Source organism: Pseudomonas sp. B329 (assembly GCF_023127835.1).
In the GTDB taxonomy this organism is placed as follows: domain Bacteria; phylum Pseudomonadota; class Gammaproteobacteria; order Pseudomonadales; family Pseudomonadaceae; genus Aquipseudomonas; species Aquipseudomonas synxantha_A.
The window spans coordinates 144251-201921 of sequence record NZ_SPKP01000052.1 but is presented as its reverse complement, the minus strand read 5'-3'; the positions used below and the strand labels follow the sequence as shown (position 1 = coordinate 201921).

The 57671-nt window shown below is 60.6% G+C and carries 51 protein-coding genes and 1 pseudogene (1 of these 52 cut by a window edge); 28 read left to right on the top strand and 24 right to left on the bottom strand.

Annotation, left to right across the window (positions count from 1 at the left end; all coding sequences use genetic code 11):
* Positions 1-2669 carry the 3' portion of a DUF6543 domain-containing protein gene (locus E4P00_RS22910; protein WP_248133131.1) on the top strand. Its footprint begins 1939 nt before the window's first position, so only the last 2669 of its 4608 coding nucleotides appear in the window; the start codon falls outside the window, past its left edge; it ends in the stop codon at positions 2667-2669.
* A gap of 19 nt (positions 2670-2688) precedes the next feature.
* On the opposite strand, the gene E4P00_RS22905 is transcribed toward E4P00_RS22910, so the two are convergent.
* Entirely contained in the window at positions 2689-4227 is a 1539-nt protein-coding gene (locus E4P00_RS22905) for a PLP-dependent aminotransferase family protein (RefSeq protein WP_248133130.1), read from the bottom strand.
* Between the two features lie 88 nt (positions 4228-4315).
* On the opposite strand from E4P00_RS22905, the gene E4P00_RS22900 reads away from it, so the two are divergent.
* The 3 genes from E4P00_RS22900 to E4P00_RS22890 are packed head-to-tail and all read left to right on the top strand — an operon-like array spanning position 4316 to position 6079.
* Positions 4316-4954 (top strand): FMN-binding negative transcriptional regulator, encoded by a 639-nt coding sequence (locus tag E4P00_RS22900; protein WP_248133129.1) that lies wholly within the window; start codon positions 4316-4318, stop codon positions 4952-4954.
* The gene (locus tag E4P00_RS22895; protein ID WP_032878663.1) at positions 4951-5397 is read left to right on the top strand and encodes a GNAT family N-acetyltransferase; all 447 of its coding nucleotides are present in this window, start codon (positions 4951-4953) and stop codon (positions 5395-5397) included. Before E4P00_RS22900 ends, E4P00_RS22895 begins: the two co-directional genes overlap by 4 nt.
* Positions 5398-5407: 10 nt before the next feature.
* A complete protein-coding gene (locus E4P00_RS22890) occupies positions 5408-6079 on the top strand; it encodes a GNAT family protein (protein ID WP_216090500.1) in 672 nt (223 codons plus the stop codon).
* 43 nt (positions 6080-6122) lie between these two features.
* Here E4P00_RS22890 and E4P00_RS22885 read toward each other — a convergent pair whose 3' ends face one another.
* Positions 6123-7025 (bottom strand): homocysteine S-methyltransferase family protein, encoded by a 903-nt coding sequence (locus E4P00_RS22885; protein WP_032878661.1) that lies wholly within the window; start codon positions 7023-7025, stop codon positions 6123-6125.
* A 114-nt stretch (positions 7026-7139) separates the two neighbouring features.
* Between E4P00_RS22885 and E4P00_RS22880 the strand changes: the two genes are divergently transcribed.
* The 4 genes from E4P00_RS22880 to E4P00_RS22865 all read left to right on the top strand — a co-directional run bounded on the left by E4P00_RS22880 (position 7140) and on the right by E4P00_RS22865 (position 11705).
* Positions 7140-7961, top strand: a complete 822-nt coding sequence (locus E4P00_RS22880) for an ABC transporter substrate-binding protein (protein ID WP_248133128.1) — start codon at positions 7140-7142, stop codon at positions 7959-7961.
* The gene (locus tag E4P00_RS22875; RefSeq protein ID WP_032878659.1) at positions 7958-8728 is read left to right on the top strand and encodes an amino acid ABC transporter permease; all 771 of its coding nucleotides are present in this window, start codon (positions 7958-7960) and stop codon (positions 8726-8728) included. The genes E4P00_RS22880 and E4P00_RS22875 overlap by 4 nt, the downstream gene beginning before the upstream one ends.
* Positions 8729-8892: 164 nt before the next feature.
* Entirely contained in the window at positions 8893-10188 is a 1296-nt protein-coding gene (locus E4P00_RS22870; RefSeq protein ID WP_032878658.1) for an autotransporter outer membrane beta-barrel domain-containing protein, read from the top strand.
* A gap of 125 nt (positions 10189-10313) precedes the next feature.
* Positions 10314-11705, top strand: coding sequence for a hypothetical protein (locus E4P00_RS22865; RefSeq protein ID WP_248133127.1), 1392 nt, complete (start codon positions 10314-10316; stop codon positions 11703-11705).
* A 67-nt stretch (positions 11706-11772) separates the two neighbouring features.
* Here E4P00_RS22865 and oadA read toward each other — a convergent pair whose 3' ends face one another.
* Together oadA and E4P00_RS22855 are read right to left on the bottom strand one after the other, a co-directional pair.
* A complete protein-coding gene (gene oadA, locus E4P00_RS22860; protein ID WP_032878657.1) occupies positions 11773-13581 on the bottom strand; it encodes a sodium-extruding oxaloacetate decarboxylase subunit alpha in 1809 nt (602 codons plus the stop codon).
* Between the two features lie 11 nt (positions 13582-13592).
* Entirely contained in the window at positions 13593-15008 is a 1416-nt protein-coding gene (locus E4P00_RS22855; RefSeq protein WP_003195732.1) for an acetyl-CoA carboxylase biotin carboxylase subunit, read from the bottom strand.
* Positions 15009-15204: 196 nt separating this feature from the next.
* Between E4P00_RS22855 and E4P00_RS22850 the strand changes: the two genes are divergently transcribed.
* Entirely contained in the window at positions 15205-16179 is a 975-nt protein-coding gene (locus tag E4P00_RS22850) for a LysR family transcriptional regulator (protein WP_032878656.1), read from the top strand.
* Here E4P00_RS22850 and E4P00_RS22845 read toward each other — a convergent pair.
* The 3 genes from E4P00_RS22845 to E4P00_RS22835 form a co-directional block, all read right to left on the bottom strand.
* Positions 16109-16306 carry a hypothetical protein gene (locus E4P00_RS22845; RefSeq protein WP_078822668.1) on the bottom strand — a complete coding sequence of 66 codons (198 nt, stop codon included), beginning with the start codon at positions 16304-16306 and terminating at the stop codon, positions 16109-16111. The genes E4P00_RS22850 and E4P00_RS22845 overlap by 71 nt on opposite strands.
* Positions 16307-16517: 211 nt before the next feature.
* A complete protein-coding gene (gene hexR / locus E4P00_RS22840) occupies positions 16518-17384 on the bottom strand; it encodes a transcriptional regulator HexR (RefSeq protein WP_003177007.1) in 867 nt (288 codons plus the stop codon).
* Between the two features lie 163 nt (positions 17385-17547).
* Positions 17548-20421, bottom strand: a complete 2874-nt coding sequence (locus E4P00_RS22835; protein WP_032878655.1) for an EAL domain-containing protein — start codon at positions 20419-20421, stop codon at positions 17548-17550.
* 279 nt (positions 20422-20700) lie between these two features.
* Here E4P00_RS22835 and uvrD point away from each other — a divergent pair, with 279 nt between their 5' ends.
* From uvrD to E4P00_RS22820, 3 genes are all read left to right on the top strand, one after another.
* Positions 20701-22884 (top strand): DNA helicase II, encoded by a 2184-nt coding sequence (gene uvrD, locus E4P00_RS22830; RefSeq protein ID WP_032878654.1) that lies wholly within the window; start codon positions 20701-20703, stop codon positions 22882-22884.
* A 273-nt stretch (positions 22885-23157) separates the two neighbouring features.
* On the top strand, positions 23158-24027 hold the full coding sequence (locus E4P00_RS22825; RefSeq protein ID WP_032878653.1) for a Tim44 domain-containing protein: 870 nt from the start codon (positions 23158-23160) through the stop codon (positions 24025-24027).
* 135 nt (positions 24028-24162) lie between these two features.
* Positions 24163-24570, top strand: coding sequence for an SMI1/KNR4 family protein (locus E4P00_RS22820; protein WP_032878652.1), 408 nt, complete (start codon positions 24163-24165; stop codon positions 24568-24570).
* 16 nt (positions 24571-24586) lie between these two features.
* Here E4P00_RS22820 and E4P00_RS22815 read toward each other — a convergent pair whose 3' ends face one another.
* Complete coding sequence (locus E4P00_RS22815) at positions 24587-26350, bottom strand: cation:proton antiporter (RefSeq protein WP_005792568.1); 1764 nt, start codon at positions 26348-26350, stop codon at positions 24587-24589.
* Positions 26351-26642: 292 nt separating this feature from the next.
* Here E4P00_RS22815 and E4P00_RS22810 point away from each other — a divergent pair, with 292 nt between their 5' ends.
* Positions 26643-27128 (top strand): acyl-CoA thioesterase, encoded by a 486-nt coding sequence (locus E4P00_RS22810; protein WP_003195747.1) that lies wholly within the window; start codon positions 26643-26645, stop codon positions 27126-27128.
* 26 nt (positions 27129-27154) lie between these two features.
* On the opposite strand, the gene pdxY is transcribed toward E4P00_RS22810, so the two are convergent.
* Complete coding sequence (gene pdxY, locus E4P00_RS22805; protein WP_032878650.1) at positions 27155-28027, bottom strand: pyridoxal kinase PdxY; 873 nt, start codon at positions 28025-28027, stop codon at positions 27155-27157.
* 117 nt (positions 28028-28144) lie between these two features.
* Here pdxY and E4P00_RS22800 point away from each other — a divergent pair, with 117 nt between their 5' ends.
* Positions 28145-28540, top strand: coding sequence for a DUF3301 domain-containing protein (locus E4P00_RS22800; protein ID WP_005792570.1), 396 nt, complete (start codon positions 28145-28147; stop codon positions 28538-28540).
* Here E4P00_RS22800 and E4P00_RS22795 read toward each other — a convergent pair.
* From E4P00_RS22795 to dksA, 4 genes and pseudogenes are all read right to left on the bottom strand, one after another.
* The gene (locus E4P00_RS22795) at positions 28534-29496 is read right to left on the bottom strand and encodes a CobW-like GTP-binding protein (protein ID WP_248133126.1); all 963 of its coding nucleotides are present in this window, start codon (positions 29494-29496) and stop codon (positions 28534-28536) included. The two genes, E4P00_RS22800 and E4P00_RS22795, sit on opposite strands and share 7 nt — an antisense overlap.
* A gap of 44 nt (positions 29497-29540) precedes the next feature.
* Complete coding sequence (locus tag E4P00_RS22790) at positions 29541-30185, bottom strand: DUF1826 domain-containing protein (protein WP_032878648.1); 645 nt, start codon at positions 30183-30185, stop codon at positions 29541-29543.
* On the bottom strand, positions 30185-31390 hold the full coding sequence (gene zigA / locus E4P00_RS22785; protein ID WP_248133125.1) for a zinc metallochaperone GTPase ZigA: 1206 nt from the start codon (positions 31388-31390) through the stop codon (positions 30185-30187). The genes E4P00_RS22790 and zigA overlap by 1 nt, the downstream gene beginning before the upstream one ends.
* Positions 31391-31417: 27 nt before the next feature.
* Positions 31418-31821: pseudogene (dksA, locus tag E4P00_RS22780) on the bottom strand (RNA polymerase-binding protein DksA).
* A 126-nt stretch (positions 31822-31947) separates the two neighbouring features.
* On the opposite strand from dksA, the gene E4P00_RS22775 reads away from it, so the two are divergent.
* A complete protein-coding gene (locus E4P00_RS22775) occupies positions 31948-32316 on the top strand; it encodes a glutamine synthetase (RefSeq protein ID WP_103734116.1) in 369 nt (122 codons plus the stop codon).
* On the opposite strand, the gene E4P00_RS22770 is transcribed toward E4P00_RS22775, so the two are convergent.
* Positions 32313-33524, bottom strand: a complete 1212-nt coding sequence (locus tag E4P00_RS22770; RefSeq protein ID WP_248133124.1) for an N-acetylmuramoyl-L-alanine amidase — start codon at positions 33522-33524, stop codon at positions 32313-32315. The two genes, E4P00_RS22775 and E4P00_RS22770, sit on opposite strands and share 4 nt — an antisense overlap.
* A gap of 128 nt (positions 33525-33652) precedes the next feature.
* Between E4P00_RS22770 and folE2 the strand changes: the two genes are divergently transcribed.
* The 6 genes from folE2 to E4P00_RS22740 are packed head-to-tail and all read left to right on the top strand — an operon-like array spanning position 33653 to position 38862.
* A complete protein-coding gene (folE2, locus tag E4P00_RS22765; protein ID WP_248089236.1) occupies positions 33653-34543 on the top strand; it encodes a GTP cyclohydrolase FolE2 in 891 nt (296 codons plus the stop codon).
* Entirely contained in the window at positions 34540-35208 is a 669-nt protein-coding gene (locus E4P00_RS22760) for an ATP-binding cassette domain-containing protein (RefSeq protein ID WP_248133123.1), read from the top strand. The genes folE2 and E4P00_RS22760 overlap by 4 nt, the downstream gene beginning before the upstream one ends.
* On the top strand, positions 35208-36074 hold the full coding sequence (locus tag E4P00_RS22755; RefSeq protein ID WP_005792579.1) for a metal ABC transporter permease: 867 nt from the start codon (positions 35208-35210) through the stop codon (positions 36072-36074). Before E4P00_RS22760 ends, E4P00_RS22755 begins: the two co-directional genes overlap by 1 nt.
* Positions 36075-36085: 11 nt before the next feature.
* On the top strand, positions 36086-36964 hold the full coding sequence (locus E4P00_RS22750; RefSeq protein ID WP_078822675.1) for a metal ABC transporter substrate-binding protein: 879 nt from the start codon (positions 36086-36088) through the stop codon (positions 36962-36964).
* The gene (locus tag E4P00_RS22745) at positions 36961-37521 is read left to right on the top strand and encodes a DapH/DapD/GlmU-related protein (protein WP_005792581.1); all 561 of its coding nucleotides are present in this window, start codon (positions 36961-36963) and stop codon (positions 37519-37521) included. The genes E4P00_RS22750 and E4P00_RS22745 overlap by 4 nt, the downstream gene beginning before the upstream one ends.
* Before the next feature lie 3 nt (positions 37522-37524).
* Entirely contained in the window at positions 37525-38862 is a 1338-nt protein-coding gene (locus tag E4P00_RS22740; RefSeq protein WP_248133122.1) for a dihydroorotase, read from the top strand.
* Here E4P00_RS22740 and E4P00_RS22735 read toward each other — a convergent pair.
* Positions 38859-39380, bottom strand: a complete 522-nt coding sequence (locus tag E4P00_RS22735) for a DUF3617 domain-containing protein (protein ID WP_005792583.1) — start codon at positions 39378-39380, stop codon at positions 38859-38861. The two genes, E4P00_RS22740 and E4P00_RS22735, sit on opposite strands and share 4 nt — an antisense overlap.
* Before the next feature lie 130 nt (positions 39381-39510).
* Between E4P00_RS22735 and cls the strand changes: the two genes are divergently transcribed.
* Positions 39511-40950, top strand: a complete 1440-nt coding sequence (cls, locus tag E4P00_RS22730; protein WP_005792584.1) for a cardiolipin synthase — start codon at positions 39511-39513, stop codon at positions 40948-40950.
* Between the two features lie 76 nt (positions 40951-41026).
* Here cls and cfaB read toward each other — a convergent pair whose 3' ends face one another.
* From cfaB to E4P00_RS22690, 8 genes are all read right to left on the bottom strand, one after another.
* A complete protein-coding gene (gene cfaB / locus E4P00_RS22725; protein ID WP_005792585.1) occupies positions 41027-42211 on the bottom strand; it encodes a C17 cyclopropane fatty acid synthase CfaB in 1185 nt (394 codons plus the stop codon).
* Between the two features lie 87 nt (positions 42212-42298).
* A complete protein-coding gene (locus E4P00_RS22720; protein WP_216090505.1) occupies positions 42299-43087 on the bottom strand; it encodes a DNA-binding domain-containing protein in 789 nt (262 codons plus the stop codon).
* Positions 43078-43923, bottom strand: a complete 846-nt coding sequence (locus tag E4P00_RS22715; protein WP_248133121.1) for a DUF692 domain-containing protein — start codon at positions 43921-43923, stop codon at positions 43078-43080. The genes E4P00_RS22720 and E4P00_RS22715 overlap by 10 nt, the downstream gene beginning before the upstream one ends.
* Positions 43924-43988: 65 nt before the next feature.
* Positions 43989-44240, bottom strand: coding sequence for a hypothetical protein (locus E4P00_RS22710; RefSeq protein ID WP_078822679.1), 252 nt, complete (start codon positions 44238-44240; stop codon positions 43989-43991).
* Positions 44241-44356: 116 nt separating this feature from the next.
* Positions 44357-46243: a cation-translocating P-type ATPase gene (locus E4P00_RS22705; RefSeq protein WP_103734107.1), complete on the bottom strand. Its 1887-nt coding sequence runs from the start codon at positions 46241-46243 to the stop codon at positions 44357-44359.
* Positions 46240-47274 carry a protease modulator HflK gene (locus E4P00_RS22700; RefSeq protein ID WP_078822681.1) on the bottom strand — a complete coding sequence of 345 codons (1035 nt, stop codon included), beginning with the start codon at positions 47272-47274 and terminating at the stop codon, positions 46240-46242. Before E4P00_RS22700 ends, E4P00_RS22705 begins: the two co-directional genes overlap by 4 nt.
* Positions 47271-48266, bottom strand: a complete 996-nt coding sequence (locus tag E4P00_RS22695) for a protease modulator HflC (protein WP_164699557.1) — start codon at positions 48264-48266, stop codon at positions 47271-47273. The genes E4P00_RS22700 and E4P00_RS22695 overlap by 4 nt, the downstream gene beginning before the upstream one ends.
* Before the next feature lie 9 nt (positions 48267-48275).
* Positions 48276-50201, bottom strand: a complete 1926-nt coding sequence (locus E4P00_RS22690; protein ID WP_248133158.1) for a protease modulator HflK — start codon at positions 50199-50201, stop codon at positions 48276-48278.
* 227 nt (positions 50202-50428) lie between these two features.
* Here E4P00_RS22690 and E4P00_RS22685 point away from each other — a divergent pair, with 227 nt between their 5' ends.
* From E4P00_RS22685 to E4P00_RS22660, 6 genes are read left to right on the top strand one after another with little or no spacing between them, the layout of a single operon-like run.
* Positions 50429-51052: a CDP-alcohol phosphatidyltransferase family protein gene (locus E4P00_RS22685; protein WP_248133120.1), complete on the top strand. Its 624-nt coding sequence runs from the start codon at positions 50429-50431 to the stop codon at positions 51050-51052.
* 10 nt (positions 51053-51062) lie between these two features.
* Entirely contained in the window at positions 51063-52811 is a 1749-nt protein-coding gene (locus E4P00_RS22680) for a bifunctional alpha/beta hydrolase/class I SAM-dependent methyltransferase (protein WP_248133119.1), read from the top strand.
* Between the two features lie 2 nt (positions 52812-52813).
* Complete coding sequence (locus E4P00_RS22675) at positions 52814-54112, top strand: phosphatase PAP2/dual specificity phosphatase family protein (protein WP_248133118.1); 1299 nt, start codon at positions 52814-52816, stop codon at positions 54110-54112.
* Entirely contained in the window at positions 54102-54545 is a 444-nt protein-coding gene (locus tag E4P00_RS22670; RefSeq protein ID WP_032878622.1) for a hypothetical protein, read from the top strand. The genes E4P00_RS22675 and E4P00_RS22670 overlap by 11 nt, the downstream gene beginning before the upstream one ends.
* Before the next feature lie 9 nt (positions 54546-54554).
* A complete protein-coding gene (locus tag E4P00_RS22665; RefSeq protein WP_216090507.1) occupies positions 54555-55175 on the top strand; it encodes a lysophospholipid acyltransferase family protein in 621 nt (206 codons plus the stop codon).
* 1 nt (position 55176) lies between these two features.
* Positions 55177-56109, top strand: a complete 933-nt coding sequence (locus E4P00_RS22660) for a phosphatidate cytidylyltransferase (RefSeq protein WP_248133117.1) — start codon at positions 55177-55179, stop codon at positions 56107-56109.
* Between the two features lie 348 nt (positions 56110-56457).
* Here the strand turns inward: E4P00_RS22660 and E4P00_RS22655 are convergent.
* Positions 56458-57671: autotransporter domain-containing protein (locus E4P00_RS22655; RefSeq protein WP_248133116.1), on the bottom strand; the 1214-nt coding region annotated here is incomplete at its 5' end.

Here is a 57671-nt window from a genome sequence, read left to right as displayed (position 1 = left end):
GCTCGCTGCCTTCACCTTGGGCGGTCGCCGATTACCTGGTGGAGCCCGACAAGCTATGGACCATGAGCGGGCCAATGACCCTGGGCACCGAAGTACTCAACGGTGATCGATTCACCACAATGTTCAAGGCCAATGCCCAGGCCCTGATAGAACTGGCCGACCGCCAATCGGTGTCCAACGCCGAAAGCCGTTGGGCGACCTTTAAACACGCCGGCTGGGTGATCTTCAATGGGGTGCTGCCGTTTCTGGGGCGCACCATCGGCACGGGCGCCTGGATCTGGCAGGTGGTCGATCAACTGCAAACCTTTGTGCAAGCGCATGACCACGACGAAAAACAAGCCGAGTGGTCGGCACTCACCGATGTCCTGTTGAACCTCGGCATGGCGATCACGTTGCACGCCGCCAGCCGCAGCCACCGTACCGGCTACCCACGCAAGACCACGCCAAAGCTGACCAAAGCGACCAGCACAAAGCAGGTCACGATCAAACAAGAGGTGACCCTGACCAAGGAGTTGCCGGCCACACATTTACCGCACCTGCACACCAGCGGCGCAATCAAGCGCATACCCAGCGAACTCGCAACCGTGCTCGACAGCTTCAAGGTCAGCAAACCGCAAGGCCTCGGCGCGGCGCAAACCGCAAAAAACCAGTACCAGCATCTCTTTCATCAGGCACAAAAATACTACGCCCCTGTGGGGGAACGCTGGTTTGAGGTCAGTGCCGGTGAAGATGAAGCGGTATTCATCATCGACCCGAAGCAGCCCGGTCGAACAGGACCTGCGTTGATTCACAACGCTCAGGGCCAATGGTTCATCGACACTCGTCTGCGCCTGCGCGGCGCCGGTTCCAAGCAGCTGCAGGAACAGTCAAAATCCAAAGCTGAGATCAACGCGATAGAAGCCCAAAGACGCCTGACGCTATTTGAACAAAACAAACCCACTGCGCAATTGGAGTTGCAGCAGGCCCATCTGGCGATGTCGGACACCGCGTCATCCACTTCATCCGAGGTCAGACGCCAAACCTACCTGCAAAAACTCAAAAGCCAGAGCAGCGACTACGAAAAGGCACTGCAACAGCTCAAGATATTAAACGTGTTCTCGCCCAGCGCGGACTATCAGCAACACGCAATCCGCTACGTGAACGCCCAACTGGAGCTGACCCGGACCGGTATCACCGAGGCGCAAGTCGCCTTCACACCTAAACTCAAAACCGTGCTGGACCAGGTCGAACATCAAATCAGCCATCCCCAGGAACGTCATATCGACGATGCCCGCATCATGACTGAATTGAGCCAGGACATGATCCAGCGCCTGAACTACAGCCAATCGCGGCTTACCGAACTCAAAGCGCTGGGTGAGCTGGGATTCGAGCAAATTCGCAACTACCGGAGTCAATTGCCAAGCTACACCGCCCGCGACCTCAGGGCCTTGCAAGTGTCTTTGGCGCGCAACTTATGCCTGGACGGCGACAGCATCGCCACAGCCTCGTCAGCCTGGAGTGCCATTGACACCATCGTCGACACCGCCAACCTGTCGATTCAGGCCTTGCATGAAACGTCGATGGAGCGTAGCCAGGCGCGCTTGGATGAACGCATCGAAACCCTTGGCAGCCTGGTCGAACAGTTCAAGATCATCGACGAACGCCTGCAGGATTTCCCCGACGAGTTTCCTGACGCAGCGCTGCCTGCACGTATCACGACCCTGCGCGAAAAAATCCGCGATTTCTACCGCGAAACCCTGGGTAGCCTGGAACTGCTGCACGCGGATCGGGACACGCTCAGAAGCCGCCCGACACCGCCTTCAACACCGCCAAGAGCAAAGAAAAAAATCATTCACACGCGCTACAACGGGGTATTGGTGGGAGTACCACGACTGACAGAGGCCGGCGATGAAACCGGCATGGTGGATGTCATCTCTCCTCTCAACCAGCAGATCATGGCGACCTTTCACGAAAAAACCCCAGGTGTGTGGGTGCAGCACGTCAATCCCGTCGAGACCACCACTACCACCACTACTCTGGACGTCGCCACCAGTATCAGCCAGGCCCAGGAGCTTCTGGACGGGTTGGGGGCCTTCAAGCAGCGCACTGGCCAACAGGCGATCAAACCGGAGCGCAGCGCTACTGGCATTGAATGGCTGTACCACCAGCATGCGTTAAAACTGGAACAGGCCTCTGCAAACATTGAGCAGGCTCTGACCCAAAGCAACTCCACCGAGAGCAACGGGGGCTCTGCGGCTCTGGTCAACAAACAACTGAGCGAAGCGGCGCAGGCACTCTATCAAGAGGCGGCTCGCCAGAAACTGCAAATGATCAAGAAACGCCCACCCACCATCAGTAGCGTGGAATGGCTTAAGCAAAACAACGAGATCGTAATCAAGAGAACCGTCAAACGCCGCCGGCTCAAAGGGCCTGTCAAGGTCTACCTGGATGAGTACACCCTGAGTAACCGCAGTGATAAAACTGTGCTGTGGTATGCACACTTCCATTATTCGGCCGAATGGGTGCCCGCCAGGGCTTTTCTCAGGGGCCGCTTGAAAACCCCGCAAGAGCACGCCCGGGGAGTAGATGCCGACAGTCTTGACGGCCTCAACGAACAGCAAAAAACCGCGTTCTACCTCAGCGAAATAAACCGGGACCAGGCCCAGCGGTTGTTTTTCAAGGTGAAGTAACCTCAGTGCCGGATCGTATTCAAGCCAGCCACGCCCGACGCAAGCGGGCCAGCGCCTGTGCGATGGCCGCCTCAGGCACGGCAGCGAACCCCAGCACCAGTCCGGCACGCTGGTCCGGTGGTGGGCCGGTATCTGCCAGCCAGTAGCCGCTCAAGCCGTTGATCTCGACATCCACCGCGCGGGCTTGGGCAAGCAGCGCTTGCTCACGGGCCAGACTGTCCACGCGCACCGTCAGGTGTAAGCCTGCTGCAACGCTGGGCAAGGCCCCGACACCTGGCAACTCGCTGGGCCAGCCGACCAACAAAGCGTTGCGGCGGTTCAGGGCCGCACGGCGCATACGCCGAATATGGCGCTGGAAATGCCCCGCCGCCATGAATTCGGCCATTACGGCCTGAGTGCTGACTTCGGAATGACGCATGTCCACGGCGCGGCGCTGAGCAAAGGCCTCTACCAGACCCGGCGGCAATACCAGGTAACCCAGGCGCAAAGCCGGGAATGCCACCTTGCCGAATGTGCCGACATAGAGCACGCGCCCACTACGGTCCAGCGCCGCCAAGGGCGACAAGGGCGCTCCGGTGTAACGGTACTCACCGTCATAGTCGTCTTCGACGATCCAACCGCCAGTACGCTCGGCCCAGGCCAGCAATTGCAGGCGCCGCGCCAGGCTCATCACCACGCCCAACGGGTACTGATGGGACGGCGTGACATAGGTCACCCGGCAATCCTTCAGGCGGTTCAAGACCTCGCAGTCAATACCATCGCCATTCACCGGCACACCCTTCAATCGTCCACCTGCCAACGCAAAGGCATGGCCTGCCGCGCGATAACCCGGGTTTTCCACCGCCACGCAATCCCCAGGCTCCACCAGCAACTGTGCACAAAGGCTGATTGCCTGTTGCGCGCCACTGGTGATCACTATTTGCTCAGTCGTGCACTGCAGACCTCGCGCAGTGCGCAGGTAAGCGGCGATCAAGCCACGTAGACGCTCGTCACCGGCCGGGTCGCCGTAGCATAACTGCGCCAGGTCCGGCTTGCGCCAGAACGCCCCATTAAGCTTGGCCCACACCTCAAAAGGAAATAGATCGAAGGCCGGTACCCCCACCCGAAAAGCCCGTGGCGGACCGCAAGGAGGCTGGACCAAATGGTTATGTCTGACCCTGTCCAGGCCACCACTGTGGATAACTTCGCTGGCCTGAGTGTGCGCATTATCCAGACGATTTGTGGATAAGGCTGTGGGTAAGCCTGTTGAAAACCCTGTGGATAGTTTTGTGGATAGTTTTTTTGCTGTGGGCAGCTGCGAGACGTAGGTGCCGTCTCCCACCCGGCTTTCAATAAACCCCTCGGCATACAACTGATCGTATGCGCGTACCACGCTGTTGCGCGAGATCGACAACGCCGCCGCCATATCACGGGTGGCAGGCAAGCGCGTGCCACTGACCAGCCGCCCATCCAGCACGCGCTGGCGCAGGGCGTCGTACAGTTGGCGTGTCAGGCCCTGGCGGCGATCCAACTCGATGCCAGCAGGGTCGAACGACATCGAGGGGATGACGGGCGGCATATTGGACCTATGAAATGAGGGCTAGATGGCTCTTACAACGAGCCATTAGCCTGCCTAGGATGCAGGTATTCGCCAAGGAAAATTTTCCATGTACACACCTCGCGCCTTCGCCCTTGATGATTTGCCCCAAATCCAGCAACTGATCCAGCACACGCGCCTTGCGCAGTTGGTGACCGTGGGTGAAAACGGCCTGCAGGCCAGCCACCTGCCGTTACTGCTCAATCCCGACGAAGGACCCAACGGTACGCTTTATGGGCATCTGGCCAAGGCCAATCCGCAGTGGCGCGACCTGCAAAACGGCAGTGAAGCACTGGTCATCTTTGCTGGCGCCGAGGCGTATGTCAGCCCGGCGTTTTACCCCTCCAAGGCCGAGCACGGCAAAGTGGTGCCCACCTGGAATTACCTCGCCGTGCACGCCTACGGCAAGGCCGACGTGTTCAACGACGGCGAGCGATTACTCAAGGTCGTCGGCGCCCTCACTGATCACCACGAACGCGGCCGCGCCCAACCTTGGGCCGTCGGCGACGCGCCGGCCGACTACATCGACGCCATGCTCAAGGCCATCGTTGGCTTTGCCCTGCCTATCGACCGCCTGGTCGGCAAACGCAAGCTCAGCCAGAACCGCAGCGCAGCCGATATGGCCGGCGTACGTGAAGCCCTGGCCGGCAGCGCTGATCTGCGCGACCAGAATCTCGCCCGTTTCATTCCCCAAGGAGTTGCAGAATGACCCCGATCGACATCCGCCAAGTCACCGCCGCGGACCACGCCGCCTGGCTACCGTTGTGGCTGGCCTACTTGAAGTTCTACAACACCGAACTGCCGGACGCCGTCAGCCAAAGCACCTGGCAACGCCTGATAGACGCCCGCGAGCCGACCCACTCGGCGTTGGCTTGGCAGGACGGGAAGGCGGTGGGCATGGTTAACTTCATCTATCACCGCTCCAATTGGAGCATCGAGAACTCGTGCTACCTGCAGGATCTTTTAGTGGACCCATCCCAACGCGGCACCGGCGTAGGCCGTAAGCTGATCGAGTTCGTCTACGCCACCGCCAAGGCCGATGGCTGCTGCAAAGTGCACTGGTTGACCCACGAGACCAACGCCACCGCGATCCAACTCTACGAACGCATCGCCGAACGCCCTGGTTTCATCCAATTTCGCCAAGGTCTTTAAGGAGCCCAGCATGTCCACTTCCCTCGCCGACTGGAAAGGCGTCCCGTCCCCCACGGTTCAACTGCTTGAAGGGCGCTTTATCCGCCTGGAAAAACTCGATCCGGCGCGCCACGGCGATCAACTGTGGCAAGCCCTACAAGGGCCCGGTGCTGACCCGAAGCTATGGGACTATTTGCCCTACGGCCCGTTTCCCGAGCGCGGCGCCTTTGATACCTGGCTGAACAACCATGCGGCCCATAGCGACCCGTATTTTTTCAGCGTGATCGACCGCGCGACCGGTCAGGTCCAGGGCATCCTCAGCCTGATGTCCATCGTCCCAGCCCAAGGCCGCGTTGAAATCGGCCACGTCACCTTCGGCGCGCCGATGCAGCGCTCGCCAAAAAGTACCGAAGCGGTTTACCTGCTGGCCAAGTACGCGTTCGAACAGGGCTACCGCCGCCTGGAGTGGAAGTGCAACAACAGCAATGCGCGCTCCAGGTATGCGGCCGAGCGATTGGGGTTCAGTTTTGAGGGGGTGTTCCGCCAGCATATGGTGGTCAAGGGGCAGAACCGGGATACGGCGTGGTATTCGATCCTGGATTCGGAATGGCCCAAAGTGGGCGCGGGATTTGAGGCCTGGTTGTCTGAGGCGAACCAGAGTGGTTCGGGCCAGCTGAAAACGCTGGCCGACTGCCGAATCTAGATCTCACTCGCACCGCCCCTCCCACACTTTAATCTGCGGTGGATCAGTTGGTCAGGCGCTGCGCCAGCACCGCAATATGCTCCGGCCCGATGCCACAGCACCCACCCAAATGGCTGGCGCCACGCGCCTGCCAATCAGCAGCCCAATGCAGGTAACCCGGCGGGTCGAGGTCGTCGCGCAACGGGTCCAGGCCATCGTTGGCCGTGGCTTCCTTGGGTTGCGGCGGGAAGGCGTTGGCGTAGGCACCGATCTGAATCGCTACGCCCAATCGCTCGAAGGTCTCCCGCGCGGCATCGATCGCCGCGCCGATCACTTCCGGCTGGCTGCAGTTGAACAACAACACCTGCACACCCAACTGCGCCGCCGCCTCGGCCGCTTCCGCTACCGGTTCGCCGGAGCGCAGGCGCGGTACGTCGTCAGTGTCTTCGTCTTTCAAGGTGAACGACAGCCAGAACGGTTTACCGTCCTGCGGCAGGCCGGCATGAATCGCTCGCGCTTCAACGATTGAGCTCTGGGTTTCCGCCAGCCACAGGTCGACGTGAGGCGCCAGGCCCAGCACCAGCGGTGTCAGCAACTCGCTGACCCGCTCCGGCAGGAACAAGTCGGGCCGGTACGAGCCAAACAGCGGCGGCAAGGAGCCAGCGACACGCACCGCCTTGCCGGACGCCTGCACCGCCCGTCGCGCCAACTCACCGGCCAATGCGGCCAGCGCCTGGCCTTCGGCGGCAAAGCGCGCCTCACCAATATGAAAGGGCACCACCGCGTAGCTGTTGCTGGTAATCACGTCGGCACCGCTGTCGATATAGGCCGCGTGTACCGCCTCCACCGCCTGCGGCGCTTCGCTCAAGGCCAATGCCGACCACTCCGGCTGGCGGAACGGCGCGCCACGGCGTTGCAGTTCACGGCCCATGCCACCATCGAGAATTACTGTGCGTGCTGCGCCCATATGCTTTTTACTCATATGCTTATGAAAATAACTCACTATGAGAGTCGTTCTTATAACTATTTAATGCGTACCGTTCGGTTAATAACAACCTCTTTTTTATTCAGGTGTTCGATTTTGAAATTCAGACCGCTGTTGGCCCTGGGCCTGACGATGTTGGCTGCTTCCACCCAAGCCTTTGGCGGTGCCACGCTGGATCGTGTCGAGCAGAAGAAGGAACTGGTCGGCGTGCTGATGGAAAGCTACCCGCCGTTTTCATTCCTCAACGAGCAGAACCAGCTCGACGGTTTCGATGTGGATGTGGCCAAGGCCGTGGCGCAAAAGCTTGGCGTGAAGCTGCGCCTGGAAACGCCTTCATGGGACGTCATTGCCGCTGGCCGCTGGAGCGGGCGCTATGACATTTGCATCTGCTCCATGACCCCGAGTAAGGCACGCGCCGAGGTGTTCGACTTCCCGGTTGAGTATTACGCCTCGCCCGCGGTGATCGTGGTCAACGCCAAGGATGATCGCATCCACGAAGCCAAGGACCTGAGCGGCAAGAAAGTCGGGCTCACCAGTGCCTCCAGCTACGAGAGTTACCTGAACAAGAACCTGGTCATCGAAGGCGCCGAAGACACGCAGCTGCAGTACCCGTTCGAAGAGGTGCAGATCGCCCCGTACGATACCGACAATGTGGCGTTCCAGGACCTGGGCCTGGGCGCCGGCGTGCGTCTGGACGCAATCCTCACCAACCTGGTTACCGCGCAGCCGCGCCTGACCCAGGACAAGCGCTTCAAGCTGGCCGGCGCACCGCTGTATTCGGAGCCCAACTCGGTAGCCATCGAGAAAGGCGACGCGCAGTGGGACAGCAAAGTGCGTGAGGTCTTCGCCCAGCTTAAACAGGACGGCACCTTGAGCAAGCTGTCGCAAAAATGGATCGGCGCCGACATCAGCCAATGAGTTTTCGCATACGGCTTTACCTGACCTGGGCGGCGCTGTTCGCCCTGTTTGCCAGTTTCTTCCTGAGCTTTGACCTGAAGTTCTCGATCATTCTCGACAAGCTGCCCAACCTGGTCGGCCTGCACCTGGCGCCCAACGGTTTTCTGCAAGGTGCGGCGCTGACGCTATTCCTGTGCCTGTGCGCCATGCTTGCGTCATCGGTGCTGGGCTTTATCACCGCGCTGGGGCGCCTGTCGAAAAGCGCGGTGGCGTTTGGCATTGCCAGTTTCTACGCCTCGTTCTTTCGTGGCACGCCGCTGCTGATCCAGATCCTGCTGATTTACCTGGGCCTGCCGCAACTGGGCCTGGTGCCGGGCGCCATCGTCGCCGGGATCATCGCGTTGTCGCTGAACTATGGTGCCTACCTGAGCGAGATTTTCCGCGCCGGCATCCTCGGCGTGCCCCATGGTCAACGCGAGGCCGCGCTGGCCTTGGGTATGCGTGACAGGGAAATTTTCTGGCACGTCACCCTGCCCCAGGCCATGCGCACCATCATCCCCCCGGCCACCAACCAATTCATCTCGATGCTCAAGGACTCGTCGCTGGTCTCGGTGATGGGGGTATGGGAAGTGATGTTCCTGGCACAGTCCTATGGCCGCTCCAGCTACCGCTACATCGAGATGCTCACCACGGCGGCAATCATTTATTGGGTACTGTCACTGGGACTGGAGCTGATCCAGGCGCGCATGGAGCGGCATTTCGGCAAGGGGTATATGCACCGCAGTTAAAGCGCAGCACCCGTTGTATAGCGCCTTGGTCGGCCAAACGCAGATGGGCTTTTTATCGCACCTGACTAAAGACAACTCCCGCAAACCAGCGGTCAATGGCCTGACAGTTATCCGCCTGTGCCCCCGCTACATTCCCGGCCTCATTCATCAGAGGTCGGTAATTCATGCCCTTTACACCGCAAAGAATCGCAGCATTTATCAGTCTTGTAATTGCCCTCAGTGTGCAACCTGCGCACGCACGAGGCGATATTGAATACAGGCCTCACCAACCCTATGATTCGCTCGACGCTGAGGGGGCCTTCAAACCTGAAGTCGATACGCCGCCAATCCCTGGGCCCTACCCCGGCTACTTCATTGGCCAAGCCTCCACCTACAATGGCGTGCAAGTGGCCAAGGTGCTGGAGCCCGCACTGCTTGAACTGCTCAAGTCCGGCGAATTGACCTCGGAGAAGCTCAAGGAGCTGCAAAAGGTAAATGACGCACTCGCCGCACAGCCCGGCGGCATCGGCGCAGCCCTGGAGCAATTGGCCGGTAGCCAAAACGCGAACCTGCTCAGCGCCACGCACGCCGTCACCAGCCACATCAGCAGCCAATTGCTCTCGTCCCTGCGCAACCTGCCCGACGATGACAACGGTCGTTTCTGGGTACAAGGGGTGAGTAACGGCGGCCACCTCGACCAACGAAGCGGCAGCGCCGGACTGAAGCACGATAGCAAGGGTCTGATGCTGGGCGCCGACTGGGCAGTGGATAACGCCTGGCGTGTGGGTGTTATGGGGGCAAAATCCGCCAGTGACCTAAAGGCGCAACGCTTCTCTACCGAACTGGACAGCTTGCACCTGGGCGCATACGCGGTGCGTCAGGACGGCCCGCTGGCCCTGCGCCTGGGGGCGATTTACAGCAGCCATGCCGGGACCAACCGGCGCGACGTCAACCTGCTCGTTTACAAGGACTCGCTCAAGTCTCGTTACGATGCTCAAAGCCAAACGCTGTTCTCTGAGCTGGGCTATCAATTGGGCAGCCAGGACCTCCACATCGAGCCTTTCGCTGGCCTCGGCTACCAGCGTCATCACCGCGACAGTTTCAAGGAAAGTGGCGGCCTGACCGCGCTGAACGTCGGCGCGCAGACCCAGCAGAACCTTAACAGCACCGTTGGCCTGCGCTTGGCGACGGTTTACAGGTTCGATGATCAGGTCAGCCTCACGCCTCACCTCAGCGCCGGCTGGAAACACCTCTACGGCGCGGTTGACAGCCAGGTGCACCAAACCTATCGCAATGCGCCCGTTGCGCTTGATGGCTTCACCATTACCGGCACGTCCCTGGACCGCAATAGCCTCGACGTAAACTTGGGCGTTGATCTTGCGTTATCCAAGCAACACACCCTGGGCCTGGCCTACAGCGGCCAAGCTGGCACCCATAGCCGCAACCAGGGTTTGAAGGGGCAATGGACGATGAGCTTTTAACCGAGCATCGTCAGACGACATCCCGACAGCGAGCCTTCTTACAATCATCTGCTCTGCCAGCCGACATCTGTAGGCTGTTACCTGCGTTAGTTTTCGACCTCAAGCACACTTGAGGTCGAAACCCAATGTTACGAGTACCCCACCAGCTTGCGGCCTATATCCCCCTGCCTGGCTGTTCGGCAGCAGCCCCTGTTTATGCTGAAAAAAGTAATGCTATCGAACTCGCCACCGGCGGTCATTTTACCAACTACGGGCCCATATCCACCGGGCCTTCCACGCGCTTCAAGGAGTCGTATAGCGGCATAAGCGCGAACAGCGCAGCAAGCATAATCGTCAACCACGGAGCGGTAGCGGGTGGCAGCAACGGCATCAAAGCCACCGACGATGTGACGCTGATCAATTACGGCGTAATCATCGGCCATAAAGGGGCCGGTCTGAAATCCAAGGGCAATGCAGACGTCGTCAACTACCGCATCATCAGGGGCGCGGATGCCCAGCGATCCAAAGAGAATGATGGCGACGGTGATGGCCTGGACATCGACAAACGTGCACGCGTGCACAACTACGGGCTCATTGAAGGCACCGGGGCCAATGGCGCGGACAAGAACGGAGCCCCCAACACCAGCGAAGGCATCGCCATGGGCGGCGGCGAAATCTATAACCGTGGAGTTATTCGCGGCGCACATCATGGGGTGCTGGTGGACGATGGGGACTTGGGCCCGGCCTATGGGAGCACCTCGCTGATCAACGAGGGCATCATCACCGGTCGCAACGGCTACGGCGTGAGGCTGATCGGAGAACACAATGACCAAGTCACCAACGATGGGCTGATAAGCGGCACCAAAGGCATCGCCCTGGATATGGGGGGTGGCGATGATGTGTTGACTGTGCGCGGTAACGCTCAATTCAACGGCAAAGTAGACGGTGGCAGTGGCACCAATCACGTCGTGCTGGACGATGTCCAAGGTGGCACTTTCAACGGCGCTCTTCGTATCCAGCACCTGTGGATAGGCAGCGGTGCCTGGACCCTCGACGGTGCGCTGGACGCCAATCAGCAAGGCCGAGTCTCTCGCGGGGCAACGCTGATCAACCAGAGTCACATCGGTGGCACAATGACGATTGATGCAGGCGCAACCTACACCGCAGGCACGGTAACCAATCTTGACGTTGCCGGCACGCTGCTGCTGGACCCTGCGCTGAAAAGCCAGACGCGAATCAAGCACGACCTTGACCTGGCAAACGGGTCGACCCTGGCCTTCACCCTCGGCATGGGTGAAGCGCACAGCACCTTGAAAGTCGGCAACAGCGCCCGCCTCAAGGGCACAACACTGAATATCCAGGTCGAACACGAAAACGACGAACTGCTTACCCGCCAGTTACGTGTTATCGACGCTGCTCAGATTGAGGGACGCTTCAACAGGATCACCAGCAACCTTAAAACCTTGACGCCGAGGCTGATCTACACACCCAGCGGGGTCTTTGTCAGTTTCAGGCGCAAACCCTCTACAGAGGCCTGAGTTTCAGGCAAAAAAAAGGAGGGCACCTGCCCCCCCGAGGATTAAGCGGTAGTGTCGAAGGCTGTTATCAGCCTTCGATCTCAATCAGGATCTCACCCGGGTTGACCCGGTCGCCCTTGGCCACATGAACAGCGGTCACCTTGCCGGCAATCGCGGCCTGCACTTCGGTTTCCATCTTCATGGCTTCGGTAATCAATACAGCCTGGCCGGCCTTGACCACATCGCCTTCCTTGACCAGCACGTCGACGATATTGCCCGGCATCGCCGTGCTGACATGGCCGGGTTCGGTGGCGTGCTTGCGCTTGCTGCCGCCGCTGCTGACGAACTCGTTGAGCGGCTCGAACACCACTTCTTCCGGCATACCGTCGATGGACAGGTAGAAGTGGCGTTTGCCTTCAGCCTTCACGCCGACACCGGTGATGTCTACACGGTAGCTTTCGCCGTGCACGTCGATGACGAATTCGGTCGGCACGCCTTCACCACCGGCACGGGCCACACCGCCTGCCTCCGGAATCGGCAGCAGGACTTCAGGGGCCAGGGTGCCTGCGTCGCGTTCTTCAAGGAATTTGCGCCCGATATCCGGGAACATGGCGTAGGTCAGCACGTCTTCTTCGGACTTGGCCAACGCGCCGATTTCACCGCGCAGCTTGGTCATTTCCGGCTTGAGCAAATCAGCCGGGCGAACGTCGATGACCTCTTCGCTGCCGATGGCCTGACGGCGCAGCTTTTCGTTCACAGTGCCCGGGGCCTTGCCGTAGCCGCCTTGCAGGTAGAGCTTCACTTCGTTGGTGATGGTCTTGTAGCGCTCACCGGCCAGCACGTTGAAGAACGCCTGGGTGCCGACGATCTGCGACGTCGGGGTCACCAGCGGCGGGAAGCCGAGATCTTCACGTACACGCGGGATTTCGGCGAGTACTTCGCTCATGCGATTGAGAGCGCCCTGCTCTTTCAACTGGTTGGCCAGGTTGGAAATCATCCCGCCCGGTACCTGGTTGACCTGCACACGGGTGTCGACCGCCGTGAACTCGCTTTCAAACTGGTGGTACTTCTTGCGTACCGCGTAGAAGTACAGGCCAATTTCCTGCAGCAGCTCCAGGTCCAGGCCGGTGTCGAACTCGCTGCCTTTAAGGGCGGCGACCATCGACTCGGTGCCCGGGTGGCTGGTGCCCCAGGCGAAGCTGGAGATGGCGGTGTCGATATGGTCGGCACCATTTTCGATAGCCTTGAGTTGGCACATCGCAGCCAGGCCCGCGGTGTCGTGGGAGTGGATAAAGATCGGCAGGTTCTGCTCGGCCTTGAGCGCCTTGACCAGCTCGCCAGTGGCATAAGGAGTCAGCAGGCCGGCCATGTCCTTGATCGCGATAGAGTCGCAACCCATGGACTCCAATTGTTTGGCCTGGGCCACGAATGCATCGACGGTGTGCACCGGGCTGGTGGTGTAGGCGATGGTGCCCTGGGCATGTTTGCCGGCAGCCTTGACCGCTTCGATGGCCACGCGCAGGTTACGCACGTCGTTCATGGCGTCGAAGATGCGGAACACATCGATACCGTTGACGGCAGCCTTGGCCACGAAGGCCTTGACCACATCGTCGCTGTAATGGCGGTAGCCCAGCAGGTTTTGGCCACGCAGCAGCATTTGCAGGCGTGTGTTAGGCAGCGCGGCGCGCAGTTTGCGCAGGCGCTCCCACGGGTCTTCTTTCAAAAAGCGCACGCAGGCGTCGAACGTTGCGCCACCCCAGACTTCCAGGGACCAGTAGCCGACTTTGTCGAGCTTGTCGCAGATCGGCAGCATGTCGTCGGTGCGCATGCGGGTTGCCAGCAACGATTGGTGGGCGTCGCGCAGGATGGTGTCGGTTACGAAAATCTTCTTGCTCATTCTTATATTCCTCACAGGCCTGCGTGGGCGGCGATGGCGGCGGCGATGGCCAGGGCCAGCTCTTCGGGTTTGCGCTTGATCGAGTAGTTGGTCAGCTCAGGGTGGCTTTCCACGAAACTGGTGTTGAACTGGCCGCTGCGGAATTCCGGGTTGCGCAGGATTTCCTGGTAGTAGGCGGCAGTGGTCTTCACGCCTTGCAGGCGCATGTCGTCCAGGGCACGCAGGCCGCGGTCCATGGCTTCTTCCCAGGTCAGCGCCCACACCACCAGTTTCAGGCACATGGAGTCGTAGAACGGTGGGATGGTGTAGCCGGTGTAGATCGCTGTATCGGTACGCACACCGGGGCCGCCGGGGGCGTAGTAACGGGTGATCTTGCCGAAGCTGGGCAGGAAGTTGTTCTTCGGGTCTTCGGCGTTGATGCGAAACTGCAACGCGAAACCACGGTGCTGAATGTCTTCCTGCTTCACCGACAGCGGCAAGCCCGAGGCAATGCGGATCTGTTCGCGGACGATGTCGATCCCGGTGATTTCTTCGGTGATGGTGTGTTCCACCTGCACCCGTGTGTTCATCTCCATGAAATACACCTCGCCTTCGGCGAGCAGGAACTCCACGGTGCCGGCGTTCTCGTAACCCACAGCCTTGGCCGCACGCACCGACAGGTCGCCGATGTAGGCGCGCTGTTCGGGGGTCAGCTGGGGGCTGGGGGCAATTTCGATCAGCTTCTGGTTGCGACGCTGGATCGAGCAATCGCGTTCGAACAGGTGCACCACATTGCCAAAGCTGTCACCCAGGATCTGCGCTTCGATGTGCTTGGGATTGACGATGCATTTTTCCAGGAACACTTCCGCCGAGCCGAACGCCTTGGTGGCCTCGGAAATGACGCGGGGGAAGGCTTGTTCAAGTTCTTCGCGACTGTTGCAACGACGGATACCGCGCCCGCCACCACCGGAAGTGGCCTTGAGCATCACCGGGTAACCAATGCGGTCGCCTTCGGTCAGCGCTTCGTGGATATCCGCGACGTTGCCTTCGGTGCCGGGAGTGACCGGCACACCGGCCTTGATCATGCTGCGGCGCGCTTCGGTCTTGTCGCCCATGCGGCGAATCACTTCGGCCGAAGGGCCAATGAACTTGATGCCGCGCTCCGCGCAGATATCCGCCAGTTCGGCATTTTCCGACAAGAAGCCGTAGCCGGGATGCAGCGCGTCGCAACCGGTTTCCACCGCCAGGTTCACCAGCTTGCGCGGGTTGAGGTAGCCGGCCAGGGGCTCGGCACCAATGCTGTGGGCTTCGTCGGCACGTTTGACGTGCAACGCGTGGCGGTCGGCGTCCGAGTAAACCGCGACCGAGCGAATGCCCATCTCGGCGCAGGCGCGCACGATTCGTACGGCAATTTCACCACGGTTGGCGATCAGGATCTTTTTTATCACTTGGAAATTCCCTTGAGCCGATTGCTGCGTTCTTCGACCCGCTTGAGGTGGGTCGGCGCGTGACCAAATGTTTCATGACAGTCGCGAGACACACACTAAGCCCGCCAAGGGATTAACAAAAATCAATAATTATTGGGTCATACATAAGCAAAGACTTATAGTTGACGGTATGGCCGGGGTTGAGAGGGGATAAATAATGCGCAAGTCATTGATGAGGCTGACATTAAGACAACTTCAGATCTTTCATGAGGTGTGCGATTTGCGCTCTTACAGCCGTGCCGCCGAGGAAATGTCCCTGACGCAACCGGCCGTCAGCCTGCAAATCCGCCAGCTGGAAGAACTGATCGGCCAACCGCTGTTCGATTACGTCGGCAAGAAGCTCTACATGACCGAGGCCGCCGAAGCCCTGCAACGGGCCAGTCGCGATATTTTCGGGCGTCTGGAAAACCTCGATATGCAGCTATCGGATATGCAGGGCTCACTGCAGGGCCAACTGAAGCTGGCGGTGGAATCGAGCGCCAAGTACTTCGTGCCGCACCTGTTTGCGGCTTTCAAGCGCCAGCACCCGGAAGTGCAACTGCACCTGACCGTGGTCAATCGTGCCCAGGTAATCCGCAGGCTTTCGGATAACCGCGATGATCTGGTGATCATGTCCATGGTGCCCCAGGACATGGGCCTGGAATTCCTGCCGTTTCTCAATAATCCAATTGTCGCGGTGGCGCTGCCGGATCATCCGTTGAGCCTGCAAGGGCCGCTGCGCCTGCAAGACCTGGAGCCTTACACGCTACTTATCCGCGAGCCGGGTTCCGGCACGCGGCTGGCGTGTGAAGAGTACTTCAAGGAAAAACGCGTGCACTTCACACAAACCGTGGAAGTGGCCTCGGCCGAGGCGCAACGAGAGTGCGTGGTCGCAGGTTTGGGTGTGGCCCTGCTGACGCGCCACGCCTTGAACCTGGAACTGGCCACCGGCGGGCTCAAAGAGCTGCCGGTGGAAGAACTGCCGCTGTACCGCAGTTGGTGCCTGGTGCAGGCCAAGGCCAAACGCCTGTCACCGGTGGCCCATGCGTTCCTGGGCTTTATCCGCAGCGAACGGGTGCAGATCAGCGCACTGGCTGAGCGTTTCGCTGGGCAGCCACGGGTGCCTGCCAATGGAGTTCCGGGTAGTCACTGATGCTCTGGAGCAACTGGCGCTCTTCGCAACGGTCTTCGATGGCGCGACGGAACGCCATGCGGCGCTGGTCTTCCTGCTGACGACGGGTCTTGACGGTGCTGTTGCTGTCTTCGTAATGCCGAGTCATGTGGAGTCTCCCAATGCGAGTACGGGGGAGTACAGGATGGGGGCGACGGATGACGGGGGGATGACAGCCTCATGAAGATTCTGGATGCATGGAGAATCTAATGTGGGAGGGGGCTTGCTCCCGATAGCGGAGTTTCAGTCACAGATTCATTGACTGACCTACTGCTATCGGGAGCAAGCCCCCTCCCACATTGAGTTCTGTGTGCAGGTATTTAGTCGTCGAGAGCTTTGACGGACTTGGGTGACAGACGCAGGCTGCGCAAACTGCGTTTAACGCTCTTGAGGTGGTTGACCAAGCTCGGGCCGCGAGCCATGGCCACGCCCATCGCCAACACGTCGATCACCACCAGGTGGGCAATACGCGAGGTCAGCGGTGTGTAGATTTCGGTGTCTTCATGCACGTCGATCGCCAGGTTCACCGTGGACAGCTCCGCCAATGGCGTCTGGCTCGGGCACAGGGTGATCAGCGAAGCGCCGCTTTCACGCACCAGGTTGGCGGTGATCAGCAGGTCTTTGGAGCGACCGGATTGGGAAATACAGATGGCCACGTCAGTGGGCTTCAAGGTCACTGCCGACATCGCCTGCATGTGCGGGTCGCTGTAGGCCGCGGCCGTCAGCAGCAGACGGAAGAATTTGTGCTGGGCATCGGCAGCCACCGCGCCGGAAGCGCCAAAGCCATAGAACTCGACGCGCTGGGCCTGGGACATCGCGGTCACAGCCTTTTGCAGCTCCACCGGGTCGAGCTTCTCGCGCACTTCCATCAGGGTGTGCAGGGTGGTGTCGAAGATTTTCAGGCTGTAGTCGGCGACGGAGTCGTCTTCATGGATCGCAAACTGGCCGAAGCTCGCGCCGGCCGCCAGGCTTTGCGCCAGCTTGAGTTTCAAATCCTGAAACCCGGAGCAACCAATGGCGCGGCAGAAGCGCACGATGGTCGGCTCGCTGATACCCACGCTGTGAGCCAGATCGGCCATGGAACTGTGCATCACGGCCGCAGGGTCAAGCAGCACATGATCGGCAACCTTGAGTTCCGATTTGCGTAACAGGTGGCGCGACTGGGCGATATGTTGCAACAGGTTCAAAGGGCAGGACTCTTGTTATTGGCAGGTGCCAGGGATGTAGCAAGCTTGTAGTTATACTACAAGAATTGTCGTTTTGCCCGTTCGATGCATCACTAAATCGCCCTGCTCCCCTCTGGTTTCAGCAGGCAGACGCCATGTAGCCATAAAGGCGGCCAACGCGGCGTTAAGAAAAATCTGCATTTTTGCGTAACAAATCCGCCAGCCCTTCGGCGTGCATTGGCGGGCTGATCAGATAACCCTGCACCTCATCGCACTGTTCACCGCGCAGAAAATCCAGCTGCTGCTGATCCTCCACGCCCTCGGCCACCACCTTGAGCGCCAGCCCATGGGCCATGGCGATGATCGCCCGCGTGATAGCGGCATCCTCACGCGCCTGACCGAGACCACGGATAAAGGCCTGGTCGATCTTCACGTAATCCACAGGAATACGCTTGAGGTAACTGAGGGACGAATAACCGGTGCCAAAATCGTCGATGGCCAGCTTCACCCCCAGGTCACGCAACTGCTGGAAAGTGGCGATGATGTGCTCAACGCTATCGAGCAACTGGCTTTCGGTGAGTTCCAACTCAAGGTATTGCGGGTCCAGCCCGGTCTCTTCCAGAACCTGACGCACCAGGCTGACCAGTTTGCCCTGACGCAGTTGATGCACCGACAGGTTCACCGACACGCGAATCGGCGCCAGCCCCTGGCGCTGCCACTCGCAAGCTTGCCGGCACGCCTGGCGCAGCACGAACTCTCCCAACGGCACGATCAAGCCGGTTTCTTCAGCCAGGCCGATAAAGTCCCCCGGCGGCACCATGCCCCACTGCGGATGCTCCCAGCGAATCAGCGCCTCGGCGGCATTCAGCTTGCCGGTCGCCAGGCACAACTTCGGCTGGTAGAACACGCTCAGATGGCGCTCCTCGATCGCTTTGCGCAGGTGGTTTTCCAACTGCAGACGCTCCAGGGTGCTGGCTTGCAAACTGTCGGTGTAAAACTGGAAATTATTGCCGCCCAGATGCTTGGCGTGCTGCATGGCCATATTCGATTGGCTGACCAACGCAGAGATCTCCCGCGCATTATCCGGCAGCAAGCTGACCCCCATAGAAGCACTGACCACCAGTTCGTGCCCCTCCACCGTTACCGGTACCCGCAGTTTCGCCAACAGCCGCGTCGCCACGCGCGCCAGGCTCGACAAATTGCCGTAGGCATCGAACAGCACCGCGAACTCATCGCCGGACAAGCGCGCAATGGTGTCGGCTTCGGGCAGCGCATTGATCAAACGCCGGGCCATTTTCTGTAACAACTGGTCGGCCACTTCATGGCCCAGGCTGTCATTGAGCAACTTGAAACGGTCCAGGTTTATATGCAGCAGCGCCAGGCTGCGCCCGCCCTGGCGCACGCGTTGATGGGCTTCGTGCAGCCGTTCGCGAAACAGCGAACGGTTGGCCAGGCCGGTCAGCTCGTCATAGTGAGTAAGGTAGCGCATACGTTCTTCGGATTCGCGCCGTGCCGACAGATCGGCGAAAAAGCCTACAATATGACTGACGTTTCCCCGAACATCGCGCACCACATTCAATTGCAGCCACTGCGGGTAGAGCTCGCCGTTCTTGCGCGTTTCTACCAGCTCGCCCTGCCAGGTGCCATGGCTGAGCAGGGCCTGGCGGATCATCGGGAAGTGGCGCCGCGCATCGCGACTGCTGGGCAGCTCCACGACATTGCGACCAAGCATGTCGTCGATGTCAAAACCGGTGACACGGCTGAACGCTTGGTTCACCGCGATCAGCGCGTACTCGGGATCAAGGATCACGATGCCTTCGCTGGCCGCCTCGAACACCGTCGAGGCGAGCCGTTGCTGTTCTTCCAGCGCCTTGCTGGCACTGATGTCGCGGCGCGTGCCGAGCATCCGCACGACGCGGCCATTGGGCGCACGTTCTACCGCACGCCCACGGTCCTGGATCCACATCCAATGTCCATCGCCATGACGTATCCGGTATTCCACCTGATAATCCTCACTGCGACCTTTCAAGTGCTCCACCAGAGCGTGCTTGAGCAATGGCAGGTCGTCGGGGTGCAGGCGCGGCTTGAGGTGGCTGAGCATCGCCTTGACGTATTCAGGCTCCAGGCCGAACAGCTCCTTGAGCTGAGTGTGATGGACTTCGTCGGTTTGCAGGTTCCAGTCCCACAGGCCCAGTTCACTGGCTTGCAGGGCCATGGCCAGGCGCGCTTCGCTGGTATTGAGGGCGAGGCTGGCGGCATCCAGTTCCTGGCTGCGTTGCGCCACGCGGTCTTGCAGGCCGATTTGGGCTTCGCGCAGGTCCTGCTCTACCTGGCGGCGCTGCTCGACTTCACGCACCAGCTCCAGGTTCAGTTGCTCACTGCGCTGCCGGGCCTGCTGCAGGTGCTCGATCAGGGCCTGGTTCTGGAAGCGACGCAACAGCCCGCGCTGGATCAAGCGGTTGACCTGCCACGCCACCAGGCTCAGGGACGCCAGCAGGATCAGGCCAAGCACGCCCCAGCCCTGCTGCTGTGGGGTGCCATTGCAGAAAAGATAAATAATGGCCGGCAACAGGCAGGGCAAGGCAAATGACAGGAAGGCCCAAAGGCTCACGGCATAGGCCACGCTGGCCGACAAGGTAGCGGCGCCGATCAGGCCGAACACCCAGGCCTGATGCATGAAACTGTCGGCGGGTACCAGGGCGATGGCGGCAATGGACAGGGTCAGGCCGCTGACCGCTGAGCCGAGCATGAACATACGCCGCCACACCGGTTGGGCCTGGCGGCTGGGCATGGCCGAATCAAAAGCCGCCACCTGGATCACGCGCATCGCCACCAGAGCGAGTAACCAGAGCAACCAGAGACTGTCGAGCAGGTAGTGCTCGGGATTCCACAGCAACCAGGCGCAGACCAGGCCATTGACCAGCATCAGCAGCGTCGGCAGCAACGAGCCCTGATACAGCAGGCGTGTGCGCTCGACCGCCATTTGGGTTGCATAGTGTTTGCGGATGACCTGCGCGGGCGCCACTGAGGGGCCAAACAGATCAGTGCTAAGGGTCATAGGCGATGTTCTTATAATGGTGAGCCCGAAACGTCGACGGAGCATACACAAGCAAGCGCCTGGGCCAAACTGCCCCACGTCATAAAAAACCGCCTGCAATGGGCCGCAAACCTTTGGCCCAGACAGCTCGAGCAAGACGCGGCGCGGGCTGCGGCCCATGACCAACCGGTCATCCCGCACGACAGAATTTTTGCCCGCTGGGTGGTGTGCGAAGTGTTTTGCGTCGACCACCGGGCATTGGGATTTGCCCGAGCCCCTTTAGGCCCATAGAATGCGTCGATGCGCGATGATCTCTCTCTTTTGCTGAACTCCCTCAACGATGCCCAACGCCAGGCCGTAGCGGCCCCCGTTGGCCGTCAGTTGGTCCTGGCCGGTGCTGGCTCCGGTAAAACCCGAGTGCTGGTGCACCGTATCGCCTGGTTGATCCAGGTCGAAAACGCGTCCCCGCATTCCATCCTGTCGGTGACCTTCACCAACAAGGCCGCTGCCGAGATGCGCCATCGCATCGAGCAGTTGATGGGCATCAGCCCGGCCGGCATGTGGGTGGGTACCTTCCACGGCCTGGCGCACCGCCTGTTGCGAGCCCATTGGCAGGAAGCGGGGCTGAGCCAGACCTTCCAGATCCTCGACAGCGATGACCAGCAACGCCTGGTCAAACGGGTGATCCGCGAACTGGGCCTGGATGAACAACGCTGGCCGGCGCGTCAGGCCCAGTGGTTTATCAACGGCCAGAAAGACGAGGGCCTGCGCCCGCAACATATCCAGGCCAGCGGCGACCTGTTCCTGGCCACCATGCGCAGCATTTATGAAGCCTACGAGGCGGCCTGCGTACGCGCCGGCGTGATCGACTTCTCCGAACTGTTACTGCGCGCGCTGGACCTGTGGCGTGACAACCCCGGTTTGCTGGCCCATTACCAGAAGCGCTTCCGCCACATCCTGGTGGACGAGTTCCAGGACACCAACGCCGTGCAGTACGCCTGGTTGCGCCTGCTGGCCAAGGGCGGCGACAGCCTCATGGTGGTGGGTGATGACGACCAGTCGATCTACGGCTGGCGCGGCGCGAAAATCGAGAATATCTATCAGTATTCCGAGGACTTCCCGGACGCGGTGACCATCCGTCTGGAGCAGAACTACCGCTCCACCGCCGGGATCCTCAAGGCCGCCAACGCCTTGATCGCCAACAACACCGGGCGCCTGGGCAAAGAGCTGTGGACCGATGGCGGCGAAGGCGAAGCGATCAACCTGTATGCCGCGTTCAACGAACACGATGAAGCACGCTACGTGGTGGAAACCATCGAAAGCGCGCTGAAAACCGGGCTGGCCCGTAGCGATATCGCGATTCTGTACCGCTCCAACGCCCAATCGCGGGTGCTGGAAGAAGCCTTGCTGCGCGAGCGTATCCCGTACCGCATCTACGGCGGCCAGCGTTTCTTCGAACGTGCCGAAATCAAGAACGCCATGGCCTACCTGCGCTTGCTCGAAGGCCGTGGTAACGACGCGGCGCTGGAGCGGGTGATCAATATCCCGGCCCGCGGCATTGGCGAGAAAACCGTTGAAGCGATCCGCGACCATGCGCGCCATGCCGATGTGTCGATGTGGGAAGCCATGCGTTTGCTCATCGCCAACAAAGGCTTGACCGGCCGTGCGGCCGGGGCGCTGGGTGTGTTTGTCGAGCTGATCGAGAACCTGGCCGCCAAGTGCGCAGAAATGCCCCTGCACCTGATGACCCAGACCGTGATCGAGCAGTCCGGCCTGATCGCCTACCACGAGGCGGAAAAAGGCGAGAAAGGCCAGGCCCGGGTAGAAAACCTTGAGGAACTGGTCAGCGCTGCCCGCGCCTTTGAAAACACCGAGGAAGATGAAGAGCTGACGCCGCTCGCCGCCTTCCTGGGTCATGCATCACTGGAAGCCGGCGATACCCAGGCCGATGAGCATGAAGACAGCATCCAGTTGATGACCTTGCACAGCGCCAAGGGCCTGGAATTCCCCTATGTGTTCCTGGTGGGCATGGAAGAAGGCCTGTTCCCCCACAAGATGAGCCTGGAAGAGCCCGGCCGCCTTGAAGAAGAGCGCCGCCTGGCCTACGTGGGCATTACCCGAGCAATGCAGAACCTGGTGATGACCTACGCGGAGACCCGGCGCCTGTATGGCAGCGAGACCTACAACAAGGTGTCGCGTTTCGTACGTGAAGTGCCGAAAGGCTTGATCCAGGAAGTGCGCCTGTCCAACAGCGTCAGTCGCCCGTTCGGGGGCGGCCAGCAGCAGAACTCCAGCACTATGTTTGCCGGTTCCGAGATTCCTGAAACCCCGTTCAGCCTTGGCCAGCAGGTCAAACATGCGATCTTCGGCGAAGGTGTGATCCTCAATTTCGAAGGCGCCGGTGCACAGGCCCGGGTGCAGGTGAACTTCGCCGAAGGCAGCAAGTGGCTGATGATGGGTTACGCGAAGCTCGAAGCGGTCTGAAGCGAGCTGTTTGTGGCGAGGCAGCTCGCCCGTTTTTTGGGGCTGCTGCGAAGCCCAGCGGGAGCAAGCTCCCTCGCCACAAGAAACACTGCGTAACATGAAGATTATTGGCCCACCCTTGTTTTAGAAGAGCACGGGCCAATATCTGTAGTTAGTCCTACAGACCCTTCGGATTTGGTCTTACGCAAAAGCCCGAAACATTATGCCGCTAGCCACTGCCACGACACCTGTGCAACATGGCGCGCGTGCAATCCACAAATGGGAATTCCCTTTATGAAACGTTTTCTTAGCATCGCCATGGCGTTGTGCATCGGCTTGACGATGAGCCTGGACGCCAACGCCAAACGCTTCGGTGGCGGCAAAAGCTCTGGCGCAGCGCCGACTCACCAAACCAGTCAAATGGCTCCCTCCGCCGGTGCCGGCGGTGCTGCCGCAACTGCGGGTGCAGCCGGTGCGGCTGGCGCTGCTGCCAAGGCCGGCGGTGCTTCGCGCTGGTTGGGCCCTCTGGCCGGTATCGCCGCCGGTGGCCTGCTCGCGTCCATGTTCATGGGCGGCGGCTTCCAGGGCATGCAGATCTTCGACATCCTGATCCTGGCCGTCATCGCCTTCGTGATCTTCCGCTTTATCGCTGCCCGTCGCCGCAAGCAGCAGGAGCACCTTGCTCCAGCCGGCGCGCCGATGCAGCGTGAAGTGTTCGAGCAGAAGCCAGCCATGGGTTCGATCTTCGGTGGCTCGGCAGCACCTGCCGCCGCCCGTCCGGTGATCAATGCTCCGGCCTGGTTCAACGAAGAGCGTTTCGTCGAAGCGGCCCGCAGCCACTTCCAGTCCCTGCAACAGCACTGGGACGCTAACGAAATGGACAAGATTGCCGAGTTCGTGACTCCGCAACTGCTGGAGTTCCTCAAGCGCGAACGCGCCGAGATCGGCGATGCGTTCCAGTCGACCTACATCGACGACCTGCGCGTACAGCTTGAAGGTGTGGATGATCGTGCCGACAAGACTATCGCCACCCTGACCTTCAGCGGCGTGTCGAAGTCGTCGCGTTTCGACCAGGGCGAAGTGTTCAGCGAAAGCTGGAACATGGAACGTGCTCAGGGCGAGAACCAGCCATGGCTGGTCGCCGGTATCCGCCAGAACAGCTGATACTCACGCGTTTGAGCAAGCGGTAACAAAAACCCCGGACATGTCCGGGGTTTTCTATTTCACGGTTGCACTTATAGCGAGCTACTGTATAAAACGCCCCTATAAACCGCGCCATCTAGCAAGAGGATCCCGGCCGTGGAAGAAATCATCGAACAATTGCGTGAAGCCAACGAACCGGTCCCGGTTCCTTTGGAGCTGCCTGACGAAGACCAACTGGTGGAAGTTGAAGAACAGCTGTTCATCAATATTCCGTTCGTCTTTAAGGAATTCCTGCTGACCGTCAGTGATGTGGTGTACGGCAGCTTGGAGCCAGTGACCATTACTGACCCGGGCTCCCATACCTACCTGCCTGAAGTGGCTGCAAACGCCTGGGACCTTGGTGTACCTCGTGAGCTGATCCCAATCTGCCAAGACGGTGACGACTACTACTGCGTCGAAGAAGACGGCACCGTGGTGCTGTGGTCTGGCGAAGAAGAAATCGTCACCGAAGAATCCTGGGAATCGGTGTGGCACTGGGCGCGGGACGTCTGGCTGGAAAGCTGAGTCCCACACCCAACCTTTAGTGCTCCGGCGTATCCTTGTGGTTATCTAATGTTTCCAACAAGGCCACCTGCATCCGCGTATGCACCCGGATAAACCAGCGCCAGAGCACCGCAGCCACTGCCGCCGTGACCACGGCGATCAGCACCAGCAACTTGTTGGTCGGCAGAATGCTGGCCGACAAGGCTGCCAGTAGCAGGAAGATCACCAGCAGCGAGAGCAGCGGAATCAGCTCCGCGATCACCCTTCGCACACGCTGGGTATGCCGCCCGGCCATCTCCGGCTTCACACTCATCTCGGCCAGCAACATCGACAGCGCCTTGAGCTTGCGATACGCCGCAATCAGGAACGGCAGCGACAACAGCAGCGCCCCGCCCCAGATCAACGCCTTCTGCCAGCTCTGATCACTGATCCAGCCTTCCAGATACCCGCCGATGCGCGCCGCGAAAAAACTGCCGGCGAAGAAGATCGCGATCACCAGTGCCAGATTCACCCCGACTTGCAGGATGATCTTGCGGATCATCGACGCCAGCATTGCACCCTCGCCCTGGGGCTGGATGCTGCGCAGCCATTCGCCATACAGTCCGAATACCCGGCTCATGCGCTTGGGCATTACCGCTGCGATCTTCAACGACAGCGGGTCAGCCCCGCGAATCAGGTAGGGGGTGAGCAAGGTCGTGATTGCCGAAACAGCCACGGCCACCGGGTACAGGAAGTCGCTGGTCACCTGCAAAGTCATCCCCAGCGCTGCGATGATGAAAGAAAATTCGCCAATCTGTGACAGCCCCATACCGACCCGCAACGAAGTACGACCATCATTGCCAGCGATAAAAGCGCCCAGGCCACAGGAGAGCATTTTGCCCAGTACCACAGCCACGGTGATCACGGCGATCGGCCACGCGTATTGCAGCAAGATCTGCGGGTCGATCATCAAGCCAATCGCGACAAAGAAGATCGCGCTGAACATGTCGCGAACGGGTTCGATCAAGCGCTCAATCTTAATCAACTGACGGGATTCAGCCATGATCGCGCCAATCAGGAAGGCGCCGAGCACCATGCTGTACTCCAGCTTCACCACCAGCAGGCAGAAGCCGAAACACAGGCCCAATACGGTGATCAGCAGCATTTCGTTGCTTTCAAACTTGGCCACGTAGGCCAGCAGGCGCGGCACCAGCAAAATGCCGATCACCAGCGCGACGATCATGAACAGTGAGAGTTTGCCGACCGTGGAGAACACTTCGCCTGAGCTGACCGTGCCACTGACGGCGATGCTCGACAGCAGGGCAATGATGCCGATGCCGAGAATGTCCTCGACGATCAATACCCCGAAAATCAGCTGGGCGAAACGCTGGTCTTTCATCTTCAGGTCATTGAGGGCCTTGACGATGATGGTGGTCGAGGAGATCGCCAGGATCGCGCCGAGGAACAGCGAGTCCATGGTGCTCCAGTCGAACCAGCGGCCAATCTCATAGCCGATCCAGATCATCAGGACGATTTCCAGGAAGGCCGCGATAAACGCCGTGGCGCCCACCTTGAACAGCTTGCGCAGGCTGAACTCCAGGCCCAGGCAGAACATCAGGAAAATCACCCCTAGCTCAGCCAGGGTCTTGATCGTGTCTTCATCGTGGATCAGGCCAAACGGCGGGGTATGCGGCCCGATAATAAAGCCAGCGACGATGTAGCCCAGCACCACCGGCTGCTTGAGGCGGTGAAACAGGATGGTCACAACCCCTGCCACCAGCATGATCACGGCCAGGTCCTGGATAAAGCTGATGGCGTGCATGGCGAGGGACTCCTTGAGGTACCAGCGCTTTTCCCACTTCCGGCCGCCTTTGTACGGTCGCAAAGAGCGGAAGGAAAAGTCTGCCTTGATCGTAAGAAATGCCCTGAGATGGGCTTTTGAAGGTTAACACCGCGACTTCTGCTGAAAAGCCGGTGCAATATATGGAAACAGATCGATGCACGCGTGACGGCAAGCTGCCCACCAGCGTCCCGTTAGGGATGGCGCTGCAAAGACTCCAGCACCCGCAGAGGTGCCCTCCCCCCAACCAATGCCTACAACCCGTGAGTGTGCTATGGAACCCGGAAACGCCCAGCTGTCGATGACGGTACTGATGACCCCTGACATGGCTAACTTCTCAGGCAATGTCCACGGCGGCACGCTGCTCAAGTACCTCGACGAAGTGGCCTACGCCTGCGCCAGCCGTTATGCCGGTCGTTATGTGGTCACGCTGTCGGTGGACCAGGTGATTTTTCGCGAACCGATCCATGTCGGTGAACTGGTGACTTTCCTCGCGTCGGTCAACTACACCGGCAATACGTCGATGGAAGTGGGCATCAAGGTGGTGACCGAGAACATCCGTGAACGCTCGGTGCGCCATACCAACAGCTGTTTCTTTACCATGGTGGCCGTGGACGACCAGCGCAAACCTGCCGCCGTGCCGCCGCTGCAACCGCAGAACAGCGAGGACAAGCGCCGCTTTGTGCAGGCCCAGCAGCGTCGGCAGATTCGTCAGGAGCTGGAAAAGCGTTACCGGGAGATCAAAGCCGACGCGCCGTAATTTGTAAACCCACGGGCTCCCTGTGCTTACAAACTGATCGGTGTGGCTTCGAAGCGCACACGAGGGTGGGCAATACGGTCCTGGGCCCGCACCAGTTCCAGTTCATAACTGGCGCAGGCCTGGGTCTCCAGTAACACTTCATGCACCGCTGCGGCGGTGAATTCAAAGGCTGCCACCAGGCTATCGCCCAACAGCACCCGCGCCAGGAACAGGCCCGACGTCAGGTCACCCACACCCACCGGCTGACGCGGGAACGCCAGCAGCGGCCGACGCAAGTGCCAACTGCCCTCAGCCGTCACCAACAGCATTTCAAAACCTTCCGGCAGTTTGCCTGGGTAATCCAGGTGCTTGACCAGCACCGCTTTGGGCCCGCGGGCCAGCAACGCCTTGGCCATGGCCAGGCAATCAAACAGCGATTGCGGCTTGCGCCCGGCAAAGCTGTCCAGTTCCAATTGGTTGGGGCACAGGAAATCTGCCATGGCCGCAGCCTCATCGAGCAGGAAATCGCTGACCTCCTGTGGCACGATGCAACCCTTTTCCGGGTGGCCCATCACCGGGTCGCACAGGTACAGCGCCTTCGGATTGATCGCTTTGATACGGGCCACGCCGCTAAGGATTGCACGGCCCTGATCGGCGCTGCCCAGGTAGCCGGACAGCACCGCGTCACAGTTGCCCAGCTCACCAATCGCGGCAATGCCTTCTACCAGGGCCGGAATCTGCTGCGGCGCCAACACTTCGCCCGCCCACTGTCCATACTGAGTGTGGTTGGAGAACTGCACCGTATTGAGCGGCCAGACATTCACTCCCACACGCTGCATGGGGAACACGGCGGCGCTGTTTCCGGCGTGGCCAAAGACCACATGAGACTGGATCGCAAGCAGATGAGGTGTGCGTTTCATGCGGGAGATTTCCGTAAAGCCGTTGAAATTCTGGCCGCGCAGTATGCGACTAAACGCAGCCTGTACGACAGACCGGCGACGCAGTTAAGCTGCTCTCACTTTGTTGGAGTTCATGGAATGCTGACCCTGGGAAACATCTTCGTGCTGATGCTGCTGGCGACTGGCGCCGCCTGGGTTTGGCACAACCACGGCCTGCGTGAGCGGGCGCTGGAGCGGGTCAAGCAGCATTGCGCCAAGCTTGATATCGAATTGCTCGATGGTGCGGTTGCGCTCAAACGCATTGGTTTCGTCAAGGATGCCAATGGCCGGCGGCGCCTGGCACGCGTCTATAATTTCGAATTCACCGTGACCGGGGAGACCCGCCATGCCGGGACGATCACCCAATTCGGCGCCCACAGTGCGCAGATCGAACTGGCACCCTACCCGTTCGAAGCCAAGGAGCCACTGCCTAGCGCCGAAGTGATCGAATTGAGCCAATGGCGCCAGGACCACGCCACCAAGAACCGTCAGTAGCGGCAGGCTGCCAGCGCAGCCTGCAATGCGGCCACGTCCCGTGGTTCGCTGAAGATCAATTCGATACGTGAATCCCGTCGCCATTCGCTAGGTTGCCAGGTTAAAACGCTGTTATCCACAGCGTTGGCCGAGACCCAGTCTTCGCCGCTGTGGATAACCAGTTTGGCACGATGCCAGTCGAGGCCTGATAGCCAGCAATGCAGAAGGCTGACATCAAATTGCTGGCTGGGGTGCCATCGCCAGCCGATACTCCACCCCCCCTCCTGGCCCTGGCTCAAACAGATGGGCAAGGCAGGATCGCTCCAGATGGCCGGCATTTGCGCGAGGCCTTCAGGCGCCGCCAAGTTATCCACAGCCGCTTGGGCCTGCGCATTCAAGCCCGGCAACTGGTCGATTGGCAGCTGAGCCTGGCGTGTCCAGTAAATCGCGCAATCGGGTAACTGCCGTTCAATCGCCTGACGCTGCGCGGCATTCAGGGCCTCATCCTTGTTCAACACCAGCAGGCCAGCACTTGCCAGCGCCGCTTGCTGTGCCTGCGGCAAGGGCTTGCCTGCTGCCAACGCCTGGGCATCCAGCACCAGCACGCTGGGCTGCACGGCCAGCACGTCTTGCCATGGCGCTTCCCGCAGTTGTTTGAGCAACTGCGCGGGATGACCCAAACCTGAAGGTTCGATAAACAGCCGATCCGGTTTGGCCTTACGCAGCAAACGGCCCAGGCCTACCTGGAACGGTGCACCATTCACACAGCACAGGCACCCACCCGCTACCTCGCCCAAGGCGACGCCGTCAGCGTCTTGAGTCAGCAAGGCAGCGTCCAGGCCGATCTGGCCAAATTCGTTGATCAGCACCGCCCAACGCTCGTTGGCCGGGCGCTGAGCGAGCAGGTGCTTGATCAGGCTGGTCTTGCCGGCGCCCAATGGGCCGGCAATCACATGGGTGGGTATGTTCTGCAACATTGGAAACATCATTCTGGCCGTGTAGAGCGTTTGATCCTACGCGGTTATGCCAGCCAATCCAGCGTCAGGATCAACCGGCGCTCATCGGCCTTGAGCGCTGGCGAACGATGGATCAGGCCATGCCCTTCGTTACCGTGCCATTTGGTGCCCTTGAGCAGCGCCACCTCACCGCAGTGGATCTGCTCGATACGCTCGGTAGGTTCGGCGTCCGCCTGGCTCAGTTTGCGGCGATCCATCACACCTTCGCGCAACCATTGGCTGCCGATACCGGCATAGGTGGTGATCAGCCGAACCGGCACATGATCAACGTGAAAACGCGGGCACATGGCCTTGTCCAACAGCCGCAAACGTACGCCAATACGCTTGGCGCCGAGCAGGCAGGCAAATGCACTGACCAGCCATGACACATCGGCGATAAAACCTTCGTAACCCTCAAGATCGCGACAACTGGATGCCAGGCCCTGCAAGTTCGGCACAGCGTCCTCGTTGTCGAGCTCAATCACCAGGGATTCGGCGAGCGGCTCATTGAGCGCCACCAGCAAGGCGCCGAACTCGGCGATATGCAGGGGCAACTGACGTTGCCACAGCGCCAGGTTGACGCCATCTTCGAGGATATCGGACAGTGCCAACGGAGTTTGCCCACACGTCTGGCGGATCACGGGGCGCAGGGGGATAACCGGGGCCAGCATCAGGCGACCTGCTCATACCAAGGGCCGAAAGGATCGGGCAGCTGGCGCCAACCTTCGACACCCAGGGCCATTTCTTCATCATTGAGCAAGCAGGCATCCAGTTCCGCACGCATCAGGTTGAAGTCGATGTTTTGCCCGATAAACACCAGCTCCTGGCGGCAGTCCCCCGTGCTCAGTGTCCAGTTGCCCATGATCGCCGCCACGCTTTCCTCGTCCTGGGGCCATTGGCTTTTGGGCACAAAGCGCCACCAGCGTCCGGCAAAGCCATGGCGCATCAAGCCACCAGCCTGGGACCAACTGCCGGCGTCCTGATGTTTGCTGGCCAACCAGAAGAAGCCCTTGGAGCGCAACAGTTTGCCGTTCACCCAAGGGCGATCGATAAAGTCGAAAAACCGCTGTGGATGGAAGGGGCGGCGCGCACGGTAAGCGGTGGAGGCAATACCGTATTCTTCGGTTTCCGGTACATGCTCACCGCGCAGCTCCTGCAACCAACCCGGCGCCTGGGCAGCGCGTTCGAAGTCGAAACGGCCGGTGTTGAGGATCTTGTGCAGCGCCACCTCGCCCATGACCATCGGGATGATTTCCGCCTGGGCGTTGAGGCGCTCGAGGATGGCCATCAATTCTTCACGCTCGCGGCTGCTGATCAGGTCGATCTTGCTGATCAGGATGACGTCGGCGAATTCGATCTGCTCGATCAGCAGGTCAGTGATGGAGCGCTCATCTTCTTCGCCCAGGGTTTCGCCGCGGGAAGCCAGGCTTTCGGCGGCCTGGTAGTCGAGCAGAAAGTTCATGCCATCGACCACGGTAACCATGGTGTCCAGGCGTGCAATGTCGGCCAGGCTTTGCTCGTTTTCATCGCGAAAGGTGAAGGTTTCGGCCACGGGCAGCGGCTCGGAGATACCGGTGGATTCGATCAGCAGATAATCGAAACGCCCTTCCTTGGCGAGCTTGGCGACTTCTTCCAGCAAGTCTTCACGCAAGGTGCAGCAGATGCAGCCGTTGCTCATCTCCACCAGTTTTTCTTCGGCACGATTGAGCGTGACGTCGCGCTGCACCTCGCTGCCGTCGATGTTGATTTCACTCATGTCGTTGACGATCACCGCCACCCGCAGGTTGTCGCGGTTGCGCAGGACATAGTTGAGCAGTGTGCTTTTACCGGCGCCGAGAAAGCCGGACAACACGGTCACGGGGAGACGATTGGGCATCAGGTATTCCTCATCAGGGTTGGCCGGTCAAACTGCCCGTTTATGGCGTTCGCGCAGCTCTTCACGTTCTTTGGCTTCGATACACAGGGTTGCAGTGGGGCGCAGCAGCAGGCGTGCAGGCCGATGGGCTCGCCGGTTTCACGGCACCATCCGTATTCACCGCGGGCCAGCAGCTCCAGGGCATCGTCGATCTTGTCCAACAGCTTTTTTTCCCGCTCCAGTAGGCGCAACTGCCACTGGCGCTGCTCTTCAGCGCTGCCGATATCCGCCAGGTCGCTATTGGTTTCCTGCTCGCGCAGCGCCTGGAACTCAGCGTCGATACGCGCTTGCAGTTCATTGCGCTGAGCCAGCAGCAGCTCGCGGAAGAAGCGCTGTTGGGCTTCATTCATGTAGTCAGCAGCCGGTTGGGCCAGCAATTCTTGTTCGGTCATGGGAAACGGTTCACGGGTGGGGCTGTGCATTTATGCTATAGTATAACAATACAAATAAGCCAACTTCCCTTGCTCCTCACGACGAAGGGCGCAATGCTTGATCACTTTCGCCCCCCGAGAAACACGATGAGATACGTACTGTGCGCCCTGCTATTGGCAACCGCAGGACCTGCCTGCGCCCAAGTCCCAAGCCCGTTGGCCAACTGCACCCGCAGCGCCACCCTGCTGGCTTGCGTGGACCCGCTGGGTAATGCCTACAGCGCGGCGACTGCGGGCAACATCACTTACCTGCGCGGTTTTGAAGTGATCGGCAAACGCTATTGGGCACAGACCAATAGCCGCTACGGGCAGCTGACGTTCTTCACCGGGTTGGCATCGGATGGCGAGGCGTGGGTTGGCTATACGCGTCGCGTGGGCTGGACCACCATCAACCGGTTTTCCAGTTCCGGCGGCGCCAGCGCCAAGTTCACCTGTAACCGAATGACCGGCTGTTAAGCCTGGGTTTTCTGCTGTTCCTGCACCCAAGCCATGTAACTGTTGATGGGCGGGTTCTTCTGGAAGTACTGTTTCAACCCTTCAAAAAGCCGATCCGCCACCGCTTGTTGATGACGCGCCGTCACCAGCCGCTGGGCGTCCCGTGCATTGGAGATAAACCCGGTCTCCACCAGGATCGAAGGCACGTCCGGTGACTTGAGCACCGCGAACCCTGCCTGTTCCACCCGCTTCTGATGCAGGCTGGTGATGCTTTGCAGGCTGCCCAATACCGCGCTGCCCAGTTGCAGGCTGGAGGCGATGGTGGCGTTCATGGACATGTCGAGAATTACCCCGGCCAGCATCGGGTCTTTGTCCTTCAGATTGAGTAACGTGGTGGCGCCCAACAGGTCTGCGCCGTTTTCGCGCTGGGCCATGAACCGCGCCGTGGCAGAGGTGGCACCGCCTTGCGACAACGCATACACCGAAGCGCCCGATGCAGTAAGCCGTGGCGCGGCGTCGGCGTGCACCGAGATGAACATATCGGCCTTGTGCTTGCGGGCGATGTCCACGCGCTTGCGCAGCGGTACGAAGAAGTCGTCGTTGCGCACCAGCTTTACGGCAAAACCTTTTTCACGTTTCAAACGTTTCGCCAGCAACTGGGCGATCGACAGCACCACATCTTTTTCGCGCTGGCCCTTGGAGCCGACGGCGCCCGGGTCTTTGCCGCCATGGCCGGGGTCAACCACCACAATGATGTCGCGTTTGGGATGTGCCTTGTCCGCCGGCACCACCAAGGGCGCCGGGTCAGCAGCGATTTGACGGGGCGCGTGCGTGGCGTTGGTCAGGTCCAGTACCAGGCGATGGCCTTGGCCATCCTGGGGCGGCAGCACAAAACTGTTGAGCTGCATCGGCGCGACCAAATCCAGGACGATACGCGTATCGCTCTTGCCGAAATGCCCGGAGCGGATCGAGGTAATACCACTGTTCTTCAGCGCCAGTTGGGAAAAGTCGCCGCTGAGGCCGGCGCCACTCAAGTCGATGATCAGGCGGTCCGGCGACGTCAGGGAGAACGTCTTGTATTGCACCGGGCCGCTAAGGTCGAACACCAGCCGCAGCTTATCGTCCGAACGCCACAGCCGCGCATTGCGGATCTGCGTGGCGTAGGCCCCCAAAGGCAACGTGAACAAGGGGCTGACCAGCAGCAGGGTAAGGAGCTGACGTCTGTGCATGACATATACCGCAGATAAAGGAGCATCCCTACTCAACAGGACTGAACAAAGGCTGGGACATAAATTTCATCGTGGCAGTTATTGTTATACTATAACATGACCAATCATTTCCAACGATGGACCTGCTCATGAATGCGCTGACTCTGCCGGATATCGCCGCGCAGGCTTCACGCCAAGCCTTGCCACTCGACTGGGTGGGCATGTGCGGCATTGCCCTGCCTGTGCTGCTCGGCGGCCAACACCTGGCCGCTACCGCCGATGCGGGCGTAAGCCTGAACGACGGTACAGCCCGTGGCATTCATATGTCACGCCTCTACCTGGCGTTGGAAATGCTCGAACAGCAACCCCTTACATCTGCACTTTTGCGTAATGTACTGCAGCGTTTTCTCGACACACATGAAGATTTATCTAAGAACGCCTACCTGCGTATTCACACAAATCTGTTGTTAAAGCGCCCTGCGCTGGTCAGCCCTTTGGAGGGTTGGAAAAGCTATCCGGTCAGCATCGAAGCGCGTCTGGAAAATCAGATGTTCCACGTGGAACTAAAAATTGACGTTACTTATTCCTCAACGTGCCCTTGCTCCGCTGCCCTTGCCAGACAGCTAATTCAGCAGCAGTTTCTCGAAGATTTTGCCGACACTCCTCTGCAGCATGAAGACGTGTTGAGCTGGCTGGGCAGCGCCCACGGTATTGTGGCCACGCCCCATAGCCAACGCAGTACCGCGCAGTTAAACGTTCAGCTGCAGGGTGACGATCTGGCGATAGTCGACTTGATCAACGCTGCCGAAGCAGCTCTGGGCACTGCGGTACAAACCGCTGTGAAACGTGCGGATGAACAAGCGTTCGCCCTGGCTAACGGACAGAACCTCATGTTCTGCGAAGATGCCGCTCGCCGCTTGAACCTCGCCTTGAAGCGCTCGGATGCCGTCAAAGCCTTCCACCTCAAAGTGATCCACGCTGAAAGCCTGCACGCCCACGATGCGGTGGCTGAAAGCCGTTGGACGAGAGACTTTGCATGATTACCTGCCACGCTTTGCGCTGGGGCGCCCCCGGCCAACCACTGACGCCGGCGCTGAACCTGACGCTGGAAAAAGGTAGCCTCACGGGGATTATCGGCGCCAATGGCACCGGCAAAAGCAGCCTGCTCAAAGTGATTGCCGGGTTGCAAAAGCCGCTGACGGGCAAGGTGCGTGTCGATGTTCCACGTCGCGGCGGCTTGTCGTTCTTGCCCCAGCAACAGCACCTGGATCGTCAGTTTCCGATCAGTTTGCAAGAGTTGGTGGCTGCCGGCTTCTGGGGCACCCAGCTGAATTCACATGAACGCAACGAGCGCCTGCACGCCGTATTGGACGAGTGGTGTCTCAGCGGTTTGGAACAGCGCCCGCTGATGGCGTTATCCGGTGGCGAACTGCAACGCGCCCTGCTCGCCCGTATGAGCCTGGCCGACTCCCCCATCCTGCTGCTCGACGAACCCCACGCCGCCCTCGACGAAGACGGCCAGGCCCTGTGCTGGAAACACATCCATACCTGGCACAACCAAGGCCGCACGCTGGTGGTCGTCTGTCATGACTTGGCGTCCGTGCGTCACCACACCCAGCACGTATTGCAGCTTAAAAACACCGGCTGCGTGTTCGGCCCCAGCAAAGAGCTGATCCGCCCGCAACCACAGATGCAGGTGGCCTGATGCACCTCACCGCTCACTTGTGGATGCCATTTCAGGATTTCGTGTTTATGCGCCGCGCACTGATCGGCGGGTTGGTGCTTGCATGTAGCACCGCCCCCTTGGGCGTGTTCCTGATCCTGCGACGCATGAGCCTGATCGGTGACGCCGTGGCTCACGGCATTCTGCCGGGCGCCGCACTGGGTTTCTGGTTCGCAGGGCTAAGCCTGCCCGCCCTGACCCTCGGCGGCCTCGGCGCAGGCCTGAGCATGGCCGGCCTGGCGGCGTGGATCACCCGCCGCACCGGCCTGCGCGAAGACGCCAGCCTCGCCGCCATCTACCCCATTTCGCTCGCGGCCGGTGTATTGATCCTGGGCATTGCCGGCAAACGCTTGGACCTGCTGCACCTGTTATTCGGCTCCGCCCTGGCCGTGGACGAAACCACACTGACCGGAATGCTCTGGGTGTCCAGCTTCAGCCTGATCGCCATGGCACTGATCTACAAACCCCTGCTGCTCGACACCCTTGACCCGCTGTTCCTGCAAACCGTCAGCCGCCTTGGCCCACTGGCCCACGGCCTGTTCCTGACCCTGGTGGTGCTGAACCTGGTGATCGGTTTTCAAGCCATCGGCGCACTGATGGTGGTGGGTTTGATGATGCTGCCGGCCATCGCTTCACGCTTCTGGAGCCGACGCCTGCCGGTGTTGATCGCGGTATCGGCGGTGCTGGGATGCCTGTCGGTGTGGCTGGGTTTGCTGCTGTCGTTCTACTACTCACTGCCCAGCGGCCCGGCGATCGTGTTGGTGGCGGGCGCTGGATATGTGTTGTCCGTGGTATTCGGTCCGGTGCATGGCTTATTGCGCCGCCCACCTTTGCCTACATCCTCATGAGGTGTTTCCCGATGCGCGCTCTTCTTGTGTTGTTCAGTCTGTTGCTGCCGCTGTCGATGGCTCACGCCGCAGACAAACTCCAGGTAGTCACCAGCTTCAGTATTCTCGATGACATCACCCACCAGATCGGTGGCGACCATATTCAGATCAGCAACATGGTCGGCCCGGACGCCGATGCTCATACCTATGAACCCACACCGGATGACGCCAAAGCGCTGCTCAAGGCCAAGGTCATCATCAAGAACGGTCTAGGTTTCGAGCCGTGGCTGGATCGCCTGGTCACCAGCACTGAAACCACCGCTACGGTCGTCACCGCCAGCAAAGGCGTGATCTCGCACACCATGGAGGAAGACGGCGAGACCATTCCCGACCCACACGCCTGGCACAACCTGGCCAACGCCGAAATTTATGTGAGCAACATCACCAAGGCATTGGTGACCGCCGACCCTGCCAATAAAAGCGACTACCTGCGCAACAGCCAGGCTTACCTGAAGCAAATTCACAGCCTGCTGACCGAGGCCAAGGCCAAGTTCGCTGCACTGCCGTCGGGCAACCGCCGCATCGTCACCTCCCATGACGCCTTCGGCTATTTGGGCCAGGCGTATGGCATCCAATTCCTCGCGCCCCAGGGCTTGTCTACCGAGCGTGACCCGTCGGCCGCCGAAGTCGCCGCGCTAATCACCCAGATCCGTAAAGACAAGGTCAAAGCCGTGTTTATCGAAAACATCAAGGACTCGCGCCTGCTCAAGCAGATTGCCGATGAAAGCGGCGCGCAGATAGGCGGCACGCTGTACTCCGACGCCCTCGCCGCTCAAGGCCCGGCCAGCACCTTTATCGGGCTGTTCGAATACAACCTGAACACCCTGTGCGCGGCGTTGAGCAAACCATGATCCGCAAAAACCCTTCAGGTGACCTGCCGGTAATTGCCGAGTCAGCCTACGTCGACAAGACCGCGATCATCTGCGGCAAGGTCATCATCGGCGAGAACGTCTTCGTCGGCCCGTACGCCGTGATCCGCGCCGACGAAGTCGATGCCAGCGGCGCCATGGACCCGATCACGATCGGCGCGAACTCCAATATCCAGGACGGCGTGGTGATCCACTCCAAGTCCGGCGCGGCGGTGACCATTGGCGAGTTCACCTCTATCGCCCACCGTTCCATCGTCCATGGCCCCTGCACAGTTGGCGACCGCGTGTTCATCGGCTTCAACAGCGTGCTGTTTAATTGCGCCGTCGGCGATGGCTGCGTGGTGCGCCACAACTCGGTGGTCGATGGCCGCGACCTGCCTGCGGCCTTCTACGTGCCCTCCACCACCCGCATCGGGCCTAACACCGACCTGTCGCAATTCCCGCCGGTGAGTGTCAGTGCCTCGGAGTTTTCCGAAGACGTGGCACGCACCAACGTCGACCTGGTGCGCGGCTACAAAGCCTTGCAAAACGAGTTCTGAACCATGAGTCGCCTGCTGATACGCAACGCCCGCCTGGTCAACGAGGGCCAGGTATTCGACGCCGACGTGCTGGTCGCCAATGGCCGTATCGAGAAGATTGCCGCCAGCATTGAAGGCGCTCACGAACCGGTGGAAATCGACGCCAAAGGCCAGTGGTTGCTGCCGGGAATGATCGATGACCAGGTGCATTTTCGCGAACCCGGCGCGCCAGACAAAGGCAGTTTCTACAGCGAATCCCGTGCCGCGGTGGCCGGCGGTATCACCAGCTTCATGGACATGCCCAACACCCAGCCAGCCACTTTGAACCTGCAAGCCTTGGCCGATAAGAAGCACCGTGCTGCGTTGCACTCAGTGGCCAACTACGGCTTTCACTTTGGCGTAAGCAACGACAATCTGGATATCGTCGCCGGCCTCGACCCCTGTGAAGTGGCTGGAGTCAAAGTGTTCATGGGCGCCTCCACCGGCAACATGCTGGTGGACGACCCACGTATTCTGGAACGTTTGTTTGCCGACGTGCCGACCATTCTGCTCGCGCACTGCGAACACACCCCGAGCATCCTGGCCAACGAGCAACGCTTGCGCGAGCGCTTTGGCGAGCGCATTCCCGCTGTCGCTCATCCACTGATCCGCGACGCCGAAGCGTGTTATCGCTCGTCATCGTATGCCGTGGAACTGGCCCAGCGCCATGGCACGCGACTGCACGTGCTGCACCTGACCAGCGCCCGTGAACTCGCGCTGTTCGAAGACAAGCCCCTGGCCGAAAAACACATCACCGCCGAGGTCTGCCTGCATCATCTGCTGTTCGACGACCGCGACTATCACCGCCTCGGCCACCAGATCAAATGCAACCCGGCCATCAAGACACGCGCCGACCGCGACGCGCTGCGCCTGGCGTTATTAAGTGATCGCCTGGATGTGATTGGCACTGACCATGCGCCGCATACCTGGGCGCAAAAACAATTGGGCTATCGTGAAGCACCCTCGGGTTTACCCCTGGTGCAGCACGCCCTGCCGGCACTATTGGAGTTGGTGGCCGACGGGCATTTGCCTCTGACCACACTGGTGGCGAAAACCAGTCATCGGGTGGCCGACCTGTTTGCCATTCCTGATCGCGGTTACCTGCGTGAAGGCTATTGGGCCGATCTGGTGTTGATCAAACCTGAGCCTCAGGGCAAACCGGTCAGCAGCCAACCGATTCTCGCCCGTTGCGGCTGGACTCCCTTTGCAGAGCGCAGCTTTCGTCACAGCGTGAGCACCACGCTGGTGTCCGGCCACCTGGCCTGGCACAACGGCCAGGTGGTCGACAGTTGCCAGGGCTTGCCTCTGCATTTTCTGCATTAAGCGCGGGGTTTGACCGTACCGCAATCGTTGCCCAGCCACTGAGCGTGGCTGTCCAGGCTGCCCTTCTGCTGGATGCCGGTGGCATTGAACGTACCGTTGACGGTGGTGGTGAATTCCTTCTGGCTTTGGAAGGTCGCTACACCTGTGCCCTGGGCTTTGGGGCAGCTGAAACGGAACTTCCATTGGTTGCCGGTCTTGTCAGTCACTTCCTGCTTGCAGCCCGATTGCGGGTCGGTCAGCGGGATGGAGTCGGTGGCAACCTGGGCTGGAGTCAGGCACACCTGCACACCCTTACCGGCCATGTTGATGCCTTGCTTTTCGAGCATGGCGCGCTGTTCAGGAGTCATTTGTTGCTTGAGCTGACCGAGGATCAGCGACAGGTCCGGCAGGTCCTGGTTATCGACTTTCATATTACTGGTGGTCAATTCCCACAAGCCCGGCGCCAGCATCTGCGCCTGCGCCGCCACCGGCAGCGACAAACCAACAACCATGGCCAAACCAAGCAGACGAGCATTCATCGGGTAACTCCTGGGTAATTGTCGGCGTTAGACGTCGTAAAGCGGCCAGTGTTGCACGGCAAATAAAATAGCGACATTCGCAGCGGTTCATGGTCTGTTACGCACTGGACTGCCTGGAGTTACGTCGTTCATGGATTTCTTTGGCCCGCACCTGCTCGCCTACTTCATTGCCACGCTGCACGTTCTCGGGAGCCTCGCCGCAATTCACGCGGTACTGACTGTCCGCACCGCCCAAGGCTCGATCGCCTGGGCCTTGTCGCTGATGTTCATGCCTTACCTGACGCTGATCCCTTACCTGATCTTCGGCCGCAGCACCTTCGACGCGTACATCCAGGCCCGTCGCCAGGCCAACCAGGAAATGCACACGGCGATCGCCGAACTGAATTGGCGCCCGTGGGTAGAGGAAGCGCTCGCGGCGCGCAACTCCAGTGCCTATGCCTCTCTGCGAGCCATGCCCAAGCTCGGGCGCATGCCGTGCCTGGCCAATAATGAAGTGCGCCTGTTGATCAATGGCGAGGCTACTTTTGGCGCGATTTTCGAGGCGATTCGCAACGCCAGAACCGCCGTGCTGTTCCAGTTTTTCATCATCCATGACGATGAGCTTGGCCGCCAATTGCAGGTGCTATTGAAGGAAAAGGCCGCCCAGGGCGTCGACATTTACGTGCTGTACGACCGCATCGGCAGCCACGCCCTGCCCCATCGCTACGTACAATCGCTGCGCGACGCCGGGGTGCAGGTCAAGGCGTTCGCCACCCGCAGCGGCTGGCTCAATCGTTTCCAGGTCAACTTCCGTAACCATCGCAAGATCGTGGTGGTGGACGGTATCACCGGCTTTGTCGGCGGGCACAATGTGGGCGATGAGTACTTGGGCAAAAAACCGCCGCTGGCGCCATGGCGCGATACCCATGTACAGGTCACCGGCCCAGTGGTGGCCTGCCTTCAGGAGTCGTTTGCCGAAGACTGGTTCTGGGCGGCGCGGCAACTACCGCCACTGATCCTGCCGGATGCCTACCCCGAAGACGGCGTGCTCTGCCAACTGCTCGCCAGTGGCCCGGCAGACCCCTATGAAACCTGCTCGCTGTTTTTCGTCGAGGCCATCCACGCCGCGACCGAGCGGGTATGGATTACCAGCCCGTACTTCGTCCCCGACGAAGCCGTATTCGCCGCACTGCGCCTGGCGGTATTGCGCGGGGTGGACGTGCGCCTGTTGCTGCCATCGCGGCCCGACCACCGCATCGTATATGCCGCCTCCAGCCTTTACGCCATCGAAGCCGTGCGCGCAGGTGTGCGGGTGTTCCGCTACAAGCCCGGGTTTCTGCATCAGAAGGTGGTGTTGGTAGACAGCGAAATCAGCGCCATTGGCAGCGCCAACATGGACAACCGTTCGTTCCGACTGAATTTCGAAGTGATGTTGCTGACAGTGGATGAGGCTTTCGCCAGCCAGGTTGAACACATGCTGCTGGACGATTTTGCCCTGTCCCATGAAGTCAGTCAGGAAGAAAGCCGCGAGACGCGACGCCTGCAACAGTTGGGGATGCGGGTGGCGCGCTTGATCTCACCGATTCTCTAACAGACAACGCAGGGAAAATGTGGGAGGGGGCAAGTCCCCTCCCACATTTGGATCTTCAGTGTTCTGGAAAATCGGGTCAGCGGTAGAGATCTTCCCGCGTCCACGGCAGTTCATGACCACCATCGGCATGGGGTTTGACCGCCAAGATCTGGTGCAAGTTGATCCAGCCCCGGGCAAACGCATAAGCGCAACCGGCCAGGTACAGCCGCCAGATGCGCAGCGCCTGCTCCGGCACCATCTTTGCCGCCGCTTCCAGATTGTCTTCCAGGCGCTCGCTCCAATGGTCCAACGTGCGGGCGTAGTGCAAGCGCAAACTTTCGACATCCACCACTTCCAACCCGACCTCGCTGATCTCGGCAGTCATCATCGCCAGGTGAGGCAGTTCGCCGTTGGGAAATACGTAGCGCTCGATAAACTCCCCGGCGCCTCGGCCTACCGGGCGGCCATCGGTATGTTTGGCGGTAATGCCATGGTTCATCACCAGGCCGCCTTCACGCACGGCACCGAACAGCGTCTGACAGTACTGTGCCAGGTTGGCGTGGCCGACGTGTTCGAACATACCCACGCTCACCACTTTGTCGAAGCGGCCATCCTGGGGCAGGTCGCGGTAGTCGAGCAGTTGCAGGTCGACCTGATCCTCCAGGCCTTCGGCTTTCACCCGCTCCCTGGCCAGCGCCAGCTGTTCCTTGCTCAAGGTGATACCAAACACCTTGACTCCGAATTCCCGCGCCGCAAACCGCGCAAGCCCGCCCCAACCACACCCAACGTCGAGCAGGTACTCGCCCGGCTGCAGCCGCAGTTTGCGGCACAGGTGACGGAATTTGTCTTGCTGGGCCTGGTCGATGGATTCGCTGCCGGTTTCGAAATAACCGCAGGAATACGCCATGTCCTGATCCAGCCATAGTTGGTAGAACTCGTTGGACAGGTCGTAATGGTAGGAAATGGCCGCCGCGTCGGTGGCCTTGTCGTGGATCGAGCGCACCGGACGGCTGCCTTCGTCGTCATCGATCAAGGCGTGGCTCAACTCGTCACATACCCTGATCACCTCGGTGATGGAGCCTTCCAGCTCCAGTTTGCCTTCGACGAAGGCTTCGCCCAGTGAATCGAGCGTTGGGTGGGTCAGCTTGGACACCATCGTGGGGTCCTTGACCACAATCGTCACACTGGGCTCAGGACCCAAGTTGAATTCATGGCCGTCCCAGAGTCGAAGACGCAACGGTAGCTGAAGATTCTGTAAGGCCGGTGGAAGTTGCGCGAGCATGAGTAATCCCCCCTTGTTTCAGACGTCTGGAGTGAGGGTAGATCATCCGAAGACAAAGTAGGAGGCTATCGATTTAATAGCACGTCTCTATGGGGCTCGGAGTTCAAGCAAACCGTCCTGGATCCACTGTTTCAGCCATGTGGCCGCTTGCAGCGACGCACCCTCTGAATAAGTGACTGCCAACTCTGCGCACAGTTCTGAAAAATTCCAGCCGGTAGTCACCATCCCTGCCAGTGCACAGGCTTCGTCAGGCTCCAGGCTGCGGTAGTGACACACATTCTGATGACGCCATACCAGGCAGATTTGCATCGGGTCCAGCGCCTGGCTGCCGGGAAAACCCGATGCATCCTTGCTGGCTCGCCAGATCGCCACCGTGTTGAAACGGCACAGCAAATGCTGCACTGAAGGCGCCAGGCTTACCTGCAGCGTCGGCCAGTCCCCGGGTGCCAATTGCGCCATGTCATTCACGGTCAGCGGCGTCCCCTGGGGTGCATCGAACGCCAGGGTAAACGCCCACTCCAGACGCGCCAATTCAGCCAGCGGCGCACTGTGTTCTGCGACCAAGTGCTCAAGGATAAACATCGAAAAGCGCTCACCGAGCCAACGCAGGCTGTAGTGGGCCGAGGGGTAACGACGAACGTAGGCTTCGCTCAGCGCGGCAAATTCATCATCACCCAGCCAATATCGGATAGCGCTGAAGTCATGGCACAGCACTTCCTTCAATCGCGACAGATAGGCGTTGTGGTAAATCGCCAGGCCGGTGTCCACATCCAGGGTCGGCCCCCCCAGCAAGGTGGCGGCAAAGCTGCTGTTGGCCGCGCAAGGTTCAGATAACAGGTGCTCTTCAAAAGCCAATTGCCAGTCGATCAGGCGCATAGCGATTTCCTGGCCAGGGCACTGGCTGCCAGCTCGCGGGCCTTGCTCAACTCAGTGAGCAATTCTTCGAACGGCGGGAAATGATCATCGCGCTCCAACAGCGTCGACACCGGCCCCAAATGCTCCAGGGTCTGTTGGTAAAGCGCCCACACCGGGTCGCACACAGGATGGTCGTGGGTGTCGACCACATAGTCGCCGTAGTCCATATGCCCGGCCAGGTGCAGTTGGCGGATGCTCTCGGGCGGCAGGTTGCGGATAAACGTCCAGGCATCAAAGCCATGGTTACGCGCACTCACATACACATTGTTCACGTCCAGCAACAACTGACACCCGCTCAGGTGGGCCAAAGCGTTGAGGAACTCCCACTCGGTGAACTCATCAGCCTTGGAGCGCACATAGCTGGAGACGTTTTCCAGCACCAGCGGGCGCTGCAACACGTCCTGCACCTGACGCACACGACCGGCCACGTGATAGAGGCTTTCTTCGGTGTAGGGCAGCGGCAGCAGGTCATGCAGCTGATGCGCGCTGCCGCGGCTCCAGCACAGGTGATCGGAAATCCAGGCCGGCTGGATGCGCTCGGCGAGCTGTTTGATTTGCGCAAGGTAATCGGTATCGAGGGCATGGGGCCCACCGATGGACAAGGACACACCGTGCATTACCACGGGGTAACGCTCGGCTATCGCATCCAGGTAGTACAAGGCTTTGCCGCCCTGCACCAGATAATTCTCGGAGATCACTTCGAACCAATCCACGGCCGGCGACTGTTCGAGGATCTGCTGGTAGTACTCACTGCGCAGCCCCAGGCCGTAACCGAGGCTCGAAAAAGAAGTGGGCATAAGACGCTCCAGGAAAAGTGTCCGCAGCGACGGGGGGCGGTCGCTGCGGTTGCACTCGGTTGCCGTTACTCGCCGACGGTACCGCCCTTCTCGTCGCACATCGCCTTGCTCATGGACAGGAAGCCCTGGCCTTTGCAGGAACCTTGACCTTTGCACGCGTGATCTTTGGTCTTGCAGTCGTTCTGCCCTTTACAAGCGTTGACGCCATAGCAATGCACAGTGGCATCGGCTGCGTGTGCCTGGGTGGCCACACCGGCAAACATAGTGGCGGCAGCCATCGCGAGGGCGGCGCCAGCAGCAGCGGATTTAATGCTCATTGTTGTATTCCTCATGATCAGTGGTGAAGTCGGTCCGAACGGATTGTTCAGTCTCGACACACCACTAGAGTGAGGGCCCCCATTGGCGTTACAGCCGTGTGCAAATATTTCTGAAATTATTCATCAAGCTTCAACAGCGGCTCCTGGAAGCGTAATAACCGCCCAGCGTTACCCAGCACCAGCAAGGTACTGAGGTTATGCAGCACCGCCGCAATCATGGCACCCGCCGCGCCCAACCAGCCAAAGGCCGCGAACACCACGATGGCCAACGTCCAGCCCAGGCCGATGATCACGTTCACCTGCAACGTCTGCCGGCACTGGCGGCTCAAGCGCACGCAGGTACCCAGGCGGCGCAAGTCGCTGCCGATCAACACCACGTCCGCCGATGCGAGTGCGATATCGGCACCGCCCGCCCCCATCGCCACACCAACCACACCGGCCTTGAGCGCCAACGAATCATTGATGCCATCGCCCACCACCATCGGCCGGAAGCCGCTGCTGATTTCACCCAGCACGCGGTTGAGCTTGTCTTCCGGCAAGGCTTGGGCTTCGACATCACTGATGCCCACCTCCAGCGCCAGGCTGTCGGCTACGCTTTGGCGGTCGCCGGTCAGCAGCAGCTGGCGGCCCAGGCCCAAATCACGCAACTCTTGCAGGGCCTGGCGCGCCTCCGGCTTGACGCTGTCGGCCAGCAACAGCCAGGCCAGGAAATCGCCGTTCAACGCCAACCCGGCAATAGGGCCGTCATGGTTGGGAACGCCGCTGGTGACGATGCCCAATTGTTCGAACAACTCCGGCCGCCCCAGCGCCGCTTCGCCCTGTTCGGTCTGTGCGACCACGCCCAGGCCCTGACGCTCGCGAATGTCGGTGAGCGCCAGTAACTGCTCCTGAGTCGCCAACCCCGCCAACGCTCGGCTGACCGGGTGACTGCTCGCCGAGCCGAGGCTGGCCGCCAGGTTCAGCAGCTCCTGGCGATCCGGTGCGGTGGTCTCGATGGACTGCAAACGCAGGGTGCCAAAGGTCAGGGTGCCGGTCTTGTCGACCACCAACGAGGTCAGGTCAGCCAATTCTTCGAGAAACGCCGAGCTGCGAATCAGAATCCCATGACGCGCCGCCACGGCGATCCCGGCAATCGCCGTGGCCGGCGCCGACAGCACCAAGGCACACGGGCACGCCGCCACCAGCACCGCCAGCATCGCCTGCGCATCGTTGGTGACGAACCAGGTGACCGCCGCCAGCAACAGCACCAACACCATATAGCTACCGGCATAACGCTCCAGCAGCCGCGTGATCGGCGGCTTGGAGCGCTCGGCGTTCTGCATCAGTGCGATGACTTTGCCCAGGGTCGATTCGTTGCCAGTGCGCGTCACTTCAAGGCGCAGCAGACCATCAAGGTTGATCGCGCCACCAAACACCTGCACACCCGCGCTGGCTTCCAACGGCACCGACTCACCGGTGATTGGTGCCGTGTCCAGGCTCGCCTGGCCGGACAGCACCACGCCATCGGCCGGCACGCGGTCGCCGGCGCGCACTTCGACGATATCACCGGGGTTCAGCGTGGCGTTATCCACTTCGGTGATGGTTCCGTCAGCCTGTACCAAACGGGCGTGGCTGCGGGTGAGTTTGCCCAGGGCATGGATCGCCTCCTGGGAGCCGATCACGCTGCGCTCTTCCAGCACATGGCCGAAGATCATGATGATCGGCAACAACGCGGCGGTGAGCAGATCGCCGGTGGCCCAGGCGCCAAGCATGGCCAGGGCAATCAGTTGGTCAGTGATGCCGTGCAAGCTGGGAAAGCGCAGGCTGTACCAGGCCGAACGCATTACCGGCACCGCCACCAACAGCGATGCCACCCCCAGCAGCAATTGGCTCACACCGTTCTGGTCCGGCGCCAGCCAGCGCCACACCAGGCCCAGCACGAGCAACCCAAGGGCGAGCATGGCCAGGGTCAATTGCCGGGCAGCGCTGCGCTGTTCGGCCGAGGTCAGCATGGGTGCGCTCATTGTTCGGCTCCCTGGATGATCAAGCGGGAGTCGTCTTTGGGGTCGACGGTGGTCACGGAACCCGCCTGACCGAGAATCTTCGGCAGGCGTTCGCGGTACAGGCGCAACAGCAAGCCGGGGTCTTTGACCTGGGCGAGGCTGGCGACGGTAGCGGTTTGCGCCTGGGCATTGGCCAAGCGTTCGCTGGCCTGGGCGTGGGCGACTTGCACCTGGCGGTCAGCCTCCTGATTCGCGGTCTGGGTGAGTTTTTCCGCTTCGGTGCGGGCGTTGGCCACCGCTTTATCCGCTTGCTGGCTGGCAGTCAGCACTGCGTTGAAGGCATTCACCGCCGGGCCCGGCAGGCTCGATTGCACATCGACGCGGGTGACTTCGATGCCCAGGCCCAAACCGCTGGCGGCCAAATCGGCCAGGCGTTTATTGATGCCTTGCACCAGATCGCCGCGCAGGCGCTCGCGGCGTTCGGCGGCGCCGTTGTCGCTGCCGATCAGTTCCGGGCGTGCTACCAGGATGGTGTCCAGATCCCGCGCTGCCGTCAGGGCTACGGCACTGCGCGTCACCAACCGATCCAGCGCGGGCAACACGTGGTCGCCCTGCAACACGAAGGCATAGGGCTCGGTCACCTTGTAGAACACCCGCACATCCAACTGCACCACCCCGGCATCGCCGGTCAGCAGGTAGCCGGAACCGGCCAGGGCATCGCTCAACGGCGTAGCGAAACTGGCCACGCGATCAGCCTGCAGCGCCGCGTCGGAACGTAGCAGGTTCTCCACTCGGCGCTCGATCACCCGGTCCGCCGCCGGCAACAACACCACCTGCTCGAACGGCTGCGGCCAGGCCAGCAACAGCCCGGCGTTCTGAATGCGATCAAGGGCGCCGAAGTGCAGGACCACCGCGCGATTCTGCGGGTCGATCTGGCGCACATTGGAAAAGGCCCAGGCCAACGCCGCCAACACAGTGACCGCGTACAGCGCCAGGAAGGTCAGGCGCCCGGCCTGAATCCAAGGGCTGTCGGGACTGCCGCGTTCGCTCATGGCTGGATGTCCTTCGGCCCATCCACCAGGGCGCGGAACGGCGCGGCGTCGGTGCGCAGGATGATTTTGGTACCCGGCGTGACCACCGTGCCCAAGGTATCCAGCGAGCGCAGCAGGTTGTACAGCTGCGGATTACCCGCGTAGGCACGGCCATAAATCTGCGCGGCTTCTACCCGCGATTGCGCTTCGATATCGGCGGCTTTCACCGTCGCATCGGCCTGCACAATGCGCGCATCACGCTCGGCGGCGGAGCGGATTTGCGCCGCTTCGCGCTTGCCCACGGCGGTGCGTTCAGTGGCGATGGTTTCCCGCTCGGCGCGCATACGATCAACCGTGGCGGTGAGTGTCACCGAAGGCAATGTCAGGCGCTCGATGCCGACCTGCGCCACGCGCACGCCGTAGGTGGCGAGCAATTGTTGATCAATCTGCTGGCGCAACTGCGCTTCAAAATCGGCGATGCGCACTTGGCTGGCGTCGGTGTTGATCAAGCTGGACAGGTCAAAGCTGGCCGCCGTGGTTTCCAGCGCCGAGCCGACGAAGGTGCGAATCTGCCGCGCCGCTTCGTCCGGCTGGTTCTGCACTGCGCGCATGAAGCGCTGCACATTGTCGGCATCGCCCTGCACCTGCCACGCCACATAGGCCTGCACGATAATCCGCAGGCCATCGCGGGTGCCCACATCCTGCAAGCCGCTGGACGTGGTGCGCAGGCGCAGGTCCACCGGGATCGCCGCTTCGAATGGCGCCGGCCAGCGCCAGCCCAGGCCCGGCTCCAACAGCACTCGCGCGGGGTTGCCGAAGCGGGTAATCACCGTGGCCTCGCCGGAGCGCACCTGCACCAGGCTCGCCGCTGCCACGGCAAACAGCACCAGTAACGCCGCCCAGGCCATGCGCCGCCAAGGGAAAGGCCCGGCCGCTTGTTCATCACCATGGTGGTGATGGTGGTGGCCGTGATGATGGTGATGACCGTGATCGTGAGAATGAGCGCTCAACAGACAGACTCCTTATTGAACGGCTTTGCGCGGCGCCAGTGGATCGGCGGGCAAAGTAAAAGAACGCAGATCAATCGTCGGCGCACTGTCGGCGCCCAAACGATGATCCAGAATAAGCAGCTTGGCGTGGGCCAGGCCCAGGCTCAGTTGGCTCAGGTACTGTTCCAGCACGAAAGCCTGGCCCGCAGCGGCATAGGCTTTTTGTTCGGCGGCAAAGCGCAGGTTCGCCGCTTGGGCGCCGGCATTCACTTCGCGGGCGCCGGCCTGGGCCTGATCACGGACGGTGCTGGCTTGCAGCAGCGCCTGGTTGGTCTGCTCGCTGGCCGCGCCACGTTCACGGGCGATCAGTGCCTGGGCGCCGATCTGGGCGGCTTGCACACCGTGGTAAGCATTGGCGGCGCCAGCCGGTGGGTGGATCGCTTCAACCACCGTGGCGAGGATTTCCACCCCGCTGTCGAGGGTGTGCAGGTCTGCTTGCACCGTGCGGCCAATCTCGTCGGCGAGGCTGGTGCGTTGTTCACCGAGCAATTCGTCGAGGGTGCGCGAGGCAAAGTCATGCACCAGGATGCGGCTGGCGGTGCTGCGGATCAGGGTAGGTATGTCCGCGCTGTTGTAAGTGGCGGCAAGCGCAGCCTGGTCGGTGAGGCCGATGCGGTAGACAAATCGCACGTCCATGTTGACGATCTGGAAGCCCTGCTTATCGCCGCTGCTGCTGGCGATGACCTGGGATTTGTCATTCACATGGCTGGCGTCCCACAGGCGGTTGGCAATCAACGGCGCCGGGCCTTCGGCAGCGGCCAGCTCCGGTGTGGCGGCTTCGCTGACGCTGGTCGCCAACTCATGCACCACGCCGTTCTCCACGTTGAGTACGCGACCCAGCGGCCACGGCAAACCCGTATGCAGGCCGGGGCCGAACACCTCGACCGGTTTGCCGAAGCGCTCATAAATCCCACGCCCTTGCAGGGGGACTTCATGCACGCCGGTCAGCGCCCAACCTACCGTCAGCACCACCAGCAACACCGGCAGGAAAGCCCGGCGCATGTAGGTGAAGGCCCAGATCTGGCGCAGGTCGATGCCAAAACGGTTGTGCAATTCATGCTGCAACGCCAGCAACGGTTGTGGCGGCCAACGCAGCAGGCCGGCGATAAAACTCTGCGCCATCAAGCGCGGCTCAAGGCGCGGCTGGCGCGGGCTGAACAGCGACAGCACGCCCCGCAGCAGGAACTCCAGCGCCACCAGCGCCGGCAACAGGCCGACGAGTGTCGCCAGACGCAGCGGCCACACCGACTCGGCATTGGCAAACAACAGGCAGATGGCACTCAGCACCAGGCAGATAATCGCCACCCGACTCAACTGCGCCAGCTGTGAAGCTTCCGGCCACTGGGCGGCGGTTTCCTGGGCCAGGCGACGCTCGAACACCAGCAAGCCAAAAGCCAGCCCCAATGCCAGCGCCGCACCGATGCTGGCGGACTGACCGATGGCCGCAGCAGGCAAGGCCAGGTTCCAGAACTGGATAACGCTGACCAACGCCAGCAACGACCAGCCCGCCAACCACAGCACCGGTGCGCCAACCTGTGCCAGCAGGCCGTTGCCGAAACGGTTGATCAGCCCCTTGTGCCAGGCAGTGGGCTCAATGGGTTGCTCAATCAACTCAGCGCTCGGCACCTCCATCGCCTGGGCACGCCAATCAGCCACCCACCAGGCCGACTGCAACCCGGCCACCAACAGCAGCAGGGCCGCAGCGCAGTTGATCAACACCACCGGCCAGATCGACAGTGGCGCAAACAACGCCACGAACAGCGCCAACACCCATCCGCTGATCGCCAGGGTCGTCAGGCTGATACCCGCTTGGCGTAACCGACGGGCATGGAACAGCCCTTGCTGAAAACGCGCCAGGCCTTCTACCGAAGCGCCGTCAGCTTCTAAATCCACCTGCATCCGCTCAATGCCCACTTGCACACAATTCGTTACAATATAACACGAAGCGTGAAATTTTTGTTCGCTTTTGCATCCACCCCTGATCCCTCTCCCACATTTGTCTCCCTGTATTCTCCGGATTGTGACTAACCCCCTATAAACACGAGCCATCACTGGTGTCGGCTGCGATTAATCGGCACACTCCGAAACAGCTTTTCGCGGGTTCACGGACAAGGAAGCGCCACCCCATGATTTCCATCTACCAACTCAAACCGCGGTTTCAAAACCTGCTGCGCCCACTTGTGCAGCGCCTCTACGACAACGGCACCACCGCCAACCAGATCACCGTGCTGGCCGGCGTTATTTCCCTGCTGGTGGGGTTGTTGATCGCAGGCTTCGCCCAACACCTCTGGCTGTTTGCGCTGATCCCTTTATGGATGATCGTGCGCATGGCCCTCAACGCCATCGACGGCATGCTCGCTCGAGAATTCGGCCAGCAGTCACGCCTCGGCGCTTACCTCAATGAACTGTGCGATGTGATCGCCGACAGCGCGCTGATCCTGCCCTTTGCCCTGATCCCCGGCGTGAGCCCGGTGCCGGTGGTGCTGGTGACACTGCTTGCGGTCTTCAGCGAGTACGCCGGTGTGTTGGGGCCGATGGTGGGCGCCTCGCGTCGCTATGACGGGCCGATGGGCAAGAGTGATCGGGCTTTTGTACTGGGTGTACTGGCCACCGGCGTGGCGCTGGGCTGGCTCGGCGCCGGTTGGGTCGAGGCGGTGATGTGGCTGGTCGCCGCCATGCTCGCCTATACCTTGGTCAACCGGGTGCGCCAGGGCCTCAAAGAACAGCCACAAACTCCCCCTTCTGCATAAGGAATTTGCGATGCGCGAACAGCAAGAGCACACCTTCAGTACCCATGATGGCGTCGAGCTTTTCTACCGGCACTGGCCGGCCACGGCAGACGCCGAGCCGCGCAAGGCAATCCTGTTGTTCCATCGCGGCCATGAGCACTCCGGACGTATTGCCCACCTGGTGGATGAACTGGACTTGCCGGGGTTTGATTTCTTCGCCTGGGACGCCCGCGGCCACGGCCAATCCCCCGGCGAGCGCGGCGACAGCCCCAGCTTTGCCACCAGTGCCCGTGATGTGCAGACCTTCTGCGACCATATCGGCGCCACCTACGGCATCGAAGAGCAAAACCTGGCCGTGATCGCCCAAAGCGTCGGCGCAGTGATCGCGGCCACCTGGGTTCACGATTACGCGCCGAAGATCCGCGCCCTGGTGCTCGCCTCGCCCGCCTTCAAGGTCAAGCTGTACGTGCCCTTCGCCCGCCCGGGCCTGGCCCTGATGCGCAGGTTTCGCGGCAACTTTTTCGTCAACAGCTACGTCAAGGCCAAGTTCCTCAGCCATGACCCGGAACGGGTGGCGTCCTACGACAGCGATCCGCTGATCACCAAGGCCATCTCGGTGAATGTACTGCTTGGCCTGTACGAAGCGGCCGACCGGGTTGTAGCCGACGCCCTGGCGATCCAGGTGCCTACCCAGTTGCTTATCTCAGGCTCCGATTTTGTGGTGCACCGTAAACCCCAGCAGCAATTTTTCGACCGCCTCGGCAGCCTGAAAAAAGAGCTGCATATCCTCCCTGGGTTTTTCCACGACACCCTCGGTGAACGTGACCGAGCCGTGGCCGTGAGCAGCGCCAAACGCTTTATCCTGCAGAACTTCGCACATCCGCTGGACCGCGCCTCTCTACTGGACGCCGACAAACTTGGCGCCACCTGCGCCGAATCCGAATCCCTTGCCGCGCCACTGCCACGCAATTCCCTGCGCGACCTCTACTGGCGCATGACCCGCGCCAGCATGGGCCTGGGCAAGAACCTGTCGGACGGCGTGAAACTGGGCTTCGACACCGGTTTCGACTCCGGCAGCACGCTGGACTACGTGTATCGCAATAAGCCTACCGGCAAGGGCGGGCTGGGGCGGATGATCGACACCAACTACCTCAACTCCATTGGCTGGCGCGGTATTCGCCAGCGCAAGCTGAACGTCGAGGAACTGCTGCGCCTGGCCATGACCAAGCTGCGTGACGAGCACCGCGAGGTCCGTATCGTCGATATCGCCGCCGGCCACGGCCGTTACATCCTTGAAGCCTTGCAAGGCGTATCGCCGTTGCCGGAGTCGATCCTGCTGCGCGACTACAGCGACATCAACGTGCGCGACGGTGGCGCGCTGATTCGCGAGAAGGGCTTGGGGGACATCGCCCAGTTCGTCAAAGGCGATGCGTTCGACCGCGCTGACCTGGCCGCCCTGGACCCCAAGCCGACCCTGGCCGTGGTGTCTGGCCTGTATGAGTTGTTCGCCGATAACGCCATGGTCGGTGGTTCACTGGCGGGGCTGGCCGACGCCGTGGAGCCGGGGGGTTACCTGGTCTACACCGGGCAGCCGTGGCACCCGCAGTTGGAGCTGATTGCCCGCGCGCTCACCAGCCACCGCCAGGGCCAGGCCTGGGTGATGCGTCGGCGCAGCCAGGCGGAAATGGACCAGTTGGTTGAAGCCGCGGGCTTTCGCAAGATCACCCAGCGCGTGGATGAGTGGGGCATTTTCACCGTGTCCCTGGCACAGAAGATCTGAACATGCGCGAACCCGGTTTATTGAAACCTGCGGTGCTTTGGCTGCTGCTGTTGGCGCCGCTGTTTTTCAGCACCTATGGCTTTGCCACCTGGGTCACCAGCCAGCGCAGCGACGTCGGCACGCTGGTGTTCGGCTGGGAAAGCCATATGCCGTTCTGGGCCTGGACCATCGTGCCCTATTGGTCCATCGACCTGCTCTACGGCTTCTCTCTGCTGCTGCCCAATACACGGCATGAGCTGAAACAACATGCACTGCGCCTGCTGAGTGCGCAGGTGATTGCCGTCAGTTGCTTCCTGATCTGGCCATTGCGCTTTACCTTTGAGCGGCCAGAGCTGGACGGGGTGTTTGGCTGGCTATTCGCGGTGCTGGCCGGTTTCGACAAACCGTTCAACCAGGCACCTTCGCTGCATATCGCACTGCTGGTGATCCTGTGGGTCATGTACCAGCGGCACACCCAGGGGGTCTGGCGCTGGGTGGTGCACGGCTGGTTTGCGCTGATCGGCATCTCGGTGCTGACTACTTATCAACATCACTTTATCGACTTACCCACAGGCGCCCTCGCGGGGTGGCTGTGCGTGTGGTTATGGCCAGTGGAGCACCCGAGCCCATTGTTGAGTGCGCAGTTGACGCGGGATACCCAACGCTGGCGCCTGGCTGTGCGCTACGGGCTGGGCACGCTATTACTGCTGGCACTTGCCCTGGTACTGGGCGGCGGCTGGCTGTGGCTGCTGTGGCCAGCGGTTTCCCTGGGTTTGATCACCGCCAACTACCTTGTGATCGGCGCGTCGGGCTTTCAAAAACGTGCGGATGGCCGCCTTACGCCTGCAGCCCGCTGGTTGTATGCGCCTTATTTAGCGGGTGCGTGGGTCAATTCGCGGCTGTGGACACGCAAACATCCACAGCCGGACCTGATTGTGGATAACGTCTGGCTGGGGCGCATTCCTACGGCCAGCGAGCAAGGCTCGCTCAGGGCCATTGTCGATCTGTGCGCCGAACTGCCGATTAATCCACTGGGCCGCGCTTATGCCTGCGTGCCGGTACTGGACCTCGTCACCCCAACAGCCGACGAATGCCTGGAAGCCGCACACGCCATTGAACGTCTGCGAACGAGCGGCCCCTTGCTGGTGTGCTGCGCCCTCGGTTACTCCCGTAGCGCCACCGCTATCGCCGCCTGGCTGCTGAATACTGGCCGAGCCGCCACGGTCGATGAAGCACTGGCTATTATTCGTACAGCACGGGCCACTGTGGTCCTGCACCCCGCACACCGTAAAGCGTTGGAGGGTTTGCACCATGCACCCTGATATGGAACTCCAGATAGTTGCCAGCCTGCTACGCCGTGGCCGTTCCCTGGATCAGTTATCCACAGGCCTGACGTTGCTCGGCATACTGTTCGGCCTCGCCCAATTGTTGTTGGCCAGTATCTCGACGATCTGCCTGCTGCTGGCCCTGTGGATGATCGTGCTGGGCCTGCTGCAAAAGTACTGGGCGCTGCGAGTGGCCTTCGACGCCGACCTGTTCGCCATGCTGGCCCGCGACGTTACCCGCACTCCAGACCTTGACCAGGCCCTGCAAACCCTCGGCCTGCAATCGTCCAAGCGAGCCGGTCGGCCGTGGACCGAACGCCGCCGTGGCGCCCTTAAACTATTGCGTAAACAAGCCTGGTTGCTGGGCGCGCAAGCGCTGCTGACCTTGGGCGTCATCCTCGCCAGCCCTTGGCTGCCTTTCGCCGGATAAGGAATTCCCATGTTCGAACCCGTGGTCGCCACGCTGATTACCTCCATGGCCCGCACCGTCACCGGCGCTCGCAGCCTGTGGCTGGGGTGCGCGCCAGTACCGGTGCAACGCATCTATTTCGCCAACCACAGCAGCCACGGCGACTTCGTGCTGGTGTGGGCGTCGCTGCCGCAGAACCTGCGCAAATTCACACGCCCGGTGGCCGGCAGCGATTACTGGAACAAGAGCGCGCTGCGCCGCTACATCATCAACCGGGTGTTCAATGGCGTGCTGATCGACCGCGAGCGCAAGGACCCTGTGGATAACCCATTACTGCCCATGCTCGCGGCTTTGGAACGCGGTGACTCGCTGATCATCTTTCCCGAAGGCACGCGCAATCTCGACGAGGGTTTGCTGCCGTTCAAAAGCGGCTTGTATCACCTGGCAAAGAGTTACCCACAGGCCGAACTGGTTCCCGTGTGGATAGCCAACCTCAACCGGGTCATGCCTAAAGGGCGCGTGCTGCCGCTACCGTTGTTATGCACAACCAGCTTCGGTGCCCCTCTGCAATTGGCAGAAGGCGAAGACAAAGCCGCCTTCCTTGCTCGCAGCCGCGACGCCCTGCTCGCCCTTGCCCCGGAGCATTCCTGAGATGGATAGCCAAACCCTGATGTTATTCGGCGGCATCGGCGCGATCCTAGTCATCGCCTCGCTGATCGGCCTGATCCTCAAGCTGCGCCCCCGTGGCAACCCGAATGCCGTGATCGACAACCTCAACGCCCGCATCAACGCCTGGTGGGTGATGGTGGTGGTAATCGGCATCGCCTTCTGGTTAGGCACCGGCGCGGTGATCCTGCTGTTCTACGCCGTGTCGTTCTACGCCCTGCGCGAATTTCTCACCCTCACGCCCACCCGGCGCAGCGACTACCCGGCCCTGGTGGCCGCGTTCTACCTGGCCCTGCCGCTGCAATACGTGCTGATCTACGCCGACTGGTATGGGCTGTTCTCGATCTTCATCCCGGTGTACGTGTTCCTGCTGCTGCCGATCCTCGCCTCCCTTGGCGGCGACAGCACACACTTCCTGGAACGCGCCTCGAAGGTGCAATGGGGGCTGATGATCGCGGTGTTCTGCGTGTCCTTCGTCCCTGCCCTGCTGACGTTGGACATCCCCGGCTACGAAGGCCGCAACCTGTTGTTGATCGCCTACCTGGTGATCGTGGTGCAACTCTCGGACGTGCTGCAGTACGTATGCGGCAAGCTGTTCGGCAAACACAAGATCGCGCCCAACCTCTCGCCGTCGAAAACGGTGGAAGGGTTTGTGGGCGGGATTCTGCTGTCCTCCTTGATCGGCGCGGCGCTGTGGTGGACCACACCGTTCAATCCCTGGCAGTCGTTCCTGATCGCGCTGCTGATCAACTTGCTGGGCTTTGCCGGCGGGATTGTGATGTCGGCGATCAAGCGTGACCGCGGCGTAAAAGACTGGGGGCACATGATCGAAGGGCACGGCGGGATGTTGGATCGGCTGGATTCGGTGTGCTTTGCGGCACCGATTTTCTTTCATCTTGTGCGGTACTGGTGGACGTGACCCGCCCCGGCGCTGATACAGCAAAGCCACCCATTCGTGGAATGGCCCCACGCTCTCCTGGAACGTCTCGCGGTTGGGCAGTTGCCACTGTGCCATGGGCATCCCGGATGCATAAGGTCACTGCCTTGCGCAGGGGTAAAGGGCGGGCGCGCATCCAAAATAGAAAAAGGGCTGTTGAAAACAGCCCTTTTGATCGGGATTAAAAATCCGTCTCGGTTCACCCAGTAAACGCTAGAGTCAGGCGTTTAAGTCGAGTTTAGAAACTGTCTCAACTCAGCGTTACCTGCGCGCATATCCATTGGCCCAGTGTGGTGCAATGAAACTCATTGCACCACTACCGACCTTAGATCAGAACTGGAAAGTGAACCCCAAGTTGACCGCGCTGCCACCACCATGACTTGAAACCAGTCCGGTGTAGTTAAGAGACACCTGCGTGTCCTTGGTCATGGCCATCTCTGCCGAGGCTTTGACCACCGCACTATCACGGGACACTGGCACGCTGTTCACCGCAAACGCAGCTTCGCTGCCGACAAATTTCAAGGAACTTTCACGGTCCAGCTCTGCGTACTGATGCTCCCAACCCAACTCACCGCGCAGTTTGACCGAGCGAGTCGAACCCACTGGCAATTGCATCTGCCCACGCAGACCGACCGTCGAGACGACAGCATCCTGACTTTGCTTACTGGCGTGCAACGCCGTCGCTTTCCCACGTTCTTTGAATGCGTCGCTCTGAAAGTTAATGTAGGTCAGATTTGCAAAAGGCTCGAAGGCTGACCAGCCGGTATAACCGACTTCACCAAATACCTGATCCGTTCGTGCGTTATAGACAGCTTTTTGATGAGCCGATTGGCTGCCGTATCCCACGTTACGCGAGGTGTCAAAGTGGTGCCAAGTGCTCGCTCCTCCGAACCGTAGGGCGATGCTATCGAAGCGTTTACCCCCATAGATCGACAGGTGATAGTTGTCGCTATTGGCCGACTTTCTGGAGGCTCCCTTCAGATCGGTCTTGGTGTAGCCCGTCGCCCCGCCGATTCGCCATCCATCGCCGATGTCAGTGTCCAGACCGAGCAGCACGCCAGTGGTAGAGGTGCTGTAGCTGGCGGCGTTGTGATCGGAGTCGAGTTGCGTGTGACCTCCGAGTAATTGCACCCAGCCGCCGTTGCTACTGTCGACTTGAATTTTTGCATCTGGATTCAGCGCTTGAGCCTGTTGTAGGCGAGCATTCACCGCATCACGAACATAACGACTGTCGGCGATCTGCGCAGCGGCGACATCAGCATGAACCTGGCCATCAAGTTGCTTGAAGGCCTGGCGGGCCTGTTCAGCGGAGTTGAAGGTCAAAAGGCTCTCATACACAGGGTTTCCCAGGGCTAAAGTGTCAGCCACGGCTGCAACCGCACGCTCGTTTTTAGTCTGTGCAACGCTGGCAAAGCTGGTGTTGTTGCGCTTAATAGCAATGCTCATAGCCGTCATATCGGGCACTGGCTGAACAGGTGCTACACCCACGGGTGACAGGACAAGCGCGGGAGCAATCGCTACATCAACGCTTGCTTTCGGTGTTA

What these genes read in the sequence shown, in the direction of transcription:
- E4P00_RS22905 (WP_248133130.1), bottom strand. Translation starts at nt 4,227, where the DNA reads ATGCCGCCCGTCATCCCCTCGATGTCGTTCGACCCTGCTGGCATCGAG.
- E4P00_RS22900 (WP_248133129.1), top strand. Translation starts at nt 4,316, where the DNA reads ATGTACACACCTCGCGCCTTCGCCCTTGATGATTTGCCCCAAATCCAG.
- E4P00_RS22895 (WP_032878663.1), top strand. Translation starts at nt 4,951, where the DNA reads ATGACCCCGATCGACATCCGCCAAGTCACCGCCGCGGACCACGCCGCC.
- E4P00_RS22890 (WP_216090500.1), top strand. Translation starts at nt 5,408, where the DNA reads ATGTCCACTTCCCTCGCCGACTGGAAAGGCGTCCCGTCCCCCACGGTT.
- E4P00_RS22885 (WP_032878661.1), bottom strand. Translation starts at nt 7,025, where the DNA reads ATGGGCGCAGCACGCACAGTAATTCTCGATGGTGGCATGGGCCGTGAA.
- E4P00_RS22875 (WP_032878659.1), top strand. Translation starts at nt 7,958, where the DNA reads ATGAGTTTTCGCATACGGCTTTACCTGACCTGGGCGGCGCTGTTCGCC.
- E4P00_RS22870 (WP_032878658.1), top strand. Translation starts at nt 8,893, where the DNA reads ATGCCCTTTACACCGCAAAGAATCGCAGCATTTATCAGTCTTGTAATT.
- E4P00_RS22865 (WP_248133127.1), top strand. Translation starts at nt 10,314, where the DNA reads ATGTTACGAGTACCCCACCAGCTTGCGGCCTATATCCCCCTGCCTGGC.
- oadA (WP_032878657.1), bottom strand. Translation starts at nt 13,581, where the DNA reads ATGAGCAAGAAGATTTTCGTAACCGACACCATCCTGCGCGACGCCCAC.
- E4P00_RS22850 (WP_032878656.1), top strand. Translation starts at nt 15,205, where the DNA reads ATGCGCAAGTCATTGATGAGGCTGACATTAAGACAACTTCAGATCTTT.
- E4P00_RS22845 (WP_078822668.1), bottom strand. Translation starts at nt 16,306, where the DNA reads ATGACTCGGCATTACGAAGACAGCAACAGCACCGTCAAGACCCGTCGT.
- E4P00_RS22835 (WP_032878655.1), bottom strand. Translation starts at nt 20,421, where the DNA reads ATGACCCTTAGCACTGATCTGTTTGGCCCCTCAGTGGCGCCCGCGCAG.
- uvrD (WP_032878654.1), top strand. Translation starts at nt 20,701, where the DNA reads ATGCGCGATGATCTCTCTCTTTTGCTGAACTCCCTCAACGATGCCCAA.
- E4P00_RS22825 (WP_032878653.1), top strand. Translation starts at nt 23,158, where the DNA reads ATGAAACGTTTTCTTAGCATCGCCATGGCGTTGTGCATCGGCTTGACG.
- E4P00_RS22815 (WP_005792568.1), bottom strand. Translation starts at nt 26,350, where the DNA reads ATGCACGCCATCAGCTTTATCCAGGACCTGGCCGTGATCATGCTGGTG.
- E4P00_RS22810 (WP_003195747.1), top strand. Translation starts at nt 26,643, where the DNA reads ATGGAACCCGGAAACGCCCAGCTGTCGATGACGGTACTGATGACCCCT.
- pdxY (WP_032878650.1), bottom strand. Translation starts at nt 28,027, where the DNA reads ATGAAACGCACACCTCATCTGCTTGCGATCCAGTCTCATGTGGTCTTT.
- E4P00_RS22800 (WP_005792570.1), top strand. Translation starts at nt 28,145, where the DNA reads ATGCTGACCCTGGGAAACATCTTCGTGCTGATGCTGCTGGCGACTGGC.
- E4P00_RS22795 (WP_248133126.1), bottom strand. Translation starts at nt 29,496, where the DNA reads ATGTTGCAGAACATACCCACCCATGTGATTGCCGGCCCATTGGGCGCC.
- E4P00_RS22790 (WP_032878648.1), bottom strand. Translation starts at nt 30,185, where the DNA reads ATGCTGGCCCCGGTTATCCCCCTGCGCCCCGTGATCCGCCAGACGTGT.
- zigA (WP_248133125.1), bottom strand. Translation starts at nt 31,390, where the DNA reads ATGCCCAATCGTCTCCCCGTGACCGTGTTGTCCGGCTTTCTCGGCGCC.
- E4P00_RS22775 (WP_103734116.1), top strand. Translation starts at nt 31,948, where the DNA reads ATGAGATACGTACTGTGCGCCCTGCTATTGGCAACCGCAGGACCTGCC.
- E4P00_RS22770 (WP_248133124.1), bottom strand. Translation starts at nt 33,524, where the DNA reads ATGCACAGACGTCAGCTCCTTACCCTGCTGCTGGTCAGCCCCTTGTTC.
- folE2 (WP_248089236.1), top strand. Translation starts at nt 33,653, where the DNA reads ATGAATGCGCTGACTCTGCCGGATATCGCCGCGCAGGCTTCACGCCAA.
- E4P00_RS22760 (WP_248133123.1), top strand. Translation starts at nt 34,540, where the DNA reads ATGATTACCTGCCACGCTTTGCGCTGGGGCGCCCCCGGCCAACCACTG.
- E4P00_RS22755 (WP_005792579.1), top strand. Translation starts at nt 35,208, where the DNA reads ATGCACCTCACCGCTCACTTGTGGATGCCATTTCAGGATTTCGTGTTT.
- E4P00_RS22750 (WP_078822675.1), top strand. Translation starts at nt 36,086, where the DNA reads ATGCGCGCTCTTCTTGTGTTGTTCAGTCTGTTGCTGCCGCTGTCGATG.
- E4P00_RS22745 (WP_005792581.1), top strand. Translation starts at nt 36,961, where the DNA reads ATGATCCGCAAAAACCCTTCAGGTGACCTGCCGGTAATTGCCGAGTCA.
- E4P00_RS22740 (WP_248133122.1), top strand. Translation starts at nt 37,525, where the DNA reads ATGAGTCGCCTGCTGATACGCAACGCCCGCCTGGTCAACGAGGGCCAG.
- E4P00_RS22735 (WP_005792583.1), bottom strand. Translation starts at nt 39,380, where the DNA reads ATGAATGCTCGTCTGCTTGGTTTGGCCATGGTTGTTGGTTTGTCGCTG.
- cls (WP_005792584.1), top strand. Translation starts at nt 39,511, where the DNA reads ATGGATTTCTTTGGCCCGCACCTGCTCGCCTACTTCATTGCCACGCTG.
- cfaB (WP_005792585.1), bottom strand. Translation starts at nt 42,211, where the DNA reads ATGCTCGCGCAACTTCCACCGGCCTTACAGAATCTTCAGCTACCGTTG.
- E4P00_RS22720 (WP_216090505.1), bottom strand. Translation starts at nt 43,087, where the DNA reads ATGCGCCTGATCGACTGGCAATTGGCTTTTGAAGAGCACCTGTTATCT.
- E4P00_RS22715 (WP_248133121.1), bottom strand. Translation starts at nt 43,923, where the DNA reads ATGCCCACTTCTTTTTCGAGCCTCGGTTACGGCCTGGGGCTGCGCAGT.
- E4P00_RS22710 (WP_078822679.1), bottom strand. Translation starts at nt 44,240, where the DNA reads ATGAGCATTAAATCCGCTGCTGCTGGCGCCGCCCTCGCGATGGCTGCC.
- E4P00_RS22705 (WP_103734107.1), bottom strand. Translation starts at nt 46,243, where the DNA reads ATGAGCGCACCCATGCTGACCTCGGCCGAACAGCGCAGCGCTGCCCGG.
- E4P00_RS22700 (WP_078822681.1), bottom strand. Translation starts at nt 47,274, where the DNA reads ATGAGCGAACGCGGCAGTCCCGACAGCCCTTGGATTCAGGCCGGGCGC.
- E4P00_RS22690 (WP_248133158.1), bottom strand. Translation starts at nt 50,201, where the DNA reads ATGCAGGTGGATTTAGAAGCTGACGGCGCTTCGGTAGAAGGCCTGGCG.
- E4P00_RS22685 (WP_248133120.1), top strand. Translation starts at nt 50,429, where the DNA reads ATGATTTCCATCTACCAACTCAAACCGCGGTTTCAAAACCTGCTGCGC.
- E4P00_RS22680 (WP_248133119.1), top strand. Translation starts at nt 51,063, where the DNA reads ATGCGCGAACAGCAAGAGCACACCTTCAGTACCCATGATGGCGTCGAG.
- E4P00_RS22675 (WP_248133118.1), top strand. Translation starts at nt 52,814, where the DNA reads ATGCGCGAACCCGGTTTATTGAAACCTGCGGTGCTTTGGCTGCTGCTG.
- E4P00_RS22670 (WP_032878622.1), top strand. Translation starts at nt 54,102, where the DNA reads ATGCACCCTGATATGGAACTCCAGATAGTTGCCAGCCTGCTACGCCGT.
- E4P00_RS22665 (WP_216090507.1), top strand. Translation starts at nt 54,555, where the DNA reads ATGTTCGAACCCGTGGTCGCCACGCTGATTACCTCCATGGCCCGCACC.
- E4P00_RS22660 (WP_248133117.1), top strand. Translation starts at nt 55,177, where the DNA reads ATGGATAGCCAAACCCTGATGTTATTCGGCGGCATCGGCGCGATCCTA.